Origin of the sequence: Streptomyces sp. NPDC007157, from assembly GCF_040634235.1 — a bacterium.
GTDB lineage: Bacteria > Actinomycetota > Actinomycetes > Streptomycetales > Streptomycetaceae > Streptomyces.
This window is the reverse complement of the sequence record NZ_JBEYFE010000008.1, coordinates 170,813-228,483: the sequence shown is the minus strand read 5'-3', so window position 1 is coordinate 228,483 and position 57,671 is coordinate 170,813. Positions and strand designations below refer to the sequence as shown.

48 protein-coding genes and 2 tRNA genes (1 of these 50 cut by a window edge) are annotated in these 57,671 nt (G+C 71.0%); 9 read left to right on the top strand and 41 right to left on the bottom strand.

All coding sequences use genetic code 11. The features are described from left to right. Positions 1-1,435, bottom strand: the 5' portion of a protein-coding gene (locus ABZ642_RS17505) for an AMP-dependent synthetase/ligase (RefSeq protein WP_360484019.1). Its footprint begins 440 nt before the window's first position; the window shows 1,435 of its 1,875 coding nt (coding positions 1-1,435); its start codon is at positions 1,433-1,435; the stop codon falls past the left edge of the window. Positions 1,436-1,708: 273 nt separating this feature from the next. Next, on the bottom strand, positions 1,709-3,583 hold the full coding sequence (gene lepA / locus ABZ642_RS17500) for a translation elongation factor 4 (RefSeq protein ID WP_360484016.1): 1,875 nt from the start codon (positions 3,581-3,583) through the stop codon (positions 1,709-1,711). Positions 3,584-3,804: 221 nt separating this feature from the next. On the opposite strand from lepA, the gene rpsT reads away from it, so the two are divergent. Further along, positions 3,805-4,071 (top strand): 30S ribosomal protein S20, encoded by a 267-nt coding sequence (rpsT, locus tag ABZ642_RS17495; protein ID WP_360484013.1) that lies wholly within the window; start codon positions 3,805-3,807, stop codon positions 4,069-4,071. A 202-nt stretch (positions 4,072-4,273) separates the two neighbouring features. On the opposite strand, the gene holA is transcribed toward rpsT, so the two are convergent. The 9 genes from holA to leuS all read right to left on the bottom strand — a co-directional run bounded on the left by holA (position 4,274) and on the right by leuS (position 16,083). Continuing rightward, positions 4,274-5,266: a DNA polymerase III subunit delta gene (gene holA / locus ABZ642_RS17490; protein ID WP_360484010.1), complete on the bottom strand. Its 993-nt coding sequence runs from the start codon at positions 5,264-5,266 to the stop codon at positions 4,274-4,276. Positions 5,267-5,380: 114 nt separating this feature from the next. Next, positions 5,381-5,626, bottom strand: coding sequence for a hypothetical protein (locus ABZ642_RS17485; protein WP_360484007.1), 246 nt, complete (start codon positions 5,624-5,626; stop codon positions 5,381-5,383). 61 nt (positions 5,627-5,687) lie between these two features. After that, on the bottom strand, positions 5,688-6,569 hold the full coding sequence (locus tag ABZ642_RS17480) for a YceI family protein (protein WP_360484004.1): 882 nt from the start codon (positions 6,567-6,569) through the stop codon (positions 5,688-5,690). A 174-nt stretch (positions 6,570-6,743) separates the two neighbouring features. After that, complete coding sequence (locus ABZ642_RS17475) at positions 6,744-7,589, bottom strand: arylamine N-acetyltransferase (RefSeq protein ID WP_360484371.1); 846 nt, start codon at positions 7,587-7,589, stop codon at positions 6,744-6,746. A gap of 13 nt (positions 7,590-7,602) precedes the next feature. After that, entirely contained in the window at positions 7,603-10,173 is a 2,571-nt protein-coding gene (locus tag ABZ642_RS17470; protein WP_360484001.1) for a ComEC/Rec2 family competence protein, read from the bottom strand. Next, positions 10,170-11,273 carry a ComEA family DNA-binding protein gene (locus ABZ642_RS17465; protein WP_360483998.1) on the bottom strand — a complete coding sequence of 368 codons (1,104 nt, stop codon included), beginning with the start codon at positions 11,271-11,273 and terminating at the stop codon, positions 10,170-10,172. Before ABZ642_RS17465 ends, ABZ642_RS17470 begins: the two co-directional genes overlap by 4 nt. Positions 11,274-11,404: 131 nt before the next feature. After that, on the bottom strand, positions 11,405-12,250 hold the full coding sequence (locus ABZ642_RS17460; RefSeq protein WP_360483995.1) for a DegV family protein: 846 nt from the start codon (positions 12,248-12,250) through the stop codon (positions 11,405-11,407). A 72-nt stretch (positions 12,251-12,322) separates the two neighbouring features. Continuing rightward, positions 12,323-13,051, bottom strand: coding sequence for a hypothetical protein (locus tag ABZ642_RS17455; RefSeq protein WP_360483992.1), 729 nt, complete (start codon positions 13,049-13,051; stop codon positions 12,323-12,325). A gap of 152 nt (positions 13,052-13,203) precedes the next feature. Then, positions 13,204-16,083 (bottom strand): leucine--tRNA ligase, encoded by a 2,880-nt coding sequence (gene leuS, locus ABZ642_RS17450; RefSeq protein ID WP_360483989.1) that lies wholly within the window; start codon positions 16,081-16,083, stop codon positions 13,204-13,206. A 426-nt stretch (positions 16,084-16,509) separates the two neighbouring features. Here leuS and ABZ642_RS17445 point away from each other — a divergent pair, with 426 nt between their 5' ends. Beyond that, a complete protein-coding gene (locus ABZ642_RS17445; RefSeq protein ID WP_360483986.1) occupies positions 16,510-17,808 on the top strand; it encodes a cytochrome b/b6 domain-containing protein in 1,299 nt (432 codons plus the stop codon). Then, positions 17,805-19,415: an NADH-ubiquinone oxidoreductase-F iron-sulfur binding region domain-containing protein gene (locus tag ABZ642_RS17440; protein WP_360483983.1), complete on the top strand. Its 1,611-nt coding sequence runs from the start codon at positions 17,805-17,807 to the stop codon at positions 19,413-19,415. Before ABZ642_RS17445 ends, ABZ642_RS17440 begins: the two co-directional genes overlap by 4 nt. Positions 19,416-19,588: 173 nt before the next feature. Here ABZ642_RS17440 and ABZ642_RS17435 read toward each other — a convergent pair. Beyond that, positions 19,589-19,661, bottom strand: a tRNA-Ala gene (locus ABZ642_RS17435). 113 nt (positions 19,662-19,774) lie between these two features. On the opposite strand from ABZ642_RS17435, the gene ABZ642_RS17430 reads away from it, so the two are divergent. Further along, complete coding sequence (locus tag ABZ642_RS17430; RefSeq protein WP_360483980.1) at positions 19,775-20,986, top strand: glycosyltransferase 87 family protein; 1,212 nt, start codon at positions 19,775-19,777, stop codon at positions 20,984-20,986. Here the strand turns inward: ABZ642_RS17430 and ABZ642_RS17425 are convergent. The 3 genes from ABZ642_RS17425 to ABZ642_RS17415 all read right to left on the bottom strand — a co-directional run bounded on the left by ABZ642_RS17425 (position 20,965) and on the right by ABZ642_RS17415 (position 22,910). Then, positions 20,965-21,198, bottom strand: coding sequence for a hypothetical protein (locus ABZ642_RS17425; protein WP_006136074.1), 234 nt, complete (start codon positions 21,196-21,198; stop codon positions 20,965-20,967). The two genes, ABZ642_RS17430 and ABZ642_RS17425, sit on opposite strands and share 22 nt — an antisense overlap. A 3-nt stretch (positions 21,199-21,201) precedes the next feature. After that, positions 21,202-21,375 (bottom strand): hypothetical protein, encoded by a 174-nt coding sequence (locus ABZ642_RS17420; RefSeq protein WP_360483977.1) that lies wholly within the window; start codon positions 21,373-21,375, stop codon positions 21,202-21,204. Positions 21,376-21,443: 68 nt separating this feature from the next. Further along, positions 21,444-22,910 carry an MFS transporter gene (locus ABZ642_RS17415; RefSeq protein ID WP_360483974.1) on the bottom strand — a complete coding sequence of 489 codons (1,467 nt, stop codon included), beginning with the start codon at positions 22,908-22,910 and terminating at the stop codon, positions 21,444-21,446. A gap of 124 nt (positions 22,911-23,034) precedes the next feature. Between ABZ642_RS17415 and ABZ642_RS17410 the strand changes: the two genes are divergently transcribed. Beyond that, on the top strand, positions 23,035-23,946 hold the full coding sequence (locus tag ABZ642_RS17410; RefSeq protein ID WP_360484368.1) for a helix-turn-helix transcriptional regulator: 912 nt from the start codon (positions 23,035-23,037) through the stop codon (positions 23,944-23,946). Between the two features lie 60 nt (positions 23,947-24,006). Here ABZ642_RS17410 and ABZ642_RS17405 read toward each other — a convergent pair. The 7 genes from ABZ642_RS17405 to ABZ642_RS17375 form a co-directional block, all read right to left on the bottom strand. Further along, positions 24,007-24,079: transfer RNA gene (locus ABZ642_RS17405), tRNA-Ala, on the bottom strand. A gap of 135 nt (positions 24,080-24,214) precedes the next feature. Next, complete coding sequence (locus tag ABZ642_RS17400) at positions 24,215-24,883, bottom strand: histidine phosphatase family protein (RefSeq protein ID WP_360483971.1); 669 nt, start codon at positions 24,881-24,883, stop codon at positions 24,215-24,217. After that, positions 24,883-25,326 carry a ribosome silencing factor gene (gene rsfS / locus ABZ642_RS17395; protein WP_360483967.1) on the bottom strand — a complete coding sequence of 148 codons (444 nt, stop codon included), beginning with the start codon at positions 25,324-25,326 and terminating at the stop codon, positions 24,883-24,885. The genes ABZ642_RS17400 and rsfS overlap by 1 nt, the downstream gene beginning before the upstream one ends. Positions 25,327-25,428: 102 nt before the next feature. Next, positions 25,429-27,159 carry a LytR C-terminal domain-containing protein gene (locus ABZ642_RS17390; RefSeq protein WP_360483964.1) on the bottom strand — a complete coding sequence of 577 codons (1,731 nt, stop codon included), beginning with the start codon at positions 27,157-27,159 and terminating at the stop codon, positions 25,429-25,431. Positions 27,160-27,175: 16 nt separating this feature from the next. Continuing rightward, complete coding sequence (gene nadD, locus ABZ642_RS17385) at positions 27,176-27,868, bottom strand: nicotinate-nucleotide adenylyltransferase (protein ID WP_360483961.1); 693 nt, start codon at positions 27,866-27,868, stop codon at positions 27,176-27,178. A 69-nt stretch (positions 27,869-27,937) separates the two neighbouring features. Next, the gene (locus ABZ642_RS17380) at positions 27,938-28,105 is read right to left on the bottom strand and encodes a hypothetical protein (protein ID WP_351692895.1); all 168 of its coding nucleotides are present in this window, start codon (positions 28,103-28,105) and stop codon (positions 27,938-27,940) included. A gap of 176 nt (positions 28,106-28,281) precedes the next feature. Continuing rightward, positions 28,282-28,443 carry a hypothetical protein gene (locus ABZ642_RS17375; protein ID WP_360483958.1) on the bottom strand — a complete coding sequence of 54 codons (162 nt, stop codon included), beginning with the start codon at positions 28,441-28,443 and terminating at the stop codon, positions 28,282-28,284. A 101-nt stretch (positions 28,444-28,544) separates the two neighbouring features. Between ABZ642_RS17375 and ABZ642_RS17370 the strand changes: the two genes are divergently transcribed. Then, positions 28,545-29,687: a M48 family metallopeptidase gene (locus tag ABZ642_RS17370; RefSeq protein WP_360484365.1), complete on the top strand. Its 1,143-nt coding sequence runs from the start codon at positions 28,545-28,547 to the stop codon at positions 29,685-29,687. A gap of 18 nt (positions 29,688-29,705) precedes the next feature. Here ABZ642_RS17370 and ABZ642_RS17365 read toward each other — a convergent pair whose 3' ends face one another. The 5 genes from ABZ642_RS17365 to proB form a co-directional block, all read right to left on the bottom strand. After that, complete coding sequence (locus ABZ642_RS17365) at positions 29,706-30,776, bottom strand: hypothetical protein (RefSeq protein WP_360483955.1); 1,071 nt, start codon at positions 30,774-30,776, stop codon at positions 29,706-29,708. Between the two features lie 89 nt (positions 30,777-30,865). Next, positions 30,866-31,468 carry a hypothetical protein gene (locus tag ABZ642_RS17360; RefSeq protein ID WP_360483952.1) on the bottom strand — a complete coding sequence of 201 codons (603 nt, stop codon included), beginning with the start codon at positions 31,466-31,468 and terminating at the stop codon, positions 30,866-30,868. Between the two features lie 142 nt (positions 31,469-31,610). After that, entirely contained in the window at positions 31,611-32,897 is a 1,287-nt protein-coding gene (locus tag ABZ642_RS17355; RefSeq protein WP_360483950.1) for a glutamate-5-semialdehyde dehydrogenase, read from the bottom strand. Positions 32,898-32,984: 87 nt separating this feature from the next. Further along, complete coding sequence (locus ABZ642_RS17350; RefSeq protein ID WP_046733220.1) at positions 32,985-33,413, bottom strand: hypothetical protein; 429 nt, start codon at positions 33,411-33,413, stop codon at positions 32,985-32,987. 124 nt (positions 33,414-33,537) lie between these two features. Further along, positions 33,538-34,644: a glutamate 5-kinase gene (gene proB, locus ABZ642_RS17345; protein ID WP_360484362.1), complete on the bottom strand. Its 1,107-nt coding sequence runs from the start codon at positions 34,642-34,644 to the stop codon at positions 33,538-33,540. A gap of 233 nt (positions 34,645-34,877) precedes the next feature. On the opposite strand from proB, the gene ABZ642_RS17340 reads away from it, so the two are divergent. Next, positions 34,878-36,281: a polysaccharide pyruvyl transferase family protein gene (locus tag ABZ642_RS17340; RefSeq protein WP_360483946.1), complete on the top strand. Its 1,404-nt coding sequence runs from the start codon at positions 34,878-34,880 to the stop codon at positions 36,279-36,281. A 40-nt stretch (positions 36,282-36,321) separates the two neighbouring features. Here the strand turns inward: ABZ642_RS17340 and ABZ642_RS17335 are convergent, their stop codons facing one another. The 6 genes from ABZ642_RS17335 to ABZ642_RS17310 form a co-directional block, all read right to left on the bottom strand. Continuing rightward, positions 36,322-37,482, bottom strand: a complete 1,161-nt coding sequence (locus ABZ642_RS17335; protein ID WP_360484359.1) for a glycosyltransferase family A protein — start codon at positions 37,480-37,482, stop codon at positions 36,322-36,324. 386 nt (positions 37,483-37,868) lie between these two features. Then, positions 37,869-39,953 (bottom strand): hypothetical protein, encoded by a 2,085-nt coding sequence (locus tag ABZ642_RS17330; RefSeq protein WP_360484356.1) that lies wholly within the window; start codon positions 39,951-39,953, stop codon positions 37,869-37,871. Positions 39,954-40,136: 183 nt separating this feature from the next. Continuing rightward, positions 40,137-41,636 carry a bifunctional cytidylyltransferase/SDR family oxidoreductase gene (locus ABZ642_RS17325; protein WP_360483943.1) on the bottom strand — a complete coding sequence of 500 codons (1,500 nt, stop codon included), beginning with the start codon at positions 41,634-41,636 and terminating at the stop codon, positions 40,137-40,139. A 324-nt stretch (positions 41,637-41,960) separates the two neighbouring features. Further along, a complete protein-coding gene (locus ABZ642_RS17320) occupies positions 41,961-43,211 on the bottom strand; it encodes a hypothetical protein (RefSeq protein WP_360483940.1) in 1,251 nt (416 codons plus the stop codon). Between the two features lie 114 nt (positions 43,212-43,325). Next, positions 43,326-44,876: an alkaline phosphatase D family protein gene (locus ABZ642_RS17315; protein WP_360483938.1), complete on the bottom strand. Its 1,551-nt coding sequence runs from the start codon at positions 44,874-44,876 to the stop codon at positions 43,326-43,328. Between the two features lie 173 nt (positions 44,877-45,049). After that, a complete protein-coding gene (locus tag ABZ642_RS17310) occupies positions 45,050-46,003 on the bottom strand; it encodes a LysR family transcriptional regulator (RefSeq protein WP_360483935.1) in 954 nt (317 codons plus the stop codon). 170 nt (positions 46,004-46,173) lie between these two features. Between ABZ642_RS17310 and ABZ642_RS17305 the strand changes: the two genes are divergently transcribed. After that, a complete protein-coding gene (locus tag ABZ642_RS17305; protein ID WP_360483932.1) occupies positions 46,174-47,058 on the top strand; it encodes an NAD(P)H-binding protein in 885 nt (294 codons plus the stop codon). 48 nt (positions 47,059-47,106) lie between these two features. On the opposite strand, the gene obgE is transcribed toward ABZ642_RS17305, so the two are convergent. The 6 genes from obgE to ABZ642_RS17275 all read right to left on the bottom strand — a co-directional run bounded on the left by obgE (position 47,107) and on the right by ABZ642_RS17275 (position 55,891). Further along, the gene (obgE, locus tag ABZ642_RS17300) at positions 47,107-48,549 is read right to left on the bottom strand and encodes a GTPase ObgE (protein WP_360483929.1); all 1,443 of its coding nucleotides are present in this window, start codon (positions 48,547-48,549) and stop codon (positions 47,107-47,109) included. 134 nt (positions 48,550-48,683) lie between these two features. After that, on the bottom strand, positions 48,684-48,938 hold the full coding sequence (gene rpmA, locus ABZ642_RS17295; protein ID WP_020940020.1) for a 50S ribosomal protein L27: 255 nt from the start codon (positions 48,936-48,938) through the stop codon (positions 48,684-48,686). Positions 48,939-48,952: 14 nt separating this feature from the next. Beyond that, on the bottom strand, positions 48,953-49,273 hold the full coding sequence (rplU, locus tag ABZ642_RS17290) for a 50S ribosomal protein L21 (RefSeq protein ID WP_007381993.1): 321 nt from the start codon (positions 49,271-49,273) through the stop codon (positions 48,953-48,955). Between the two features lie 437 nt (positions 49,274-49,710). After that, positions 49,711-53,883: an Rne/Rng family ribonuclease gene (locus tag ABZ642_RS17285; protein ID WP_360483924.1), complete on the bottom strand. Its 4,173-nt coding sequence runs from the start codon at positions 53,881-53,883 to the stop codon at positions 49,711-49,713. Positions 53,884-54,160: 277 nt separating this feature from the next. Further along, a complete protein-coding gene (locus tag ABZ642_RS17280) occupies positions 54,161-54,925 on the bottom strand; it encodes a TIGR03936 family radical SAM-associated protein (protein ID WP_360483921.1) in 765 nt (254 codons plus the stop codon). 108 nt (positions 54,926-55,033) lie between these two features. After that, positions 55,034-55,891 carry a hypothetical protein gene (locus ABZ642_RS17275; RefSeq protein WP_360483919.1) on the bottom strand — a complete coding sequence of 286 codons (858 nt, stop codon included), beginning with the start codon at positions 55,889-55,891 and terminating at the stop codon, positions 55,034-55,036. 181 nt (positions 55,892-56,072) lie between these two features. Here ABZ642_RS17275 and ABZ642_RS17270 point away from each other — a divergent pair, with 181 nt between their 5' ends. Then, positions 56,073-56,426, top strand: coding sequence for a DUF805 domain-containing protein (locus ABZ642_RS17270; RefSeq protein ID WP_360483915.1), 354 nt, complete (start codon positions 56,073-56,075; stop codon positions 56,424-56,426). Between the two features lie 52 nt (positions 56,427-56,478). Here the strand turns inward: ABZ642_RS17270 and ABZ642_RS17265 are convergent, their stop codons facing one another. Together ABZ642_RS17265 and ABZ642_RS17260 are read right to left on the bottom strand one after the other, a co-directional pair. After that, a complete protein-coding gene (locus tag ABZ642_RS17265) occupies positions 56,479-56,943 on the bottom strand; it encodes a hypothetical protein (protein WP_360483912.1) in 465 nt (154 codons plus the stop codon). Positions 56,944-57,145: 202 nt separating this feature from the next. Continuing rightward, complete coding sequence (locus ABZ642_RS17260; RefSeq protein WP_360483909.1) at positions 57,146-57,382, bottom strand: DUF6400 family protein; 237 nt, start codon at positions 57,380-57,382, stop codon at positions 57,146-57,148. Positions 57,383-57,671: the final 289 nt, after the last annotated feature.

Genomic DNA, 57,671 nt, shown 5'->3' with positions numbered 1-57,671 from the left:
TGATCCGCAGATAGCCGTCGGGGGACAGCTCACCGATGTCCCCGGTGTGGAACCAGCCGTCGGCCTCCAGGACCTCCGCCGTCTTCTCGGGCAGTCCGTGGTAGCCCTGCATGATGCCGGGGCCGCGGAGCAGGATCTCCCCGTCGTCGGCGATCCGTACCTCGCAGCCGGGCAGCGGCTTGCCGACCGTACCGGTGCGGTAGGCCTCACCGGGGTTCACGAAGGACGCGGCGGAGGACTCCGTCAGACCGTAGCCCTCGAGGATGTGCACACCGGCGCCGGCGAAGAAGTAGCCGATCTCGGGGGCCAGCGCGGCGGACCCGGAGACACAGGCCCGCAGCCGCCCGCCGAAGGCCTCCCGCAGCTTGGAGTAGACGAGCCCGTCGGCGACCTTGTGCTTGGCGGTGAGCCCGAAGGGCGCGGTCGCGGAGCCGGTGCGGCGGAAGTTGTCCTGGGTGACCTTGGCGTACTCGCGGGCGACGTCGGCCGCCCACTGGAAGATCTTGTACTTGGCCGCGCCACCGGCACGGGCCTTCGCGGCGACACCGTTGTAGACCTTCTCGAAGATGCGCGGTACGGCGGCCATGTACGTCGGCTGCACGATCGGCAGGTTCTCGATGATCTTGTCGACGCGGCCGTCGACGGCGGTGACATGGCCGACCTCGATCTGCCCGGAGGTGAGCACCTTGCCGAAGACATGGGCCAGCGGCAGCCAGAGGTACTGCACGTCGTCGGCGCTGATCAGTCCGGTCGCGGCGATCGCCTTCGCCATGTACGACCAGTTGTCCTGCGGCAGCCGTACGCCCTTGGGGCGGCCGGTGGTGCCGGAGGTGTAGATGAGCGTGGCGAGCTGGTCCTTGGTGATCGCGCCGACCCGCTCCTTGATCAGCTCGGGGTGCTTCTCCAGGTACTTGGCGCCGCGCTCCTCCAGCTCGGCGAGGGTGATGACCCAGTCGCCCGTCTCCACGCCGGCCGGGTCGATGACGACGACCTGGGTGAGTTCGGGCAGCTCGGCGCGCTTCTCGACGGCCTTGGCGACCTGTGCCGCGTCCTCCGCGATCAGCACCCGGCTGCCGGAGTCGGAGAGGATGAACGCCGACTCCTCGGCATTGGTCTGCGGATAGACGGTCGTGGTGGCCGCTCCGGCGCACAGGATGCCGAGGTCGGCGAGGATCCACTCGACGCGGGTGGAGGCGGCGAGGGCGACCCGCTGCTCGGGCTGGATGCCGAGTTCGATGAGACCGGCCGCGATCGCGTAGACGCGCTCGGCCGCCCGCCCCCAGCTCAGCGACTTCCAGTCGTCCGGGCCCTGACCGGAGGCGGCGGGCACCGGGTACCGGTAGGCCTCGGCGTCCGGTGTGGCCGCCACGCGCTCCAGGAAGAGGGCCGCCACGGACGGCGGACGGTTCTCGATCAGTGTCTGCGTGTCGCTCACGACATCCTCCGGGGGCCCGCGACGGTGCGGCTGGCTCAGTGCGGCTGGGTTTACTCACGGTGCGGTTCGCACTACTTGTTTAACTCGCGAGTAACTATCGAGCAGGGATCAGAGTAAGCCGCGACCGGCCTGTACGTAAGGGGCATCGGCCTGTCTGTTTCCCCGCATGTTCCACACAGAGCGACCCTACGCACGCGTAGGGGTCCGCCGCACTTTCGTACGGCGGACCCCCGTTGTACCCGTTTTGCGGCCGTCGCCGATTGTTACCGACGGTTACTTCTTGCTCTTGGTCGATCCCGCGCTGTCATCACTGCTGAGGACGGCGATGAAGGCCTCCTGCGGAACCTCCACGGAACCCACCATCTTCATCCGCTTCTTGCCTTCCTTCTGCTTCTCCAGCAGCTTGCGCTTACGGGAGATGTCACCGCCGTAGCACTTGGCGAGGACGTCCTTGCGGATGGCGCGGATGGTTTCGCGGGCGATCACCCGGGAGCCGATGGCGGCCTGGATGGGCACCTCGAAGGCCTGCCTGGGGATGAGCTCGCGCAGCTTGGCGACGAGCCGCACCCCGTACGCGTACGCCGCGTCCTTGTGCGTGATCGCCGAGAAGGCGTCCACCTTGTCGCCGTGCAGCAGGATGTCGACCTTGACCAGGCTGGACGTCTGCTCGCCGGTGGGCTCGTAGTCCAGCGACGCGTAACCACGCGTCTTCGACTTCAGCTGGTCGAAGAAGTCGAAGACGATCTCCGCGAGCGGAAGCGTGTACCGGATCTCGACGCGGTCCTCGGACAGGTAGTCCATGCCGAGCAGGGTGCCGCGCCGGGTCTGGCACAGCTCCATGATCGAGCCGATGAACTCGCTGGGCGCCAGGATGGTGGCGCGCACGACCGGCTCGTACACCTCGCCGATCTTCCCCTCGGGGAACTCGCTCGGGTTGGTGACCGTGTGCTCGCTGCCGTCCTCCATGACGACGCGGTAGACCACGTTCGGGGCGGTCGCGATCAGGTCGAGCCCGAACTCGCGCTCCAGCCGCTCCCGGATCACGTCCAGGTGCAGCAGGCCGAGGAAGCCGACACGGAAACCGAAGCCGAGGGCGGCGGAGGTCTCCGGCTCGTAGACGAGCGCGGCGTCGTTGAGCTGCAGTTTGTCGAGGGCCTCGCGCAGCTCGGGGTAGTCGGAGCCGTCCAGCGGATACAGACCGGAGAAGACCATCGGCTTCGGGTCCTTGTAGCCGCCGAGCGCCTCCGTGGCGCCCTTGTGCTGGCTGGTGACGGTGTCACCGACCTTGGACTGCCGGACGTCCTTCACACCGGTGATCAGATAGCCCACCTCGCCGACGCCGAGGCCGTCGGCGCCCAGCATCTCGGGCGAGTTCGTGCCGATCTCCAGCAGCTCGTGGGTGGCGCCGGTCGACATCATCTTGATGCGCTCGCGCTTGTTGAGCTGGCCGTCGATGACACGGACGTAGGTGACGACACCGCGGTAGGAGTCGTAGACCGAGTCGAAGATCATCGCGCGGGCGGGCGCGTCGGCGACGCCGACCGGCGCCGGGATCTCCTTGACGACCTTGTTCAGCAGGGCGTCGACGCCGAGGCCGGTCTTGGCGGAGACCCGCAGCACGTCGTCCGGCTCGCAGCCGACCAGGTTCGCCAGTTCCTCGGCGAACTTCTCCGGCTGGGCGGCCGGCAGGTCGATCTTGTTGAGCACGGGGATGATCGTGAGGTCGTTCTCCATCGCCAGGTAGAGGTTGGCGAGGGTCTGCGCCTCGATGCCCTGGGCGGCGTCGACGAGGAGGACGGTCCCCTCGCAGGCCGCCAGCGACCGCGAGACCTCGTAGGTGAAGTCGACGTGCCCCGGGGTGTCGATCATGTTGAGGATGTGCGTGCTGCCCTGGTCGGGGCCCTCGGTCGGGGCCCAGGGCAGACGCACCGCCTGGGACTTGATCGTGATGCCGCGCTCGCGCTCGATGTCCATCCGGTCGAGGTACTGAGCACGCATCTGCCGCTGCTCGACCACACCGGTCAGCTGGAGCATCCGGTCGGCGAGCGTGGACTTGCCGTGGTCGATGTGCGCGATGATGCAGAAATTGCGGATCAGCGCCGGGTCGGTACGGCTCGGCTCGGGCACATTGTTAGGGGTCGCGGGCACGCAGGGTCCTGTCTCTTGAGGCGCCTTATGCCTCGGGTCGGATCGATACGTAGCCTCCATGGTCCCATGACGGGGGACCGGGGACCGGTTTGGGCGGTTCCCCGCCCCGCTGCTAGTCTGGGCAGCTGTGTCTCATGCCCTCTCAGCGCGAGGCACGTCTTCGAGAAATCATCGGTACGGGATCTGCACGGTCCCGCACCAGAACCTGAAAAGGCTCTTTCGTGGCGAACATCAAGTCCCAGATCAAGCGGATCAAGACCAACGAGAAGGCTCGGCAGCGCAACAAGGCCGTCAAGTCCTCCCTGAAGACCGCGATCCGCAAGGCCCGTGAGGCCGCTGCCGCGGGTGACGTCGAGAAGGCCACCGAGTACCAGCGCGCTGCCGCGCGTCAGCTCGACAAGGCCGTCTCCAAGGGCGTCATCCACAAGAACCAGGCCGCCAACAAGAAGTCGGCGCTCGCTTCCAAGGTCGCGTCCCTCCAGGGCTGACACTTGATACGACGCCGGAAGGACCCGGGCGGGCCCTCTCTCATCCGCCCCCGACCGGCCCCCAGAGCCTGTTCGCGGCCTGCGTTCGCCACGCGGGAACGGGCTCGAAAAGCTTGAAACCGAAGCCCCGGCACTTCGCCCTTCCCCAGGGCGGACGCCGGGGCTTTCGGTATTTCCGAGCCCTCTTGGCGGTACGCCCGGCTTATTGGCCCCGGCCTCGCGACCGCGCCGCCCGCGCGATGGTCACCACGGCCTTCTCCAGGGCGTACTCGGGATCGTCCCCGCCGCCCTTGACCCCCGCGTCGGCCTCGGCGACGGCCCGCAGCGCCACCGCCACCCCGTCGGGCGTCCAGCCCCGCATCTGCTGCCGTACCCGGTCGATCTTCCACGGCGGCATCCCGAGCTCCCGGGCGAGATCGGCGGGCCGCCCGCCCCGCGCGCCCGACAGCTTCCCGATCGCCCGCACCCCCTGCGCGAGCGCACTCGTGATCAGCACCGGGGCGACCCCGGTCGCCAGCGACCAGCGCAACGCCTCCAGCGCCTCCGCCGTACGTCCTTCCACGGCCCGGTCGGCGACGGTGAAGCTCGACGCCTCGGCCCGCCCGGTGTAGTACCGCCCGACGACGGCCTCGTCGATGGTGCCCTCGACGTCGGCGGCGAGCTGGGTCACGGCGGAGGCCAGCTCACGCAGATCGCTGCCGATGGCGTCGACGAGCGCCTGGCAGGCCTCGGGGGTGGCGGAGCGGCCCAGCGCCCGGAACTCGCTGCGCGTGAACGCGAGCCGGTCCGCCGGCTTGGTCATCTTCGGGCAGGCGACCTCCCGCGCCCCCGCCTTGCGCGCCGCGTCCAGCAGCCCCTTGCCCTTGGCGCCGCCCGCGTGCAGCAGCACCAGCGTGATCTCCTCGGCGGGCGCCCCGAGGTACGCCTTCACGTCCTTGACCGTGTCGGCGGACAGATCCTGCGCGTTACGTACGACGACGACCTTGCGCTCAGCGAAGAGCGACGGGCTGGTCAGCTCGGCGAGCGTGCCGGGCTGCAACTGGTCCGGGGTCAGATCCCGTACGTCCGTGTCGGCGTCGGCGGCCCGGGCGGCGGCCACCACCTGCTGCACGGCACGGTCGAGCAGCAGCTCCTCCTGCCCCACGGCAAGCGTCAGCGGGGCGAGCGGATCGTCATCAGCAGTCTTCTTTGCCATCACGCCAAGCATCCCACGGCCCACTGACAACGCGGTTGCGCCGCCTGCCGACGCAGGCCAGGGCCGTCGTACCGCCGAGCCGGCAAGGGTGGACGCGGCGCCGCCGCGCACCCGCTACGGCTCCTCCCGCCATCCCTCCCACTCGCCCGCGAACTCGTCCAGCTCCGCCGGGTCCAGCCGTCCCTCCGCGTCCCGCAGCAGCACCAGCCACTGTGCGTCCTCGGCGTCGTCCTCACCCGCCAGCGCGTCCCGCACCAGCCGCGGCTCCTCACCGATCCCGAAGCGCTCCCCGAGCACCTCGGCGGCTTCCTCCGCCGCGTCCCGGTCCGGCAGCACCAGCACATGTCTCACATCGCTCACGGCACCATTCTCCGGTACCGCCACCGGCCGCGACGAGCCGGAGCGGGCGGGAGCGACCGGCTCAGCCCTTGGGCACGAGCTGCACGTCGAGGTCGACGCGGATACTCGGCCCGACGACCGCGATCCCGCGCGCCAGCATCGTCTGCCAGCTCACGGTGAAGTCGTCCCGGTGCAGTTCGGTCGAGGCCCGGCAGGCCGCCCGCACCTCGCCCTCCATGCCGTTGCCGAGCCCGAGGTACTCCGTGTCGAGGGTGACCGTCCGGGTCACGCCGTGCAGGGACAACGCCCCGGTGACGGCCCACCTGGTGCCGCCCCGGTGCGCGAACCGGTCGCCGTAGAACTCCAGCGTCGGAAACCGCAGCACGTCCAGGAAGTCCGCCGACCGCAGATGGTCGTCCCGCATCCGCACGCCGGTGTCGATGGTCGCGGCGTCGATCACGACGTGCAGGGCGGACCGCTCCATCGGTTCGGCGATCCGTACCGCGCCCGCGAACGAGTTGAACCGCCCGTGGATCCGGGCCAGTCCGATGTGCCGGGCGGTGAACGCGATCGAGGAATGCGTCGGCTCGATCTCCCAGTCCCCGGGCGCCGGCAGCTCCGGCGGCTGGGCGACCTGGAGGGTCACTTCACCGAGCGAGGCGAGGCAGTTCTCGCCGACCCGCACGGTGGCCCGGTACGGCGTGAACCCCTCGGCGGACACCGCGAGCCGGTACTCCCCGGCCGGCACGGTCGTCATGAACGACCCGTAGGGATCCGCGCCCCCACTGACCACCGTGCGCCCCGTGGTGTCGCTGACCGCGAACTCGGCGTTCGTCACCGGCTCGTCGACCGGGTCGAGCACCCGGCAGCTCAGCACCCCGGCGTCGGGCGGAGTCCGCACCGCCGCGAGGGGACTCGTCCGCTGCACCCGGTTCGTTCGGTTTGCCCTCAAGCCGCCGAACATCCACGCCACCCCTGTACGCCTCGCCACCGTCCGTTACCGAAGAAGCATTCGATCACTGATGCGGCTTTCGGGGCAACACGGGCCCACATCGCGGGAATCCAGCGGATGTGACGGAACTACCCATGAGTAGCATGCTAAGCGCCGGTGGTGACGTGTTCTGCCGTGACGCCCGACTTAGCCATTGCGGTTGACGCTCCCCGGAGTTCGCACAACGGGCACACGGTCCAGCTCGATCCCGAACCGCTCCCGGTAGACCCGCAGCACCTCCTCGTCGCGCTCCAACTCCCGTACCTCACGCGCCCCGTCCGCCGCCGTCAGCGTCAGCGTCCGCCCGCCGAGCGTGATCCGACCGCCGTCCTCGGTGACCCGGGAGCACACCAGCGACTGCGTGAAATGGGACGACGGCGAGGTGCTGTGCCACCACGCTCCGGCCGTGAAGTCCCCGAGCACCCGCGGCCGGACCTCCAGCCGGTACTGCGGCTTCCCGTCCCGCAGCACGTCCAGGTCCCCGGCCACGGCACCCGGTTCTCCCCCAGCCCCCGCCGCGTCCGGCCCGGCCCCGGTGATCCGGAACCTGCCGCCCGGATCCGCCTGCTCACCCCGCTCCGCGAACTCCAGCGGGTAGTGGCTGTGCGCCCCGAACCCGACGTCGGCGAGCCACTCGCCGCCGTCCACCGTCCCGACGCGCAGCGCGAGATGGTCGTACGGGATCCCGAGCCGCCCCTCGTCCCCGTACACCCGCCCCGCCAGCAGCGTCACCCGGAAACCGAGCGCGGTCAGCAACGCCGAGAACGCGCCGTTGAGTTCGTAGCAGAACCCGCCCCGGCCCGCGCCCACCATCTTGTCCACCAGCCGCTCCTCCGCCAGCACGATCTCCTCGCCGAGGTGGATCGACAGGTTCTCGAAGGGCACGGCCCGCAGATGCCTCAGATGCAGATCCCGCAGGGCCTCGGCGGTGGGCCGGGCCGGGCGGGCGGCCCCGAGCCGGTGGAGGTAGGCGTCGGTCTGCATGCTGTTCACCGCGTTCATGCCCTCAGTCTCGCGCCACTGCCAGCTCCCCCGCCTCCCGTCCCGTACGGCCGCCGGTCACGGCGAGCGCTCCGTCCCGGTCGGTCCGCAGCACCACCGCCCCCGCGGCCCTCAGCCGCGCCACCGTGTCGGGCGCCGGATGCCCGTACGGGTTGTCCGACCCGCACGAGATGAGCGCCACCCGGGGTGCCACCAGCCGCAGCAGCTGCGGATCCTGATACGCGGACCCGTGATGGGCCACTTTCAGAACATCCACCCGGCCCAGTCCGGCGGCCGCCGGTGATCTCAGCAGCTCCTGCTGGGCCGGGGGTTCGAGGTCTCCGAGCAGCAGCATCCGCAGTCCGGCCGAACGGACCAACAGGGCGACACTGGCGTCGTTCGGCCCGTCGGGTTCCGGTGCCGGATCCGGGGGCGGCCACAGCACCCGCCAGTCCAGCCCGCCGGTGGTGCGCCGCTCCCCGGCGACCGCGTGCGTGAGGGGGATCCGGTGCTCGGCCGCCTCCCTGCGTACGAACTCGGCCTGTTCCGCAGGTTCCTCGAACCCGGTCGTCTCGATCTGCGCCACCGTCCGCCCACGCAGCACCCCGGGCAGCCCACCGACGTGGTCGGCGTGGAAGTGGGTCAGGACGACCAGCGGGACGCGGGTGATGCCGAGTTCCCGCAGGCAGTGGTCGACCAGTGCCGGATCGGGCCCGGCGTCGACCACCACGCCCGTGCCGGCGCCCGCCGCGAGCACCGTCGCGTCGCCCTGCCCGACGTCGCACATGGCAAGCCGCCAGCCGGGCGGCGGCCAGCCCGTGATCACCCGGGTCAGCGGCGCCGGCCGCACCACCAGCAACATGAGCAGCACCCCGAGCGCCCCGCACCACCACGGATGCCGCAGCAACCGCCGCCCCAGCGGTACGACGACCACCGTGACCCCGGCCAGCAACAGCGCCCCCGCCCAGCTCCCGGGCCAGTCCACGCCCGCACCCGGCAACGCGGCCCCGGTCCGGGCGATCCCCGCGATCCACCCGGCCGGCCAGCCCGCGCACCAGGCCAGCGCCTTGGCCAAGGGCATCGCCACCGGGGCCGCCGCGAGCGCCGCGAATCCCAGCACCGTGGCCGGCGCGACCGCGATCTCGGCCAGCAGATTGCACGGCACCGCCACCAGACTCACCCGCGCCGACAGCACCACGACCACCGGCGCGCACACCGCCTGCGCGGCGGCGGCCGCGCCCAGGCCCTCGGCCAGCCGCTCCGGCACCCCGCGCCGCCGCAACGCCTCGCTCCAGCCGGGCGCCAGCACCAGCAGCGCCCCGGTGGCCAGCACCGACAGCAGGAAGCCGTAACTGCGTGCCAGCCACGGGTCGTACAGCACCAGCAGCAGAACCGCCGTCGCCAGTGCCGGGAGCAGGGACCTGCGACGGCCGGTCGCCAGGGCGAGCAGGGCGACGGCTCCGCAGGCCGCGGCCCGCAGCACGCTGGGGTCCGGCCGGCACACGACGACGAATCCGAGGGTGAGTGCCGACGCGAACAGCGCCGTCGATCTCAGCGACAGCCCCAGGCGCGGGGCGAGGCCGCGCCGCTCGACCTGCTGGGCCAGTCCCGGCGGTCCGATGAGCAGGGCGAGCAGGATGGTGAGGTTGCTGCCCGACACCGCGAGGGTGTGCGCGAGATCGGTCTGCTCGAAGGCCTCGTCCAGTTCGGGGGTGATCCGCGAGGTGTCCCCGACGACCAGCCCGGGCAGCAGCGCCCGCGCGTCTTCGGGCAGCCCCTCGGTCGCCTCCCGCAGCCCGGCCCGCAACCGCCCGGCCAGCCGCTGCGGCCCACTGGGCTCGCCCACCACCACCGGCGCCGGACGCTCCCGCACCCGCAGCATCGCCGCGGTCCGGTCCCCGCCGGCCGTCGCCGGTGCCAGCCGCCCGCTCACCCGCAGCCGCGTGGAGGGCAGCAGCCCGAGCCACTCCGCGCGGCCACCGCCACCCGGCGCCCGCACTCCGGGGTCGACGGCCATCAGCACCGGTGACCTCGTCGTCACCGCCGTCCCCTCGCCGCTCTCCACCCGCCGTACCTCGCCCCGCACCAGCACGGCGACCGGAGTGGCATGGTCACCCCGCACGCGCGGCCTGCTGACCCACGGATCGCCCGTGAGCTCCACCTCCGCGGTCACGGTCGCGTAGGCGCGGGCCAGCCCGGGCACCGGTCCCCGGCGCACGTCCGCCCCGTGCAGCCCCGCGGAGGCGGCGGCCCCGGCGACACAGAGGAGCAGAGCACCGACGGAGGTGTTCCGCCAAGTCGGCCCGGAGGCCGGGGGGTTGCTGGTCACTGTGCCGGGCCGGCGGCTCGCCCGGCTCCGCCACAGCAGGATCAGTCCGGCGACCAGGCAGACGCCGGCGGTCCCGGCCGTCCACCCCGGCGGCGCGTCCAGGGTCAGCGCCGCGGTCGCCCAGGCGGCCAGCGCGGGCGGCACCAGCCGCAGGTCGGCCGCGGTGTCCTGCCGGGGGTGCGCGGTCCCGAGCCTGCCCGAGCCGGCGTGCACGGCCCGGCGTACGGTCACGGATCCCGGCGGCGCTCCGTCGCTCGCACGGCTCATGGCCGGACCAGATCCCGCAGGTCGGAGAAGCGGCGGTCACCGATGCCCTTGACCTGGCGGAGTTCGTCGACCGAGCGGAAACCGACGTGCTCGGTCCGGTAGTCGACGATGTGCTGGGCCAGTACCGGGCCGACCCCGGGCAGGGCGTCGAGCTGCTCCACGGTCGCCGTGTTCAGGGAGACCGGGGCGGCCGGGCCCGTTCCCGTCGCGGCACCGCCTGTCACCTGGCCCGGGGCGGCCGGCGGGGCAGGGCCCCCGACCACGATCTGTTCGCCGTCCACCAGGAAACGGGCGCGGTTGAGTCCGCCGGTGTCCGTACCGGGCCGCACCCCGCCCGCCGCCCGTAGCGCGTCGGTCACCCGGGACCCGGCCGGCAGGGAGTGGACCCCCGGCTCACGCACCTTCCCGGTGACGTCCACGACGACCTCGCCGCCGGGCCCCGCCGGCCCGGCGGGCGCCGCGGCGGTACCGGTGCCCGCGGCCGGAACCTTCTCCTCACTCTTCTCGTACGGTGCCTCGGCGCGCACCGCCTCCGGTGCGCTCACCGGCTCGGTCCGGCCCGTCCAGAAGTGCTGTACGGCCAGGGCCGTGGCCACGACGAGGACCACCCCGAGGGCGACGGCGCCCCGGCGTTCCAGCCCGCAGCGGGTCTGCAGCCACACCGGCATCCGCTCCCGCACGGCGAGCCCGACGCGGGCCCGCAGTTTGGGGAGCGCCGGTTCGCGCAGGGCCGTGCCCTCGTCGGCGAGCGCACGGGCCGAGGACATCACGGCCGCCGCCGTGGACAGTACGGCCGCTGCGGTGCGCACCCCGGACGCGGCGGTGCGCAGCCCGGAGGTGGTCGCGGTCAGTCCGGCCGCCGTACCGGTACCGGTCACCGTTCCCGCGTGCGGGGGTCCGTGTCCCGGCTCCGGCCTGGTGACTCCCCGTTCGCCGAAGAGGAGCTCCGCCCGGCGGCGCAGTTCTTCCGCCGGGGCCGGGCGGTGCCGGGTGCGGACCCGGACCGGGGACCGGCGGTGCCGGGTCCGGCCGTCGGAGGTGGGGCCCCGGCCCGGGCCACTGGTCGCATGTGTCTCGTGTGAGCGTGATCGAAGTGCCATGCGACGAGGATGGGGCTTCCCGCCGATTCACGATGATCTTGCTCAAGTTCCGTGGATCACGGCCCGGTTGTGGATAACTTCGCCACCCGCACGGGTGAGAGCGGCGAGGCGGCCGCCCTCTGATCCACAGGTCACCGCAGTGAGACGACCGCACCGAGCAGCCCGGGTCCGGTGTGCGCGCCGATCACCGCACCGACCTCGCTCACATGCAGCTCGGCCAGCCCCGGCACCCGCGCCCGCAGCCGGTCGGCGAGGGCCGCGGCCCGGTCGGGGGCCGCGAGATGGTGGACGGCGATGTCCACCTCGGCGCCGCCCGCACGCTCGGCGGCGAGCTCCTCGAGGCGGGCGATGGCCCGGGACGCGGTCCGTACCTTCTCAAGCAGTTCGATCCGGCCGCCGTCCAGCTGGAGCAGGGGCTTCACGGCGAGTGCGGAACCCAGCAGCGCCTGCGCCGCGCCGATGCGGCCGCCACGGCGCAGATAGTCGAGGGTGTCGACGTAGAAGTACGCCGAGGTGCCGGCGGCGCGTTTCTCCGCCGCGGTGACGGCCTCGTCGGCGGTGCCGCCCGCCTCGGCGGCCTCGGCCGCCGCGAGCGCGCAGAAGCCCAGCGCCATCGCGACCATCCCGGTGTCCACCACCCGCACCGGGACGGATGCCTCGCGAGCCGCGACGACCGCCGCGTCGTAGGTACCCGACAGTTCCGCGGACAGGTGGAGCGAGACGATGCCGGTGGCACCGGACTCGGCGACCTTGCGGTACGTTTCCGCGAACACCTCGGGGCTGGGCCGGGACGTGGTGACGGAGCGCCGCTTCTGCAGAGCCTGGGCCAGGGAACGGGTCGAGATCTCGGTGCCCTCTTCGAGCGCCCGGTTGCCGAGGACCACGGTCAGGGGAACCGCGGTGATGCCGTGGCGCTCCATCGTCCGCGGCGGCAGGTAGGCCGTTGAATCGGTGACGATCGCGACATGGCGGGACATGAGCTGGAGGTTACCTGGCGTAGCCCAGGGGCGGCAGCCCACCCCCGCCCGCCCCGACCAGGACCGGCCGTGTCAAGTGGTGCTCTCCGGCCGGGGCTTCTTCTGCCAGGGGTAGGCCTGACGTCGCCCGGGCGGGGTGATAGCGGGCTGCGCCGGCTCCTCGGCCGCGGCGGACCGGGGTGCCTCGGGCCAGGTCTGGCGGTCGCCCTGGCCGACGGCGGCATCGGGCCACGGCGGGGTTTCGGGTGCGGGGGCGGGACGGGTCCAGTGCCGCAGGGCGTCCGCCTCGACGCCGATCTGCGTGCTCAAGGTGTCCAGATCGTCGTCGGCGAACCGGTGGGCCCGGTCACGCACCGCCCACCGCAACGCGTCCGCGGACTCGGTGACGCGTGTGGTGCGCCGGCGCAGTTCGGGCAGCCGGGCGGCGAGCGTGGCCCGGTCCGGCTCGGACTCCAGGCGCCTGAGCTCGCCGTCCAGTTCTTGCCCGTGCACACTGAGCCGCTGGAAGAGACCGAGGGACTCCTTCAGCGACTCGTCCTCGGCGGCGCCGGCGTGCAGCGCGTCCTGGGTGGCCCGCATAGAGGTGCGCAGGGTGAGCCGCAGCTGGGCGATCTCGGCCGCCGGGCCGATCTGGACCATGGACTTGGCGCGCAGCGTGTGGTCCTCGACCGTACGCCGGGCCTGCGTGATCGTACGGTCCACACCGCGTTTGGCGGCGCCGACCGCCTTGAACGTGAGATATGCCCCGCCCGCGACGAAGAGCAGGAAGAGCACGGCGAATACGGCGATCACTGTTTCCACGGTGCTCCTCCTCCGCTGACGGCCACCCGACCGCTTCCGAGCACGGCAGGGGCGGCCGCCCTCTTCAACGGTAAACGCAAAGGGCAGGCCCGGAGTTCCAGAAAAACCCCGAACCTGCCCTTAGGGGACCACCCGAAGGCGGCCCGTGGCCGTTACGCCGTGACGATGTTCACCAGCTTCGGCGCGCGGACGATCACCTTGCGGATCCCCGCGCCGTCCAGCGCCGCGACGACCTTCTCGTCGGCCAGCGCCACCTTCTCCAGCTCCTCCTCGGAGATGTCCGGCGACACCTCCAGGCGGGCCTTGACCTTGCCCTTGATCTGCACGACGCAGGTCACGGTCTCGTCCACGACGTACGCCGGGTCGGCGACCGGGAAGTCCCGGTGCACGACCGAGTCGGTGTGACCCAGCTTGCGCCACAGCTCCTCGGCGACGTGCGGGGCCAGCGGCGCGATCATCAGCACCAGCGGCTCGGCGACCGTACGCGGCACCGCGCCGCCCGCCTTGGTCAGGTGGTTGTTCAGCTCGGTGACCTTGGCGATGGCGGTGTTGAAGCGCAGGCCCTCCAGGTCCTGGCGGACGCCGTCGATCGCCTTGTGCAGAGCACGCAGCGTGTCCTCGTCGGCGTCGCCTTCGGTGACGGTGACCTCACCGGTCGCCTCGTCGACGATGACGCGCCACAGCCGCTGCAGCAGCCGGAACTGGCCGACCACCGCGCGCGTGTCCCACGGCCGGGAGACGTCCAGCGGGCCCATCGCCATCTCGTACAGGCGCAGCGTGTCGGCGCCGTACTCGGCGCAGATCTCGTCCGGAGTCACCGCGTTCTTCAGGGACTTGCCCATCTTGCCCAGCAGCCGGGTGACCTTCTCGCCCTGGTAGTAGTAGGCGCCGTCCTGCTCCTCGACCTCGGCGGCGGGCACCGGGAAGCCGCGGGCGTCGCGGTAGACGTAGGCCTGGATCATGCCCTGGTTGAACAGCTTGTGGAACGGCTCGGCGGACGAGACGTGCCCCAGGTCGTACAGGACCTTCGACCAGAAACGGGCGTACAGCAGGTGCAGCACCGCGTGCTCGGCGCCGCCGACGTACAGGTCGACACCGCCGTGCGGCAGGCCCTGGCGCGGACCCATCCAGTACTGCTCGATCTCCGGGTCGACCAGCCGCTGGTCGTTGTGCGGGTCCAGGTAGCGCAGCTCGTACCAGCAGGAACCGGCCCAGTTGGGCATGGTGTTGGTCTCGCGGCGGTACTTCCTCGGCCCGTCGCCCAGGTCCAGGGTGACGTTGACCCATTCCTCGTTGCGCGACAGCGGCGTCTCGGGCTGGGTGTCCGCGTCCTCCGGGTCGAAGGTGCGCGGCGAGTAGTCCTCCACCTCCGGCAGTTCCAGCGGCAGCATCGACTCGGGCAGCGCGTGCGCGACGCCGTCCTCGTCGTAGACGATCGGGAAGGGCTCGCCCCAGTAGCGCTGGCGGCTGAACAGCCAGTCACGCAGCCGGAAGTTGACGGTGCCCTCGCCGATGCCCTTGCGGGCCAGCCACTCGGTGATGCGGGCCTTGGCCTCGGCGACCGGCAGGCCGTCCAGCTTGATGTCGTCGTTGGAGGAGTTGATGATCTTCGCGTCGTACGAGCCGAAGGCGTCCTCCCACGTCGAGGTGTCGGTACCGCGGCCGTCGGTCGGCTCGACGATGCAGACGATCGGCAGCTCGAAGGCGCGCGCGAACTCGAAGTCGCGCTGGTCACCGGCCGGGACAGCCATGATCGCGCCGGTGCCGTAGCCCATCAGCACGTAGTCGGCGACGAACACCGGGACCTTGTCACCGTTGACCGGGTTGGTCGCGTACGCGCCCGTGAAGACGCCGGTCTTGTCCTTGGCCTCGGCCTGCCGCTCCACGTCGGACTTGGCGCCGGCCTGCGCGCGGTACGCGGCCACGGCCTCGGCGGGCGTAGCGTGGCCGCCGGTCCACACGTCGTGGGTGCCCTCGGGCCAGGCGGCCGGAACGAACTCGTCGACCAGCGGGTGCTCCGGGGCCAGCACCATGTAGGTCGCACCGAACAGGGTGTCGGGGCGCGTGGTGAAGACGGTGATCTTCTCGCCGTCGATCGGGAAGTCGACGCGGGCGCCCTCGCTACGGCCGATCCAGTTGCGCTGCTGCAGCTTGATGGCCTCGGGCCAGTCCAGCTCGTTCAGGTCGTCCAGCAGCCGGTCGGCGTAGGCGGTGATGCGCATGTTCCACTGGCGCAGCTTGGCCTTGAAGACCGGGAAGTTGCCGCGCTCGGAACGGCCGTCGGCGGTGACCTCCTCGTTGGCCAGCACGGTGCCCAGCCCGGGGCACCAGTTGACCGGCGCGTCAGAGGCGTAGGCCAACCGGAACTCGCCCAGGACGTCGCTTCGCTCGGCCGCGGTCAGCTCGTTCCACGCGCGCGTGTGGCCCGGTACGGCTCGCTCACCGGACTCGAACTGGGCGATCAGCTCGGAGATCGGGCGGGCCTTGTTCGCCTCGTCGTCGTACCAGGAGTTGAAGATCTGCAGGAAGATCCACTGGGTCCACTTGTAGTACTCCGGGTCGATCGTGGCGAACGACCGGCGCTTGTCGTGGCCCAGGCCCAGCCGGCGCAGCTGGGCCTTCATGTTTTTGATGTTGGACTCGGTGGACACACGCGGGTGCGTGCCGGTCTGCACGGCGTACTGCTCGGCGGGCAGGCCGAAGGCGTCGAAGCCCAGGGTGTGCAGGACGTTGTGGCCGTTCATCCGCTGGAAGCGGGCGAAGACGTCGGTGGCGATGTAGCCCAGGGGGTGGCCGACGTGCAGTCCCGCCCCGGACGGGTACGGGAACATGTCCATGATGAACTTCTTGGGCCTGGCGACCAGCTCGGGGTCGCCGGCCAGGTCACCCTTGGGATTGGGGGCCGCGTAGGTGCCGTCGGCGTCCCAGAAGTCCTGCCAGCGTGCCTCGATCTCGGCCGCCAGGGCGGCCGTGTAGCGGTGCGGCGCGGCCTCCGCCGACGTGGCGGCGGCAGCGGGGTTCGTCTCGCTCATGATCCTCAAAGCTCCATCGATCGTCTCTGCCTGCGGCTGTGACTTTCTAGAAACGAAAAATCCCCTCGCACAGGAGGGGACGCCGCGCCGATGCCGACCGGCCGTTTGGTCCGGCGGTCGGGACTGATCAGCGCGGCCCGCTAAGCAGAAGGCGTACGGCACGCATGGCGTCAGGGTACCGCAGCACTTGAGCAAGCCGCGACGCGCTTACGTATCAACGGTTGACACGTACGTCTAAGGCGACAACCGGGACGAGAGTTGAACCAGGTTCAAAAATTACTTCGCGTAACAACCACTAAGGGACACCGCAAGACCCGCATTGCCCTTTGATAACAACGCAATAACTCAAACCTCGTACTGATCGGTATGGCGCCACTTAGGCTGCGGCACCGGGACCGCTTTCCCGAACTGCTCGGAGTTGCCCCCATGAACCCTCGTCGTAGTAACAGCTCGCTCCCCAAGCCAGGCCGCTCGGCCTGGGGGGTGGCGTCCGCTGTCGTTCTGTTGCTCATACCCGTGGTCGTGCTGACCGGAGGCAGCCAGTTCCAATCGTTCCTGAACTTCGGCGCGGGCGTGCTCTCGCTCGTCTCGCTGAGCTGCTCGGTGATCTGGGGCCTGGTCGCACAGGACCGCATCTTCCTCAACACCCGCCAGCGGATCGTCGGCCAGGCGGTGCACCGGACGACCGCGGTCGCCTCGATCGCGTTCCTGCTGGTGCACATCGTCACGAAGATCGCTCTCGATCACACCGTGGTGATCGCCGCGATCATCCCGTTCTCGCTCGGCGTCACCGGAAGCGCCGGCCTGATCGGACTCGGTTCGCTGGCCGGACTGCTGATGATCTTCGTAGGTGTCACCGGCGCGCTGCGCAGCAATTTCGCCGCCCCGGCCGTGGTGGCGGCCCGCTGGCGGGCCATGCACATGCTGGCCTACCCGGCCTGGTGCGCCGCGCTGATCCACGGCCTGTTCGCGGGCCGCGCGGCGAAGCCCTTCTTCATGGTCTCGTACGAGCTGTGCCTGGTCGGCGTGATGGGCGCGCTGGCGCTGCGCGCCGCCCCGCGCCCGTTCAAGCGCAAGGTCGCCGACCGTCTCGTCTCCATCCTGGGCAGCTCGGAGCGCGCCGACCTGGACGAGCTGGACGCCAGCCGAGCCCGGGTGAGCGAGTCCGGCCTGCCGGGCTATGACAGCGGACGCGAACGCGAGCCGAGGGCCTCGCGGGGCGGCGCCGGGGCCCCGCAGCCCAACCCGCTGTTCCCGACCGGGGTGCCCACCCCCGAGCCGGCCTCCGGCTTCGCGGCCGCCTACCGGGCCACCTCCGCGCCCGGGCAGCCCCAGCCCCAGTCGCCGTTCGCGGCCGGGCAGACCGCGCACATGGAGCGGCTGGACCTCCAGGCCACCGAGGCCATCCCGCGCATGGACGGCCCCGGCAGCACCTCGGGCAGCTGGCCGGTCCCGTCCCCGCCGCCGGTCGGCGAGGCGCCCCCGTCGGCGTACGACCCACTCCAGGACACCGGATACAACATCCCGGTCTATGGCAATCCGGGCACCGGCGGACCGGGCGGACGTGATGTGTACGACACGGGTGAGACGAACCGCGGCTACGGCACGTACAACTCGAACGACACGTACAACAGCGGTCCCGCCAACGAACCAGCACCCGGCGCGTCCTTCGACGCACCGGGTTCGGGCGAACCTTGGAACACGCCTTCCGGAGGCTATAGGTGAACGAGGCCCTGCCCGACGTCCCAGAAGTCCGCGTGGTCGGCCTTCCGCAGCTCACGTCGGGCTTCGACCTTGTCGAAAGACTCGATCTGCCCATGCACCTCAAGGTGCACGGGCCGCTCGAACCCTTGGGCGGGGAGCAACTCGCGCAGCTCTCCGAACGCATCAACCTGAAGGGCCGCGGCGGCGCGGGCTTCCCCTTCCACAAGAAGCTGCGCTCGGTCGCCGAAGCGGCGATCAAACGCGGTGTCCGGCCGGTGGTCGTCGTCAACGGCAGCGAGGACGAGCCGGCCTGCCGCAAGGACACGGTGCTGATCAACCGTGCCCCGCACCTCATCCTGGACGGCGCGCTGCTGTGCGCCGAGGCGCTGGGTGCCCGCACGCTCGTGGTGGGGGTCACCCGGGAGTCCACACAGCGCTCCATGGAGCAGGCGCTGGCCGAACGCGGTCTGAGCACCGGCCGCCGTTCGGCGCTGAAGGCGTTCGTCCAGCGCAACCCGGTCCGGATGGTCACCGGCGCGGCCGCGTCACTGATCCGCTCGATCGACGGCGGCCCGGCGGTGCCGCCCGGTCGCAAGACCAGCGCCTCCCAGAACGGTGTCGGCGGCGCGCCCACGCTGCTGTCGAACGCGGAGACGTTCGCGCAGCTGGCGATCGCCGCCCGTATCGGCCCGGAGCGTTACGGCAACACCGGCCTGTACGACGAGCCGGGCACCGTCATGCTGACGGTCTCCGGCGCGGTCGCCCGCCCCATGGTCATCGAGGTGCCCACCGGGGTGCCGCTGCGCTACGTCCTGCAGCTGGCCGGCGCCCCGCCGGTGCCGCAGGGTGTGCTGACCGGCGGCTACCACGGCAAGTGGATCGACGCGGCGACGGTCAACGAGGCGATCGTCTCCCGCAACTCCCTGGACGCGGTGGGCGGAGCACTGGGCGCCGGCGCGATCCTGCCGATCACGCAGGACACCTGCCCGCTGGGCGAGTCGCTGCGGGTCGCCCAGTGGCTGGCGGAGGAGAGCGCGGGACAGTGCGGTCCCTGCTACCTCGGCCTGCCGGCGGCAGCGCGCGGCATGGAGGACATCCTCAACGGCGGCGGACCGGCCGCCCTGGAGGCGCTCAAGCAGGTCGCCAAGAACGTGAAGCGGCGCGGCGCGTGCTCGCACCCGGACGGCTCCGCGATGTTCCTGGAGTCGACGATCAAGGCGTTCACCGACGACCTGGCCGCGCATGTCCTCGGAAACGGCTGCGGACGGCCCGTGGAAGGGGTTCTGCCGCTCTTCGAGGACGGCAAGATGCCGGCTGGTATCCCGGGCGGCGCAGAGCCCGAGGAGAGCAGCGGCAGCCGTCAGAAGATCTACGTCGACTGGACGCTGTGCCGGGGCCACGGCCTGTGCGCGGACATCCTCCCGGAGGTCTTCGAGCTGGGCGCGGACGGTTTCCCGACAGTGGCGCAGGCGAAGGTGCCGCGGTTCGCGGAGGCCAAGGCGCTGCGCGCGGTCCGCCGCTGCCCGGCGCTCGCCCTGCGCCTCGAGGAGGACACCCGCTCCCAGGCGCCGGCCAAGAACCTGCCGGTCCTCTCGCAGGGCCGCGGCCGCCGCGCCCTCGGCCGCTGATCGCACCAGCACCAGCACCAGCACCAGCACCACATGTAAGGCGGGCCACCCGGTCGGGTGGCCCGCCTTACATGTGACACCTGTTTCCCGGCGCCCGTTTCCGATGTTTCCGAATGTCTCCCGAAAACGCCGAAGGCGGACCGTCCATCCGGACGGTCCGCCTTCGACTTCTGTGGAGCTAAGGAGAATTGAACTCCTGACCTCCTGCATGCCATGCAGGCGCTCTACCAACTGAGCTATAGCCCCGCGTTTCGCTCCGCCTGGTTTCCCTGGCGGCGACGCCAACATTACACGGTCGACCGGGTGCACCACCAAATCGTTTCCGTTCTGTGCGGATACGGGCGCTAGTGTCGGACTTCGTGACCGTGATCGTGTTCTCCGAGACCCGGCGCCGGGTGCCGGCGGCCCTGGGGGCCTGCCTCTTGTCGTTCACGGCGTTCTGGGTGGCTCAGCGGGCCGCGCACGTGTCGATGATCGACCTGATGGTCTACCGGGCGGAGGGCGCGACCGTCCTCTCGGGCGGCGACCTCTACGCACTGCGTACGACGGCCGCTCATCTGCCGTCCACCTACCCGCCGTTCGCGGCACTGTTGTTCACCCCGCTGACGCTGCCGGACGTCACGACCATGCGGACGCTCGCGACGGCCGGGAACCTCCTTCTTCTGGTGGTGTTCGTGGCGCTGTCGCTGCGGCTCGTGGGGCACGCGCGCGTGGAGGGCGTGCTGTGGGTCGCGGCGGCGGCGGTGTGGTGCGAGCCGGTGTGGACGACCGTGCGCTACGGGCAGGTCAATCTGCTGCTGGCCGTGCTGATCCTGTGGGATCTGTCACGGCCTCCGGCCGAACGTCCGGGCCGCTGGGCGGGGGTGGGCGTCGGGCTCGCGGCCGCGGTCAAGCTGACGCCCGCCCTGTTCGCGGTGTTCCTGCTCGTCACGGGCCTGATGGCGCGCCGCGAGGGACGGGACGGCGGGCCGTGGCTGCGACACGCACGCGGGGCGGCCGTCGCCTTCACGGGGGCGACCCTGCTGGCGGCGGCCGTCCTGCCCTACGACTCGTGGCGGTTCTGGACCGGGATGGTGTTCCGGACGGGACGGGTGGGGCGGGCCGAGGAGACCGCGAATCAGGCCCTGCGCGGCGTTCTGGCGCGGTTGCTGCACACTCCCGAGCCGGGGGTGCTCTGGACCGCAGTGGCGGCCCTGACGGCCGTCCTGGGTCTCGCGGTGGCGGTCGCGGCGGAGCTGCGCGGCCGGCGGGGCTGGGCGGTGGCCGGGTGTGCGGTGACCGCGCTGCTGATCAGTCCGGTGTCCTGGTCGCACCACTGGGTGTGGTGCGTGCCCGTGGTGCTGCTGCTGTGGACGCGCGGTTACCGGGCGGCGGCCGCCGGCACGCTGCTGGTCTTCTGCTCGTACGCCCTGTGGTGGGTGCCACATCGGTACGGACGGCCCGAACTGCACCAGAACGCCGTCGACTTGACGCTGTCGGCGCTCTACGCGGTCACCGGACTGCTGTTCCTCGCGCTCGCCCGGACATCGTTGCCGAAGCCGGGCGCCGCTCAGGCCGTGACGAACGAGTAGAACCGCTTGAGCGTGCAGTGCTCCTCGAGAAGACGGCCGTAGATCGGCTCGCCCTCCAGTTCACGGTAGGTCTCGATCGGGTCGCCTTTTATGATCAGCGCCCGAGCGCATTCCTCGCACCAGTACTGGTAGTCGGGGTTGATCGGCTCCATGTCGCGGACGATCGGGGTGCCGCTCCCGCACCAGTCGCACTTCCGCCTGTGTGCACCCATCGATCAGCTCCAGCTGTGGCCGCAGGCCGTGCACACGTAGGAGATCCCGCCGTTGTCGCCCAGTACTTGGGCCACATCCACGGAACCGCAGGAAGGGCAGAGCAGCCGGGTGATCGTGTCCCGTATCAACGCCGCACCGAGGAGGTGGCCGCCCTCCTCATGGATGCTCGCAGGCATCGCTACTCCTCCCGTCGGGCCGCGCCCCCTTCCGGCCGTTTGATTCTGCCACGGCCGGACCAATACGGTCAGCGACGCCTCAGTACCAGTCCGGACACGGCACCCGCGGCCGCCGTCGCGGCGAGCGCCCATGCGCAGGCTGACAGCGCCTCCGCAGAGGTATACGCCCGCGGCGCCCCAAGTGACTCAAGCCGGTTCAAGAACAGTGTGCCGAACGCGGCGACGCCGATGAGCTGGCCGAGCTGGGTGACGGTCGCCAGGAGACCGCTGGCGTCCGCCGCGTCCTCGGGGCGCACGGTTGCGAGCGCCCCGGTGAGGGTGGGGCTGAACGCGAGCGCGAGCCCCGCGCCCACGCCGGCGTACGCCACATAGAGCCACGCGCCCCCGTCGCCGCCGTGGAAGGCCAGCCCGACGCCGGCGACGGACAGCGCGGTCAGCGCGAACCCGGCCGGGGTCAGCGCCCGCTGCCAGGAGGCGGGCCACCTGCGCCAGGTCAGGGCGACCGCGCCGAAGACGACGGCGGTCGGCGCGAAGGTGAGTCCGGCGCGCTGCGCGCCGTAGCCGAGGCCGCTCTGGACGTGCAGGGTGAGCGTGAAGAGCAGCCCGGCGTTGACGGCCATGACGGCGAGGATGCGGAAGACGGCCAGGCCCATGCCGGGGTGGCGCAGCACCCGGGGTGCGACGATCGGGGCGCCGCCGCGCCTGGCGAGCCGCACCTCGTAGCCGCAGAACAGCGCGAACAGGAGCACGGCGGCCGCCAGGGACAGCCAGGACCACAGCGGCCAGTCCTCCTCCTGGCCGAGCACCAGTGGAACCGTGAGCAGCGACACGGCGGCCCCCAGCAGGACCAGGCCGGGCAGGTCCAGGCCGCGCGCCCGCTCCGGCCCGGATCCGGTGCCCGGCGGCAGGACGCGCCTGCCGAGGACGAGGAGTAGGGCGCCGACCGGCACGTTGACGAGGAACACCGGCCGCCAGCCGGTGCCGAACAGGTCCGCGCCGACCAGGACGCCGCCGATGATCTGTCCGGCCGCGGCGCCGACCGCGAGGACCGCCGAGTAGGCGCCGAGTGCCCGGATGCGGGCCTCGCCGGTGAAGGTGCGCTGGATGATGCTGAGGACCTGCGGGATCATCACCGCCGACCCGGCGCCCTGCACCAGCCGGAACACGATCAGCTCGGTGGCTCCCTGGGCCAGGCCGCAGGCCAGCGAGGCCGTCGTGAACAGCACCAGTCCGGCGAGGTGGACCCGGCCGTGGCCGAGCCGGTCGCCGAGGCGGGCGCCGGTGATCAGCAGCACGGAGTAGGTGATGGCGTAGCCGGCCACGACCAGTTGCAGGTCGGCGCCGGAGGCGTGGAGTTCGGAACCGATGGTGGGGGCCGCGACGTTCACGATGAAGACGTCCAGCACGGCCATGAACAGGGCCGCGAGGACGACCGCGAGGAGCAGCCGGGGCCGGTTGTCAGTGCCGGGTGCTTCACTTTTCGCAGGGGTTCGAGCGGGTGCGGGGCCTGGTCCCGTCCGGGATGTCGTCGTCATGTGTCCGAGCGTGGCGAGGGGCCGGTACGGGTGCCGAGAGCCCACCGATGCTGGTACTGGCAGCACCTGGCAGGGGGCGGGTGCGGCGGCCACGATGGATGACGTGACGACGGGGGACGTGACGATGAGGGCGACAGCACACCGCCGCAGGCCGGAGCTGGCCGCGTTCCTGCGCAGCAGGAGGGCCCGGGTGACACCGGCCGATGTGGGGATGCCGCCGGGGCTGCGGCGGCGCACTCCGGGGCTGCGCCGGGAGGAGGTCGCCCAGCTCTCGGGCGTGGGGGTGACCTGGTACACGTGGCTGGAGCAGGGCCGGCCGATCAACGCGTCGCCGCAGGTGCTGGACGCGGTGGCGCGCACGCTGCGGCTGGACACGCCGGAGCGGGAACATCTGTACCGGCTGGCGGAGGTGCCGTACGTGGCGGCGCCCGAGGGGCTGTCGCGGTCGATCGGCGCGGAGGTGCAGGGCATCATCGACGCCCTCGACCCGCTGCCCGCGGTGGTCTACACGTCGCGGTACGACGTGCTGGCCACCAACCCGGCCTACCGGGACCTGTTCCTGGTGCCGGAGACGGTGCGGATCGGGGTGCCGAACGTGCTGTGGACGTTGTTCACCGTGTCCGAGGAGGCGTGCCCGGTGGTGCACCGGGAGCGTGAACTGCCGGTGATGGTGGCGACCCTGCGCTCCAGCTACGGCAGACATGTCGGCGAGCCTGCCTGGGAGGACTTCATACAGGCGCTGTCCGGGGCGAGTGCGTACTTCGCCCGGTTGTGGGCGAGCGGTGCGGTGGCGCAGCCGGGGCCGCGGGTGAAGACGTTCCGTCATGAGGCGGTGGGCGAGCTGCGGATGACGTCGCAGTCGTTGTCGATCGACGGGGTGCCGGAGTCCCGGATCGTGGTCTACACGCCGGAGGACGAACGGGCGCGGGAGCAGGTCGCGTTGTTGCGGGAGCGCAGACAGCGGCTGTGGCCGGTGACCGACGACGAGGCCGCCGAGATCATCCGGGAGTGGAACACGAAAAATCCCGCCCCCTGAAGAGGACGGGATTCTCTCACCGATCTTTGACAACTCGACAGTGCGTGGAGTGTCGATCTGTGGAGCTAAGGAGAATTGAACTCCTGACCTCCTGCATGCCATGCAGGCGCTCTACCAACTGAGCTATAGCCCCTTGCGTTCTTCCCGTCTTTCCGCTCGGCGGGGCGAACAAGAAGAACTTTAGCCTGCGACCTGCCGGAAAGTGAAATCCGGGTCCCGGGGCGGGACGGGCGGCCGGAGGGTCGTCGGCCGACGGCCGAAAGGGCGCTCAGTCGTCGTCGCCGAGGACGGTCTCCGGGAGGGTGCCCGCGTTGTGCTCCATGAGCCGCCAGCCGCGGGCGCCTTCGCCGAGCACGGACCAGCAGCAGTTGGTGAGACCGCCGAGGCTCTCCCAGTGCTGGGACTCCAGGCCGAGCAGGCGGCCGATGGTGGTGCGGATGGTCCCGCCGTGGCTGACGACCACGAGGGTGCCGTCCTCGGGGAGCTTCTCGGCGTGCCGAAGGACGACGGGGGCGGCCCGGTCGGCGACCTCGGTCTCCAGTTCGCCGCCGCCGCGGCGGACCGGCTCGCCGCGCTTCCAGGCGGCGTACTCGTCGCCGTGGCGGGCGATGATCTCCTCGTGGGTGAGGCCCTGCCACACGCCCGCGTAGGTCTCGCGCAGCGCCTCGTCACGGATCACGTCGAGGCCGGTGAGCTCGGCGAGCTGGGCGGCCGTGTCGGCGGCCCGGCGCAGGTCGGAGGAGACGATCGCGTCCGGGCCCAGGGAGGCGAGCAGCCGGGCCGCGCGGCGGGCCTGGCCGATGCCGGTCTCGGTGAGCTCGACGTCGGTGGAGCCCTGGAAGCGGCGCTCCACGTTCCAGGAGGTCTGGCCGTGCCGCCACAGGATGATGCGGCGGCCGCGGCCCTTGCGGTCGGTCACCTCGCCCGTGGCGTTCATCACCACTCCCCGCCCGGCTCACCAGCGTCCTCGGCGGCCTGCAGCTTGGCGTGCTCCTGGGCCTTGCCGCGGGTGGCCTTGGCGTCGGCGGGCAGCTCGATCTCGGGGCAGTCCTTCCACAGCCGCTCCAGGGCGTAGAAGACACGCTCCTCGCTGTGCTGGACGTGGACGACGATGTCGACGTAGTCGAGCAGGATCCAGCGGGCCTCGCGGTCGCCCTCGCGGCGCACCGGCTTGGCGCCGAGCTCCTTGCTGAGACGCTCCTCGATCTCGTCGACGATCGACTTGACCTGGCGGTCGTTGGGCGCGGAGGCCAGCAGGAAGGCGTCCGTGATCGACAGGACGTCGCTGACGTCGTAGGCGATGACGTCGTGGGCGAGCTTGTCGGCGGCCGCCTGGGCGGCGGCGGTGATGAGCTCGAGGGAACGGTCGGTGGCGGTCACTACGTGGCTTTCCGTCGGCGGTCGTTTGAACCTCAAGGGTCTCACGGACCGCCGGGCGCACCCCACGTGATTACCGGGTCACGTGGGGTACGGCGGGCGGGCTCAGGAGGAGGACGGCTTGTAGTCCTGGCCGAGGACGACCGAGACGTCGGCGCCGGAGCCGACCGTGCCCTTGGCGACGGCGCCGGTGCCGAGGCCGAGGGTCTTGGCGACCTCGGTGGCGTTCTCCTTGTCGGCGGCGTCGGAGTACAGCACCTTGGAGGCGGCCTGGGTGCCGGAGGCCGTACCGCCTTCCAGGAAGGTGTAGCCGCCGTTGACGAGGACCACGCGGGCCTTGTCGGTGTTGCCCTTCACGCCGGTGGCGTTCTGGACGGAGACCCGGATCGCGGAGTCCGCGGAGGGGCTCTTGGCGGTGCCGCCGAGGATGTCCTTGACCACGCTGGAGCTGGTCTGGGCGCTGAGGGTGCCGTCGCTCTGCACGGGCAGCAGGGCGGTCTTGTAGTCGCCGCCCTTGGCGAGGTCGGCGAGCTTGGCGAGGAAGGTGCCGAGGTCCTTGTCGGTGAGCGAGGGGTCGAGGATCTGCGCGAGGGTCTGCACGGTGACCGTGGCGGCCGAGGAGTCGGAGGACATCTTGCGCAGCACGCCCTGCATGACCTGCCCGAACCGCTCCAGCTGGGCGTTCTGGGCCTCGCCGGAGGCGCGGTAGGTGGCGTAGGCGACGGCTGCCTTGCCGCTGAGGGTCTGGTCCTTGCCCTTGTGGACCAGGGGCGCCTGGCCCTTCTTCTTGGCGTCCGGGTCGGGGACGTCGGCGTTGGTGTCGATGTCGATGTTGCCGACGATGTCGACGAGGTTCTGCAGGTAGGGGGTGTCCAGACGCCAGGTGCCCTCGATGTTGGTGCCCAGGACGGTGTCGAGCTGGTCGCGGGTCCCGGAGGAGCCGTCGTCGCCGACGGACTTGGCGAGGGTCGTGGTGGTGCCGTCGTCGTCGGTCATGGCGAGTGAGTTGGGCAGCAGGACGGTGGTGCCCTGCTTGGTGGTGGTGTTGTCGACGAGCAGCGCGGTGGAGGTGCCGCCGCCGCTGGTGTTGTGCAGGTGGACGACGACCACGTCGCGTTTCTGGGCGGCCGCGGACGTCGTCGTGCCGCCCTTGGTGCCGGAGGAGGACAGTCCGGGCAGCTTTCCGGCGTACCAGAGGTAGCCGGCGCCGCCGACGGCGACCAGGGCGAGGACGACGACCAGGGCGATCATGCGGCTGCGGGCGCGGCGCTTGGCCTCTTCGCGGCGCTCGGTGCGGTTCTCGGTGAAGTTCAGCCAGTCGATGACGTCCTCGGAGTCACCGTCCGGGTCCTCGACGAACGCGAACTGCTCGGTGTGGTAGTCCCGTTCGTCTCCGGGGGGCTGGCGGGGACCGGCGGGTTCCCCGACGGGCCCGGCCTGCTGCGGGATGTGCGGGGTCTGCTCGGCGACCCGGGGCTGCCGGCCGCTGGTGGCGGCCTGCCCGTAGGGGTCGTAGACGGGCTGGCCGCCGGTGCCGTACGGGTCGTAGGCGGGCGTGACCGGCTGCTGCCCGGTGTCGTGCACGGGGGGGACGGGGGCCTGCTGCCCGGTGTCGTACGACGGTGGACCCTGCCGTCCGGGGTCGTACGAGGGCGTGCCCTGCCGACCGCCGCCGTCGGTGGCGTACGGGTCGTACCCGTAGCCCTGTCCGGCGTACGGGTCGTACGTCTGCTGTTGTTGTGCGGGGATCTGGCGGTACACCGGCTGCCCGTACTCGTCGTAGCCGACGAGTTCGTACTGGTCGCTTCCGTAGCCCGCGTCGTATCGGTCGTTCACCGGTGCCCCTCTCGGCTCACTCGCCGCGGTACAGCTCGCGCTTGTCGATGTAGCGCACGACTCCGTCCGGCACCATGTACCAGATGGGGTCGCTCTTGGCGACTCTCGCACGGCAGTCTGTGGAAGAGATGGCGAGCGCGGGAACCTCCACCAGCGAGACGCCGCCCTCCGGGAGACCGCGGTCGGTCAGTTGGTGACCGGGCCTGGTGCAGCCGATGAAGTGGGCGAGGGAGAAGAGTTCCTCCGAGTCGCGCCAGGTGAGGATCTGGCCGAGGGCGTCGGCGCCGGTGATGAAGAAGAGATCGGCGTCGGGGTTGAGGGCCCGCAGGTCGCGCAGGGTGTCGACGGTGTAGGTGGGGCCGCCGCGGTCGATGTCGATACGGCTGACGGAGAACTGCGGGTTCTCCGCGGTCGCGATCACCGTCATCAGGTAGCGGTCCTCGGCCGGTGAGACCTTGCGGGCGGTCTTCTGCCACGGCTGCCCGGTCGGCACGAACACCACCTCGTCCAGCTGGAACTGGGCGGCGACCTCGCTGGCCGCCACGAGGTGTCCGTGGTGGATCGGGTCGAACGTCCCGCCCATGACGCCGAGGCGGCGTTTGCCGGTGTGCGCGGGGCCCGCCGGCGTGTACCGCGGGCTCGTCACCGTGTCGTCGGCGGCATCGGCCGCGTCATGCGCCGGACCGGTAGGCATGTCCTGCTCTCCCATGCGTGCAGACCCTACCGGCCCGGCCCGTGGGCCCCGCCCCGAGGACGGGTGCCGGGCTCGGCCGCCGGCTCAGCGGTCGCGGTTGAAACGGGTGGTGATCCACAGCAGGAGCAGCAGGATGATGAACGCGCTGCCACCGGTGACGAGCGGGTTGAGGCTGTTGTGGTTACCGCCGTGCTCCTCGCCCTCGGCGGCGAGGGTGACCAACTGGGCAGCGGCGCTGTGAAGATTCATCATCTGCGGCAGGACCTATCGCGTGTGGACGGGATAAAGACGTCGGTCCATCGTATGCGGGCGGCCCGGCGACGATCACGCCGACTCCTCCGTTGGGCCGACTCCCCGGTTCCGTCGACCCGGCCCCTCGGTCACGCCGGCTCCCTCGGCCACACCGGGCGGGGAACGATCCCGGCGACTCAGTCGTCCTTCTGTCTGTACCCGCGCAGCAGGAACCAGGCGGTCAGCGCACAGCCCAGGAACATGACGATCAGGACGATCCGCAGCAGGTCGCCCGAGCCCTGTTGGTGGGCGGCGCTCGCGGCCTGGGTGAGCCAGGCGGCTCGGGGGTTGTGCTCCATGAGGCACTCCTTCGGCTGTACTGCCCGTCCACGGTATCTCCGCCTAGGCTGGGCCCTGCTTCGGGGGCACGGTGGGCACACTCACGCACATGGGGGATGACATGTCCGACGACGGCCACGAGCAGAACGGGCACGAGCGGGTGCCGGGCAGGCAGCGCAGGCGTTTCCCGGGGATCTCCTCACGCGCCTACGAGCATCCGGCCGACCGTTCGGCCCTGGTGGCGCTGCGCAAGCTGAGCGGCTTCGACACGGTCTTCAAGGCGCTCAGCGGGCTGCTTCCGGAGCGGAGCCTGAGGCTGCTGTTCCTGTCCGACTCGGTCCGCGTGTCGGACCAGCAGTTCGGCCACCTGAACGACATGCTGCGGGACGCCTGTTACATCCTGGACCTGGAGAAGGTCCCGCCGATGTACGTCAACCAGGACCCGCAGCCCAACGCCATGTGCATCGGCCTGGACGAGCCGATCATCGTCGTCACCACCGGGCTCGTCGAACTGCTCGACGAGGAGGAGATGCGGGCGGTCGTAGGGCACGAGGTGGGGCACGCCCTGTCCGGGCACTCGGTGTACCGGACGATCCTGCTGTTCCTGACGAACCTGGCGCTGCGCGTGGCCTGGATCCCGCTGGGGAATCTCGCGGTCATGGCGATCGTGACGGCGCTGCGGGAGTGGTTCCGCAAGTCGGAGCTGTCCGCCGACCGGGCGGGACTGCTGGTGGGGCAGGATCCGCGGGCCTCGATGCGCGGGCTGATGAAGATCGCCGGCGGCAACCATCTGCACGAGATGAACGTGGACGCGTTCCTGCAGCAGGCCGAGGAGTACGAGGCCGGGGGCGATCTGCGCGACTCGGTGCTGAAGATCCTGAACGTGCTGCCGCGCTCGCACCCGTTCACCACGGTCCGCGCGGCCGAGCTGAAGAAGTGGGCCGAGTCCCGCGACTACCAGCGGATCATGGACGGTCACTATCCGCGGCGCGACGGGGACAAGGACACCTCGGTCAGCGACTCGTTCAAGGAGTCGGCGGCGAGCTACGCGAGCGACGTGAAAAGCTCCAAGGACCCGCTGATGAAGCTGGTCTCGGACATAGCGGGCGGGGCCGGCGGTCTGGGCGGCCGCGTCAAGCGCGGCTTCGACGGGTTCACGAGCTCGGCGCCCGGCAAGGATGGTTCCGCGAAGGACGCTCCCCCGAAGGACACGCCGTCGCAGGACGGTCCCGCGCAGGACACTCCGCCGCGGGACGACGAGTAGCCGGGGCGCGTCAGACCGTCAGACCTTCGGTTCGGCCCCGGCGGCCAGCGTCCCGCACAGGGCGGCGGTGCTGTCCGTGGCGTACGGGTCCGTGCCCGCCGGGCCGCCCGCCCTGGCGGTCTCGCCGGCCAGCAGCGGCTGCAGGTGGTCGGCGGAGTCCCCGGCGCAGGACAGCGGGCCGGCCTGGACGTAGGAGACGACCAGCTGGGTCTGGCGCAGGCGCAGGTCGTCCCGGTCGAAGCGGAAGGTCAGCTCGCGGCGGACGGTGAACAGGGAGACCTGGGAGCCGGCCGGGGCGCCGGTGGCCCGCAGCGCGTAGACGAGGGTGTGGTCGGCGGTGACCTCCAGGGTGGCCGAGTCGGTCTCGGTGGCCTGCATGCTGCCCTGGACGCGGATCTTCGGATCGGCGAGCTCGGCGCGTGTGGGGTCGAAGCGGACCAGCCATCCGGTGGGCTCGTGCCGGCCGTCCGCCGCGGGGTGGTCGAGGCTCTGGTCGAACTGGTCGAGCTGCCCGGGGTCGAGCAGCACCCGCGCGGGCCGCACCGCGCTGCTGTCGAGGACCTCCGGGTAGAGCGCGGAGCGGACGATGTAGTCCTTGGCCGTGGTCAGGGCGGTGACGACCTGGCTGTCGGAGAAGTGCGCGGTGCTGCGGACGGGCGGCAGCGGTATCCCCTCGGCGCCGACCTCGTACCGCGCGGCGGGACTGTGCGCGAACAGCGTCTCGGCGTCGGCGGCGCCGGGCACCTTGCCCTGCGGGGCGAGCGGGACGACGGTCATCCGCAGCGGTTCGACGGGCTGCTGGGCCTCCTGGGTGCCGTAGGGGTGGCGGACACCCATGTAGATCGCGGTGCCGAAGGCGACGAGGATCAGCAGGACGAGGATCAGGGCCTGCCGGGTGAGGCCCCGGCGCAGGGGCGGGCGACGGCGTACGGCCGGCGCGTGGTCGGACATGCGTTCGCGCGCGGAGGATTCCTGGAGGCGGGCAGCGCGGACGAACGATTCGTCGAAGACGACGGATCGGTACTCGTCCTCTCCACCCACGGGGCCGCCCTCGGGTGTCCCCTCAGGTGGGTCCACAGGCCCGCCCATACTCTCAGAGTAGGTCTCGGAAGCCTCAGGTAAACGCCCAGCTGCGCGACAACTTCTGACAGGTTCTCACCAGAACGGGCAATCGCCGCTCAGGGGGTGCGCGGGACCGCGGAGACCGCCGGCTGGGCGGGCTGGGAGTACTCGGCGGACGCGGAGGGTGCCGCCGCGGTTCCCTGTTCCAGGCCGGTGGAGGGCGGCCGGGGCACCTGGTCGCGGCTGCCGCCCGAGGAGGCACCCCGGTAGACCGCCGCGAAGGCCAGCGCGACCATGCCTATGCCCATGACGAGAGCGAGCATCCAGGCCACGGGGCGGTGCCAGCGGACGTGCTTGCCGTAGGCCCCCGGGGCGCCGTACCGGTCTTCGAGTACGTCGCCGTCGTCCAGGTCGTCGAGGTCGGCGCCGTGGCCGAAATCGGGGTCGTAGCCGTCGTCGTAGCGCTCGCCTCTGGCGTGGGCACGGCGGGCCTCGGCCTCGGAGGCCTCGGCTCTGGCCTGCGCGGCGGCCAGGAGGCGTTCGACCGCGGTCGGCTCGTGGATCACGGCCGCCTTCACGAAGGCCTCGTCGAAGACCACGGCGTCGAACTCTTCGTCCGACATCCCGCGGTCATGGTCGTCGTCGGGCTCCCAGCCGTCAGGGAACGGCGTGCCCCCCACGTCCTCCGGCACGCATCCAGAGTAGACCTGGGGGGTCAATTTGGGCAGACGGTACGGAAATTCATAGGCCCTGTGAGACGCCTTTCACGCCCGCGCGGGCCCGCACGCCCCTCCGCGCGCCCGCACGCCGTGGGGCGTGCGCGGTTGGGCCGTACGGGTGCCGGCGGCGCATTCACAGGCGTCAGCGGCGGATGTGGCCGTCGCCGGTGACGATGTACTTGGTGCTGGTCAGCTCCGGCAGGCCCATGGGGCCGCGGGCGTGCAGCTTCTGGGTGGAGATGCCGATCTCGGCGCCGAAGCCGAACTGGCCGCCGTCGGTGAAACGGGTGGAGGCGTTCACGGCGACGGTGGTGGAGTCGACCAGCTGGGTGAAGCGCCGGGCGGCCTGCTGGGAGGTCGTGACGATCGCCTCGGTGTGCCCGGAGGTCCACAGCCGGATGTGCTCGACGGCCCGGTCCAGGGAGTCGACGACGGCGGCGGCGATGTCGTACGACAGGTACTCGGTCTCCCAGTCCTCCGGGACGGCCTCGACCACGGTCGCCTTGGAGTCCTTGGCGTAGGCCAGCACGCGTTCGTCGGCGTGGACGGTGACGCCGGCCTCGGCGAGGGCGTCCAGCGCGCGCGGCAGGAACTCGGCGGCGATGTCCTGGTGGACGAGGAGGGTCTCGGCGGCGTTGCAGACGCTGACCCGCTGCGCCTTGGAGTTGATCAGGATGTCGATCGCCATGTCGATGTCGGCGTGGGCGTCGACGTAGACGTGGCAGTTGCCGGTGCCGGTCTCGATGACGGGGACCTTGGACTCCATGACGACGGTCTGGATCAGCGAGGCGCCGCCGCGCGGGATGAGGACGTCGACGAGGCCGCGGGCGCGCATCAGTTCGTGGACGGACTCGCGGCCCTCTCCCGGCACCAGCTGGACGGCGTCGGCGGGCAGCCCGGCGCCGCCGACGGCGTCGCGCAGGACGCGGACGAGGGCGGTGTTGGACTCGTAGGCGGAGGCGGAGCCGCGCAGCAGGACGGCGTTGCCGGACTTGAGGCAGAGGGCGGCCGCGTCGACGGTGACGTTCGGGCGGGCCTCGTAGATGATGCCGACGACGCCGAGCGGGACACGGACCTGGCGCAGGTCGATGCCGTTGGGCAGGGTGGAGCCGCGGACCACCTCGCCGACCGGGTCGGGCAGCTTCGCGACGTCACGGACGTCGGAGGCGATGGCACGGACCCGCTCCGGGGTGAGGGTGAGGCGGTCGACGACGGATTCGCTGGTGCCGTTCTCGCGGGCCTTGGCGATGTCCTTGGCGTTGGCCTCGACGATCTCGCTCGTACGGACCTCCAGGGCGTCCGCGATGGCGAGCAACGCGTCGTCCTTGACGGCACGCGGCAGCGGCGCGAGGTCGGCGGCGGCTGCCTTGGCACGGTAGGCGGCCTGGGTGACCGGGGACATGGCGTCGTACGGCGAGAGCGTGGTCATGGGGGAAGGGTAGTGCGCGCCGACGTCCCGTCCACGTGTCATCCCACACCGCGAGACGGGATCAAAAGGGGGCAATCACGGTCACGGTCAGAACGGGTGGATACCGACCGGTGTCGCCGGTGGCGGACCGTAACCCTCGGCGATCCGCTGGTGGTAGGTGGCGCGGTCGATGACCTCCAGGCCGACGATCTCCCAGGCGGGCAGTCCCGCGGTCTGGCGGTGCTCGCCCCACAGGCGCAGCGCGACGGCGGCGGCGTCGTGGAGGTCGCGGGCCTCTTCCCAGTAGCGGATCTCGGCGTGGTCGCACGCGTAGCGGCTGGTGAGGAGGAACGGATGGTCGTGGGCCAGTTGTTCGAGTCCGCGGCGCAGTTCCGGCAGGGGGACCTCGGCACCGCAGACGCTGAGGGTGACGTGCCACAGACGGGGCAGGTCCTTCGGCTCCTCGTAGGTGTCCCCGGCCGCGACGCTCGTCAGAGCACCGCGGGACGCCGCAGCCCCAGGGCGCACTCGTCTCACGACGGCCTCCTTCAGCTGTGCTCGTGCGGAACGTGGTCCTGAGACAAAGTTGAGCAGGCCCCAAGGGTTCGCGTGGCGGTTTTACGGAACGTCCCCCACCGGGGTCCGTCGTTACGCCCCGTTTTTACGGGTGCAGGATCACCAGGTCGTCCCTGTGTACGACCTCGCGTTCGTACGCCGGGCCCAGCTCGCGCGCCAGCTCCCTGGTCGAACGCCCGATCAGCTGGGGGATCTCCTTGGCGTCGAAGCTGACGAGCCCGCGGGCGACCGCGCGTCCCTCGGTGTCACGCAGCTCGACCGGGTCGCCCGCGGCGAACTCACCCTCCACGGCGGCGATCCCGGCGGGCAGCAGCGATTTCCGGCCCTCGACGACGGCACGGACGGCGCCGTCGTCGAGGGTGAGCGAGCCCTGGGGGGTGGAGGCGTGCTGAAGCCACAGGAGGCGGTCTGCGGACCGTTTGCCGGTGGGGTGGAAGTAGGTGCCGGTGTCCCCGCCGGAGAGCGCGTCGGCGGCGTGCACGGCGCTGGTGAGGACGACCGGGATGCCCGCGGCCGCGGCGATCCGGGCCGCCTCCACCTTGGTGACCATGCCGCCGGTGCCGACGCCGGCCTTCCCGGCGCTGCCGATCTCGACGCCCTCGAGGTCCCGCGAGCCCTTGACCTCCGCTATCCGCGAGGTGCCGGGCTTGCCGGGGTCGCCGTCGTAGACGCCGTCGATGTCGGAGAGCAGGACCAGGAGGTCGGCGTGGACGAGGTGGGCGACGAGGGCGGCGAGGCGGTCGTTGTCGCCGAAGCGGATCTCGTCGGTGGCGACGGTGTCGTTCTCGTTGACGATCGGCAGGGCGCCCATCGCGAGGAGTTTGTCGAGGGTGCGGGAGGCGTTGCGGTGGTGGGCGCGGCGGCTCATGTCGTCGGAGGTGAGCAGGACCTGCCCGACGCGGACGCCGTAGCGGGCGAAGGACGCGGTGTAGCGGGCGACCAGCAGGCCCTGGCCGACGCTGGCGGCGGCCTGCTGGCGGGCCAGGTCCCTGGGGCGGCGGCGCAGCCCGAGCGGGGCGAGGCCGGCCGCGATCGCTCCCGAGGAGACGAGGACGACCTCCTTCTCGCCACCGCTGCGGCTCTTGGCGAGGACGTCCACGAGCGCGTCGACCCGGTCGGCGTCCAGACCGCCGGAGGCGGTGGTCAGCGAGGAGGAGCCCACTTTGACGACGATCCTGCGGGCCTCGCTCACGGCCTGCCTTGCGCTTGTCACGTCCTGTCCCCACTTCGTTGCGCGTGGCAGCAATCTACGCGAAGCGGATGTGCGGGGGACGCGGCCGTCCAGCCTCCGGACAGAGCACATGCAGGCAGAACGTAACCGATCGATCACGCCCCGCTCATGGCAAAAAGGTTGCACGGACTGCTTATAGAAATTGAAGCAAACGCAAAGTTAATTTGAAGTTTGTGTCATCTAAAGTTCGCAGCGTGAAGCGCATCCTCCTCAGATCGGGCAAGAGTCCCTACGACGTCGTCAGCGTCGAGGAGGCCCTGCACCGGGACGTCATAGCCACCAACTCGGGCAACCTGATCTTCAGCGATGCCGCGCACAAGATTCTCGAGACCCCGGACACCGAGGTCGTCTCGAACGGCATGCCCTCCAACGCCTCGGCGGCTGCGCGCATCAACGACGAGTACGACGCCTTCGTCATACCGCTCGCCAACGCCTTCCGCCCGTCCTTCGAGAGCTCGCTGAAGCGGATGACCCGGCTGATCTCGAAGTTGAAGATCCCGGTGGTCGTGCTCGGCGTCGGCGCGCAGGCCGGGGTCGGCTACGACCCGGACCGGCTCAAGAGCATCGAGCCGACCGTGCGGGAGTTCTGCGCGGCAGTGCTGGAGCGCAGCGCGTCGATCGGCGTGCGGGGCGAGTTCACCGAGCAGTACCTGAAAAGCATGGGCTTCAACGATGTCGAGATCATCGGCTGCCCTTCGCTGTTCCTGTACGGCGACCAGCTCCAGGTGCACAAGAAGGCGCTGGAGTTGACGCCGGAGTCGCGGATCGCGATCAACGGCTCGCACAGCGCGGTACGTGCGCAGGGCCTGGACCGGATCATCACGCGCACCCACGAGCGCTACCCGTATCTGCGGTTCGTCGGCCAGAACCTCAGTGACGCACGGCAGTTGCACTGGCGGGACCTGTCGGACCCGAACGCCGCGGTGACCGCGATGCCGACCCACCCGGACCACCCGATGTTCGGCGAGGACAAGGTGCGGGTCTACGTCGACCCGATCACCTGGATCGACGACCTGCGTTCTTTCGACTTCTCCTTCGGTTCGCGCATCCACGGCAACATCGCAGCGCTGCTCGCCGGCACACCGGCCACCGTGCTGTGCGGTGACTCGCGGACGCTGGAGCTGTGCCGTTACTTCGAGATTCCGCACGTGCGGCTGGACCAGGCGGTCAAGGACCTCGATTCGGCGGACCCGGCGAAGCTGTACGCGGAGGCCGACTTCGGCGGTCTGGTCGGCGGCCACCGGGAGCGCTTCGAGCGGTTCACCGGGTTCCTCGACCGGAACGGACTGCAGAACACCTTCACGCACGGCGACGGCGGGGCGGCCTTCGAGGAGCGGATGCGGGCGCTGGCGTTCCCGGCGGGCATCCGCCCCTGGAACGAGACGGACCTCGCCTCGCTCACCTCGCGGTTCGGCTGGCTGCACAGCCGTATAGAGGAACTGTCGCTGGACAACGTCAAGCTGAAGAAGGACCTGGCGCGCGCGGGGGCCCGGACGGCCAAGACGGTCGTCGCTCCGCCGCCGGCGGCGTCGGTCTACCGGCGGGCCCGGCGGGCCGTCGGCAGGCCGATCCGGCGGGCGCTGGGGACGGGCCAGTAGGCAGACGGGCGAGCCGGCGGCGGCCTGACCGGGTGCCCGGTCAGGCCGCCGCCGCTTTGACCCCCCGTGTCGGCAGCGACCTGCGGAGCCTGCGCACGGCGCGCCGCAGGAAGGTGTTGGCCGCGTCCTCGCGGTAGCCCGCGATTTCACGGGCCTCGCGGGGTTCGGCGAGGTAGACCCAGTCGGGAACACCTGCCGACCTGGCACGGAAGTGCGGGTAGGCGAAGTAGACGTGGGTGCCGCGCTTCTCCAGGAGGGCCCCGGCCTGCTTCTTGGCGCGTACGAACTCGACGACGTCCAGGAGGAGGTCGGGGCGCTGTACGGCGACCAGGTGGAGTCTCAGCCGCTCGTGGACCCGCAGGCGGCGGGCGATCTCCGGATTCCAGTGGGCGTCCATCAGCGGCTTGGCCAGTTCCAGCTTCTTTTGGCGGACTTCGTCGCTGTCCTTGAGGAACCTGGGCCCGAACTGCGGGAGCAGGGTGACCAGGAACGGCCTGACCATGAGCGTGTCACGGCGCGATCCGGCCGGGACCATGTCGGCGATCAGGTTCATCAGGGCGCGTGCGGAGTCGAAGCGGAGGGTGTAGCTGCCGCTCTTGGTGACGTGCTTGCCGTCCTCGCGGCCGACCAGGTAGTAGCAGGGGTAGTCGGCGACCACGGAGACGCCGTCGGCGCGCAGGTAGGCCTCCATGGTGAACAGCGCGTCCTCGCCGGTCCACAGGGACTCGTCGAAACGCATGCCGTGCTGTTCGAGGAGTGCGCGGCGGAACAGTTTCTGCGCGCTGAGCGTGAACTTGATGTTGGACGAGAAGACGTCGGTACGGTCGAGCGTCTTGCCCCACATGGACTGCGGGGGTTTGCGGTTGATCCCCTCGACCTTGCCGAGGACGACGTCCGTGTTGTTCTTGTCGCCCATGGCGACCATGCGCGCGAGGGCCTCGGGACCGAGCCTGTCGTCGGCGTCCAGGAAGAACACGTAGCGGCCGGCGGCCTTGCCGAGGCCGACGTTGCGGGGGCCGCTGGGGCCGCCGGAGTTCTCCTGCCGGATCACGGTCACCGGCATGGCGGCGCGGGCCGCGAACTCCTCCAGGTACTCCCCCGTGCCGTCCGTCGACCCGTCGTCGACCGCGATGACCTCCATGCGTGCCGGGTCGAGGGTCTGGCTCTCCACGGAGGCCAGGCATTCGACGAGATACGGCATAGCTTCGTACGCCCCGATGATCACAGTCACATCAGGCTGCGCAACGACGGTCACGTTTCCCCCTAGTCAATGGTGCGTTCCCCCTGCGTCACCTCGATCGCAACGTGTTAGATGACCGGTTGACGCAACCGGTTGCCTTGGGACGCGCCTTCAGTGACACACGTCACATGACGAGCAGCTGGCCTAGCGGCGTACAGCGGGTTACGTCCGACAGTACGGGCGCACGGTAAGAGCTGCTCACCGGAGACCGCGAAGCATTGGTAAGAGAAACGGCGCGAATGAATAAGCAGAGGTAAGAAGTCGCGCCCGAAGAGACGTGGAGGGGGCTCGGTACCCAGGGATTTCTCCCTGGGTACCGAGCCCCCTCGCCGTTGTGGTGCGAACGGTCAGCCGGTGGGGGTACCCTCGGCCTCACCGGCGGCCTTCAGCGGGTCGCCTGGCAGTACCTCGGCGAGTTCGGCCGCCTCGGGGTCACCGGCCGCGATCCGGGCCTCCTGGCCCAGGTTGCGGGTCTCGGCCTTGCGGGCGAGCGCGGCGACCGCGGCGTTGAACTGCTCGATGGAGGTCGGCTCGTCCGGTCCGAGCAGATACCGCTTGAGATCGTCCCGGTCCAGGGCCAGCGGATCGGCCGACGGATCACGTACGGCGTCCAGCAGGGCGTCCAGTTCCTTGGCGCTGTTGGAGAGGATCACGGCGGCGCGTACCGCGGTGTTCGCCCGCTTGAACTCCTCCACGCCGACTTCGGCGGAGTCCGTGACGGCGTACGGCTTGCCGCTCGCGATGAAGTCGGAGACGACGCTGGAGATGTCGGAGACCATCGCGTCGGAGACGTTGAAGCAGTCGTACAGGCGCGGTTCGGCGCCGGTGACGACCCGGTGCTCGTGGTCGGGGAAGGAACGCCAGTGGGCGTCGTTCCACTCGGCGCGCAGGCGGGCGATCTCCTCGTGCTTCTTCAGGTCGACGACGTCGTCCCGGCTGCCCTCGGCCTCGTCGCGCTTCACGCCGCCGGTGCCGGTCAGCTCGGCCAGGCGGGCCTCGATACGGGCCAGCTCGGCCTGTGCCGCCGTCCGGGCGGCCGTGTCGGCGGTGAAGCGGGGGTCGGCGGCGCGCTCGGCGGCGGCCTTCTCGAGGAGGGCGGTGACGCGTCGGTGGGCGGCGCCGGCCTGGGCGCTGACGGTGCCGGTGAAGGGGTGCGGCTTGTACAGGACGCGGACCGGCGGGTCGGCCTTGACCAGCTTCTTCACGATGTTCTCGCCGGCGAGCACGAGGGAGGTGTTGCCGGGGTTGCCGTCCCAGCCCTCCCAGGTGGGCGCGTACAGGACGGTGGGGCAGCGTCCCTCGGCGGGGGCGCCGGACCCGCTCTGGATGGGGGCCAGCTGCGGGCGCCCGACCTCGACGATGTCGTCGTCGCGGACACCGACGTCGGCGATGGCGTAGCGGTCGCGGCCCGCGCGGCCGGCGGTCCACACCTCGTCGTAGACCTTGCTGAACGGGTTGACGCTGGCCAGCTTGTCGCTGTCGCCGTGGCCGATGAAGACGTGCTTCATGGTGGGGACGCGGAGCAGGTGGATGTTCTTGCCGACGTTGGCCGCGTAGAGGGCGACACGGACCGTGGAGAGGTCCAGGTTCATCAGGTGCACACCGCCGGGCACGCAGATGACGGGGGCCGTGGTCGGGGCGAGGTTCTGCAGGATGACCCGCTCGCGCAGCAGGACCAGCGGGCGGGAGTCCAGCTGTTCCATGGTCTCCAGCCACATGTTGACCTGGTAGGCGGAGTCCTTGGAGCCGGAGAAGTACAGCACGGTCTCGGGCTTGTACTGGCCCATCCAGTCGTCGACGGCGGCCAGTACGGTGTCCGCGTCCGGCGGGGTCTTGCGGCCGCGTACGTACGGCAGCAGCACCAGCACGTAGAGGCAGCCCAGGGCGAGGGTGATCCCGATGCCGACGAAACCGGCGACGGCGTTGTCCGTCATCGCCGAGATCAGCAGGCCCACGACGGCCGCGAGGTCGAGGTGGAGCATCTTCTCGGCGGAGCGGTCGAGCAGGCCGCGCGGCGGGGCGTCCGGGATACGGATACGGGACTTCAGGTCGACGTTGCGGGTGGCGACCGGCATCCGGCGGCGGTTGCGGATCAGGGTGACCAGTGCGCCGTGCGGGGCCTGCAGGCCGTAGGAGGCGATGAAGCAGGCGATCGCGCCGTAGAAGACCAGACCGTTCGAGAGGTCCATCCGGGCCAGCAGCAGGATCAGCAGCAGTTGCCGGATCAGGAAGCGGATCGACAGACCGGCCCGGACCTTGCTCAGGCGGTTGATGAGATAGCTGCCCTTGCGGTGCAGGTAGTGGTCCGCCAGGTACGTGACGGCGGCCGCGGCCGCGAAGGCGTAAACGCTCGGGACGAGCGCGGCGATCATGAGCACCGGGAAGCCGAGCATCATCAGTGCCGCCGCGGCCAGCTCGGCCGCGCTGCCCACCCGGGCGACGCGAATAGCGGTGGATATCACGGAGAACCTTTTGCTGACAAAAAGGCCGGAATTTGACCTTGCGGACGATCTGGGAGGTTGTCGGTCAGGAATTTGTACGGTTCAGGCCCCTGTGATTGCTCCGCGAACGCGCAGCCACAGAGGCCTGAATTAAAGATGACTAATGAACGCCGATTATGCCACGCCGTCCTGTCGGTCCAGGACACTGGCCAGCGCCTGCTCGAAGCCGGAGGCCAGGCCGGCGGCGGCCGTCGGGTCCTGCTGGCGGACGTCGATGACATGGCCGGTGAGTTCGGACAACAGCACGTCGAGGGAGGTGCGGGCGACGGCCTCGGAGGAGAGCAGCGAGCCCGACGGCTCCTGGCCGAACGCCTTGGTGCGCATCGGGGTGGCGGTGCGCTCGGGGTTGATGCAGTTGACGCGGATGGCGTCGCCGGCCCACTCGTCGGACAGGGCCTGGGTGAGGTTCACCATGGCGGCCTTGGTCGAGGAGTAGAGGCTGTACTCGGCGCGGCCGCGGGTGTAGCTGCTGGAGGTGTAGAGGAGCAGCTGGCCGTTGGTCTCGGCGAGGTACTTGTAGCTGGAGCGGGCGATCTGCACCGGGGCCAGGTAGTTGACCTTCAGCGCCTCCTCGATGGTGGCGTTGTCGGTCTCGGCGAGCTTGCCGATGCGCAGCACGCCCGCCGTGTTGACGACGTAGTCGATCCGGCCGGTCTCCGCGTACGCCTTGGAGAGCGCGTCGTCGACCTCCTCCGGGTTCTCCACGTGGGTGCCGGTGGTGGAGCGGCCCAGGGCGTAGACGTCCGCGCCGTAGGACTCGGCGAGTTCGGCGATGTCCTTGCCGATGCCGTACGAGCCGCCGAAGATCACCACGGTCTTGCCGGTGAGCAGCGCGCGGTAGGCGTCCTCGCCGTTCTGCTCGGGGGCGGCGGCGGAGGCGAGCTGGAAGAGCTTGTCGGCGATGAAGACGTCGACGGGCTGGGTGACCTTCATGTTGTACTCGTCGCCCGCGACGACGTGGATCGGCACGTCCGGCAGGTACTTGAGCACGACGGAGCAGTCGTCGGTCGCCTGGAAGTTGGGGTCGCCGGCGGCGACCTCGTAGGCCCGCTTGATCGTGGACAGCTTGAAGGCCTGCGGGGTCTGGCCGCGGCGCAGCCGGGAGCGGTCCGGGATCTCTGTGATGAACTCGCCGTCATCGCCGTGCGTCCGCGTGACGATGATGGTGTCGGCGGACGGGATGGCGACGTCGACGGCCTGGTAGCGCTCCAGGGCGGTCACGCAGTCGTCGATGACACGGCGCGACAGCAGGGGGCGTACGGCGTCGTGGAAGAGGACGTTGCGGTCCTCGCCCTCGGCCAGGTCCTCACCGAGCGCCTCGATGGCGCGCTCGGTGGTCTCGTTCCGCGTGTTGCCGCCCTCGATGATCTTCTTGACCTTGGTGAACCCGGCCTTGGCGACGATCTTCTCGATGTCCGCGACATAGCCCGGCGCCATCAGCACGATGATGTCGTCGATCGAGTCGGCCTTCTCGAAGGTGGTCAGGGTGTGCTCGATGACTGCCTTGCCGGCGATCTTCAGCAACTGCTTGGGGATCGACAGACCCACCCGCTGGCCGGTGCCACCGGCCAGGATCACTGCGGTGGTTCGGGGCTTGGCTATGTGCTGGGACACAGGTGACCTACCTTGGGGCATCAGGGAACCTGGAAATGGTCCCACTTCGGGTAACCGGTGTGCAAGGTGAGCGCCGTCCACTGCATATGTGCCCGCAACCTTTCATTCACCTTGCGACGCTGGTGATGGGCATCGCCCGTCGGGCGACTGGGAAAGTTCCGTGAATTTGCTGTGAGTAACTACACAGGGCATTCCGATTGCTGTGCGTGACGCATGGTACGTCTCAGCAGAACTAAGACGTGCCCTACGGACGGCTTAGCTCAGCTAAGCCGTCCCCGCGGGGACGGCTTGACGCAGCCGAGCCGTCCCCTGCGCAGAACCGGCTCAGCGCCGTCGCAGCTTCTTCAGACATCGGTGACCCAGTACCCGCACGAGCTCCTTCGACGACGTCTGGTGCACCGTGCGGGTCTTCGCCTCGACAGTGTGACCTATCGGTACCGCGGCCGCGGCGGCGAGTGCGCCGTACAGGGCCTGGGCGGCGACCTCCGGTGCGATGCGGACCTCTGCGGCGGCAGGGGCGGCCGGGCCGGTGGCCGGTTGACGCCGCTCGGGTACGGCGGAGAGCAGGGAGGGGTCACCGACCACGCGGACGCCCATGGTGCCGATGCGTTCCACCATCTCGGCGCCGATACGGCCGGCGGCCTCGACGGCCCAGTCGGGGGTGGAGATCTTCACGTCGTCGGCGGCGGGACTGCACGTGTTCTTCATATGCATGACGGCGCCGTTGCGGACGAGCTTCGAATAGAGCTCGTCCGGCAGTCCATTGCCGCGGAATTCCACGTTGAGCTTTCGCAGCATTTCGGTCTCGGCGAGGGTGAGGGAGCGGTTCGCCGCGTCCGGTGCGGACCTGAGGAGGTTTTCGGGCAGTCCGAGCAGCGCTTCGAAGGTGCGCATCAGGCCGTCGTGGTCCCGGTCGTCGACCACGACGACGGTGATCCGGTCGGCGCCGACCGCGCGGATCCAGCGTTCGACGAGCCGGTCGTGCCGGTGCCGACGCCAGAAGCTGGGGTTGGGCTTCTCGTAGGGGGCCTTGCGCAGCATGTGATCCAGCCACTCCTCGTACCCCATGCGCAGCCCGTTCTGCACGTACTGCTGCCATTGCGAAGGCATGATCCGGGCGAGCGGGCGCAGGGTGACGAGGACGTGGACGCGGTCGCCGCCGAGCTGCTCGACGATGCGGGCGACACTTTCGTCGTCGGGGGCGTCGGCGAAGAACTCGCTGCTGATCACCGAGGCCCGGGAACCGGTGGCCTCGACCTGCTTGAGCAGCCTGGTCCAGTGCTTCTCGGTGGGCACGGTGTCGCCGATCATCGCGGGCCGGGCGCAGGCGGCGAGGGCGGCCTCCATGGGGTGCCGGCTGGTCGCCGGGAACTCCACGCCGTGTTCGGGCAGCTTGTGCTTCGCGGCGAAGAGGGCGCCCTGGATGGCCGTGGTACCGGTCTTGTGCGGGCCGATGTGCAGCAGGCGGGTGCCGGCGGGCAGGGCGGCGAGGGGACCCGTGGGGCTCATGGGGCTCATGGGGCCTAGGGGGGCCTTGGCCACCGGGGCTTCGCTTCTCGTACAGTCCGTCTCCATGGTTAACGGAAGGTAAGAGGTTTGCCTGAGGTTCACCTGAGAGGTGCCTGGGACACAGATGAGTCCCAGGCCCCCGTTACACGGACTTGACTTTCGGTGCGCCTGATTCGCTCGTCAGACGACCTGTACGCCCGGTTCGTCCGCCTCGACGCGCAGGGTCGCGAAGGTGCTCGCGGTGGCCTGCGGTTTGACGACGGTGTCCACGACCCGCACCCGCGCGTCGATGCCGTCGCGGCGGATGTCGAAGAGGTGGTAGCCGCGGTGGGCGTCGATGACCTTCCAGTGCGGGTTGTCGGGCTTCAGCGGGTCGAACTGGGCGTGGAAGGCGGCCTGGTCCTGGTCGCCGTTGCTGGAGATGGAGGTGCCGACGAACTCGGCGCCGACCACGTTTGACGACGGGTCGGCGAAGTCCTGCTTCAGGTCGCTGATCATCGTGAGGTGCCGGTCGCCGCTGAGCACGACGGGGTTGCGGATCGAGGCGAACTCGTCCAGCAGGGCGTTGCGCTCGACCTGGTAGCCGTCCCAGGCGTCGTAGTACCAGAGTTTTCCGTCGCCGGGCAGGATGTCGGTCTCGGCCATCATGATCTGTGAGGCGATCAGGTTCCAGCGGGCCGGTGAGTGGTGCAGTCCGTCGAGGAGCCACTGCTTCTGCCCGGCGCCGAGCATGGTGAGGGAGGGGTCCTCGGCGGCCGTCTGACCGGTGACCTGGTCGCTGCGGAACTGCCGGGTGTCGAGGACGTTGAGCCGGGCCAGCCGGCCGAACTCCAGGCGGCGGTACATCTGGATGTGCGGCCCGTCCGGGATCGCACTCGCCCGGACCGGCATGTGCTCGTAGTAGGCCTGGAAGGCGGCGGTCAGCCGGGCGACGAACGCGTCGTGGGACTGTTTGTCGGGGTCCTGCGGGACCTGGCCGGCCCAGTCGTTGTCGACCTCGTGGTCGTCGAAGGTGACCACCCAGGGCGCGTTCGCGTGCATGGCGGCGAGGTCGGGGTCGCTGCGGTACTGGGCGTAGCGGTTGCGGTACTGCGCCAGGGTGTACGGCTCCCCGGTGCCCTCGTGGCGGCGCGGGCCGGCCGAGGACGGCGTGGACTCGTAGATGTAGTCGCCGACGAAGAGGACGATGTCGGGGTCCTGGGCGAGCATGTCGGCGTACGGGGTGAAGTAGCCGTGCTGCCAGTTCTGGCAGGAGGCCAGGGCCACGCGCAGGGAGCCGCCCTTGGCGTGCGGGTGGGGTGCGGTGCGGGTGCGGCCGGTCGGGGAGATGCGGCCGCCGGCGCGGAAGCGGTACCAGTAGGAGCGGTCGGGGCGCAGTCCTCGTACATCCACGTGAACGCTGTGCCCGTACTCGGGCCGGGCGTGGGCGGTGCCCCGGCGGACGGCCTTGCGGAACCGTTCGTCCTCGGCGATCTCCCAGGCGACGGGGACGACGGTGTCGGGCATGCCGCCGCCGTCGAGGGGGTCGGGGGCCAGCCGGGTCCAGAGCACGATGCCGTCGGGGAGCGGGTCGCCGGAGGCGACACCGAGGCTGAACACGCCGTCGGGCAGCGGGGTTTCGGCCGCCTGCGCGGAGGCGGGCAGCCAGAGCTGGGCGGACGCGGCGGCTGTGAGGACGGCGGCGCCGACGGTCAGAAAGCGGCGTCGGTCGGGCGATGGTGCTCCGGTCATACGCGGACTCCCTTGCCACTGTGGCCTCTTGAACGGCCTGACCTTCGGAAGCTCCCACGGCCGGACGGTCCGTGCGTTGAACGAGAGCATTCGTGCGCATGACAACTAGGAGACAACGGACGCCCTCCGCCGGCAGAGGATCAGACCGCTGAGGCCCCGCACTTGACGGCAGGTCAGTCGCCTCGGCCCTGGGACGGGCCGGCCTCCGTGGGAGTGGTGACCGCCGGAGTGGTGTCCGCCGGAGCCGTGACCGCCGCCGCCAGCCGGTCGCGGAACCAGCGGTGGCCCGGGTCGGCCGAGTTGCGCGGGTGCCAGGCCATGCCGAAGTCGAGGGGCGCCAGGTCGAGCGGGATCGGGAAGGTGCGCAGGCCCAGCGCCTCGATGGTGTCGTCGAGCCAGTCGGCGACGGTGAGTGCGACGAGGTCTGTGGTGCGGGCGAGCATCATCGCGCTGGTGTGGCTGGGTACGACGACGGCGATACGGCGCTGGAGGCCGAGTCCGTCGAGGGCGTGGTCGATGGGGCCGAGGCGTCTGCCGTGCCGGGAGATGCCGATGTGACCGGCGGCGGCGAACCGTCGGGCGGTGATCCGCCCCTGGAGGAGCGGGTGTCCGGCGCGGGCGACGCCGACCAGGGTCTTGCGGGTGAGCCGGCGGGTGCGGATCTCGGGGTCCAGGTGGCCGAGGACGCCCAGTTCGACGTCGACCAGGCCCTGCCGGAGCGCCGGGCCGCCTTCCAGCGCCTCCGGCACGAAGACGACGTCCACGTGCGGGGCCTGTGCGTGGACGTGGTCGGTGAGGGTGCCGGCGAGGCCCACGAGGAGCAGTTCGGTGCTCTGCACGGTGAAGGCGCGCTGGAGATGGACGGGGTCGAATCCCGCGCCCGGCCGCAGGACGTCGTCGCAGCCGCGCAGCAACTCGGCTACCTGATCCCGGAGTTCGAGGGCGCGTGGGGTGGGGACCAGGCCCTGTCCGGCACGCACCAGCAGCGGGTCGCCGACGGCTCGGCGCAGCCGGGCGAGGCTACGGCTGACGGCGGCGGGTGAGGTGCCGAGCCGCTCGGCGGCCCGGGTCACGCTGTTCTCCTGGAGGAGGGCGTCCAGGACGCGCAGCAGGTTGAGGTCGATCAAAAATACCCTCCTGAGCTGCGTCTTTGCGTCTACGGCAAGGATTCGGTGCCCATCTTTGCATGGCTGCGGAGGCGGTGCGCCGCGGAAAGTGGTTGTCGCCGGCGAGACCGACCCCGGCCGGACCGGCCCGAAAGACCCCGGCCGTACCGGCCCGAAAGAAAGGCACGCACGTGTACGTCATCACCGCACCCACCAGCACCATCGGCCGTCTGGTCGTCGACGACCTCCTCGACCGCGGGGAGAAACCGCGCCTGGTCACCCGGGACGCCTCGCGGCTCGCCCCCGGGGTCCGGGAGCGGGCCGAGATCGTCGAGGGCTCGCACGGTGACGAGGCCGTGATCGACCGGGCCTGCGCGGACGCCGAGGCCGTCTTCTGGCTGGCGCCGGACGACGGGGACGCGCCGAGCACCGAGGCCGCCTATGTCAACTTCACCCGTCCCGCGGCGCAGGCGTTCGCCCGGCACGGCGTCCGGCGGGTCGTCGCCGTCACGGCGCTGGGCCGTGGCACGCCGCTCGCGGAGCACGCCGGTGCGGTGACCTCGTCCCGGGCGATGTGCGACCTGATCGCCGCCTCCGGCGTGAACTTCCGGGCGGTGGCCTGCCCGTCGTTCATGCACAACCTGCTCAACCACGTCCGGTCGATCAGGGAACAGGGCCTGTTCTTCATGATGGCCGACCCGGATCTGAAGGCTCCGACGGTGGCCGCCCGGGACATCGCCGCGACCGCCGTGAGCCTGCTGCTCGACGGCACCTGGACGAGGTCCGGCGAGGTCGCCTGCCTCGGTCCCGAGGATCTGTCGCCGAACGACATGGCCCGGATCGTCTCCGAGGTGCTCGGCACCGAGGTCGGCTACCGGCAGATCGGCGGCGCCGCGTTCAAGGAGCGCATGACCGGTTTCGGGATGACCGAGGGGATGGCACAGGGGCTGGTCGACATGTTCGAGGCGAAGAACAGGGGACTGGACAACGCCGAGCCGCGTACCGCCGGGTCGACGACACCGACGACGTTCCGGCAGTGGTGCGAGGAGGTGCTCAAGCCCGCCATGACGGGCTGAACACCCACAGCCACCCGCGCCCCCGGCCCGGCCGCCGCCCCGCCCCCGTCACTCCTCGAACGGGTCGAAGTCGCCGTACGCGCGCAGCGACTCGTCGCGCTCCGCCTCGCGGTCGCGGCGGCGCTGCACGGCGGGACGCTGTTCCTCGAAGCGGTGGTCCTCGCCGCGGCGGCCGAGCATCTCGGCGCCGGACATCATGGACGGCTCCCAGTCGAAGACGACGGCGTTCTCCTCGGGGCCGATGGCGACGCCGTCGCCGCTGCGGGCACCCGCCTTCATCAGCTCCTGCTCCACACCGAGGCGGTTGAGGCGGTCGGCGAGGTAGCCGACGGCCTCGTCGTTGTTGAAGTCGGTCTGCCGGACCCAGCGTTCCGGCTTCTCGCCGCGCACCCGGAACAGGCCGTCTTCCTCCTGGTTGACGGTGAAACCGGCGTCGTCGACGGCCTTGGGCCGGATGACGATCCGGGTCGCCTCTTCCTTGGGCTTGGCGGCGCGGGCCTGGGCGACCAGCTCGCCCAGCCCGAAGGACAGCTCGCGCAGGCCGAGGTGGGCGACCGCGGACACCTCGAAGACGCGGTAGCCGCGGGCCTCCAGGTCGGGGCGGACCATGTCGGCGAGGTCCTTGCCGTCGGGGATGTCGGTCTTGTTGAGGACGACGATCCGGGGCCGGTTGTCGAGGCCGCCGTACTGCTTGAGCTCCTCCTCGATGATGTCGAGGTCGGAGATGGGGTCGCGCTCGGACTCCAGGGTGGCGGTGTCCAGGACGTGGACGAGGACGCTGCACCGCTCGACGTGGCGCAGGAACTCCAGGCCGAGGCCCTTGCCCTGGCTGGCGCCCGGGATGAGGCCGGGGACGTCGGCGATGGTGTAGACGGTCGAACCGGCGGTCACCACACCGAGGTTGGGTACCAGGGTGGTGAACGGGTAGTCGGCGATCTTCGGCTTGGCGGCGGACAGCACCGAGATCAGCGAGGACTTGCCGGCGCTGGGGTAGCCGACCAGGGCCACGTCGGCGACGGTCTTCAGCTCCAGGACGATGTCCTGGAGGTCGCCGGGCACGCCGAGCAGGGCGAAGCCGGGGGCCTTGCGGCGGGCGCTGGCGAGAGCCGCGTTGCCGAGGCCGCCACGGCCGCCCTGGGCGGCGATGTACGAGGTGCCGTGGCCGACGAGGTCGGCGAGGACGTTGCCCGCCCCGTCCAGCACCACGGTGCCGTCGGGTACCGGCAGGACCAGGTCCTGTCCGTCCTTGCCGGCCCGGTTGCCGCCCTCCCCCGGCTTGCCGTTGGTGGCCTTGCGGTGCGGGGAGTGGTGGTAGTCGAGGAGGGTCGTCACGGACTGGTCGACAGTCAGGATGACGTCGCCGCCACGGCCGCCGTTGCCGCCGTCGGGGCCGCCGAGCGGCTTGAACTTCTCCCGGTGTACGGAGGCACAGCCGTGGCCTCCGTTACCCGCGGCGACGTGCAGCTCGACGCGGTCCACGAAGGTGGTCATGGTGGGGTGCCTCCAGTTACTTACGGGGTGATACCTATGTCAACACGCGAAAGGCGGACCCGCCTTCCCGATCGGGAAGTGAGGTCCGCCTCGCGAAACGTTCGGTCTGAGCCGTCCAGTCAGAAGACCAGGACTCAGGCGACCGGAACGATGTTCACGACCTTGCGGCCACGGTGGGTGCCGAACTCCACCGCACCGGGCTGCAGCGCGAACAGCGTGTCGTCGCCGCCACGGCCGACGCCAGCGCCGGGGTGGAAGTGGGTGCCGCGCTGACGGACCAGGATCTCGCCCGCGTTGACGACCTGACCGCCGAAGCGCTTCACGCCGAGGCGCTGAGCGTTGGAGTCACGACCGTTACGGGTGGACGATGCGCCCTTCTTGTGTGCCATCTCTCCTCAGTCCCTTACTTCGCAGCCGCGGGGATCTCAGTGACCTTGATCGCCGTGTACTGCTGGCGGTGGCCCTGACGACGGCGGTAGCCGGTCTTGTTCTTGTAGCGAAGGATGTCGATCTTGACGCCCTTGTGGTGGTCCACGACCTCGGCCTGGACCTTGATGCCGGCCAGGACCCACGGGTCGCTGGTCACAGCGTCGCCGTCGACAACGAGCAGGGTCGAGAGCTCGACCGTGTCGCCAACCTTGGCAGTGGAAATCTTGTCAACCTCAACGATGTCGCCGACAGCAACCTTGTGCTGGCGACCACCGCTGCGCACGATGGCGTACACGCGGATCTCACTCTCTCGCTCGGGAACGGCACCCCCGCAGTCCAGCCGTCCGGCACGCGGGCGGCCTCTCCGGAACACCGTGTGCTCAGGAGGAAGAGGTTTACGGGGATGTGGCACGTCCTCATATCCATGGACACGCCGACGGTCAAGGTTACGGGGCGGTGGCCGAGGGGGTCAAACCGGGCCCCGTGAGGTGTGGGGCCGATCACTCGGAACAGGCCCCACGCAGAGCGGGACCGGCCGCCAGGACCGGCCCCACAAAGCGCGGGACCGACCACGTGGACCAGCCCCACAAAGCGCGGGACCGACCACGTGGACCAGCCCCACAAAGCGCGGGACCGGCCGCGTGGACCGGCCCCACAGAGCGCGGGACCGGCCGCGTGGACCGGCCCCACAGAGCGCGGGACCGGCCCAACGGCCGGCCCCGCGCTCGGGTGTCAGCCCTCGTCGGAGGCGGTGGTGACCGTGGTGGTCTTCTTCGCCGTCGACTTGGCGGCGGCCGTCTTGGCGGTCTTGGCCGCCTTCTTGGCCGTCGTCGTCTTCTTCGCCGCCGTCTTCTTGGCCACGGTCTTCTTCGCGGCCGTCTTCTTCGCGGCGGTCTTCTTGGCAGCCGTCTTACGGGCCGTCTTCTTGGCCGGAGCGGCCTCCTCGACGCCCTCCTCGACGGTCTCACCGGCGACCGGCGCCTCGGCGGCGGACGCCTCCGGCTGCCCGGCGGCCTCCGTCGACGGCACGACCACGACGGCCGCCTCCTCCGACGCGGTCGGCGCGGTGGCCTTGCGCACCGCGCGGCGGCGCGGACGGGCCGGGGCGGCGCTCTCGGCGGGCTCGGCCGCCTCGGGCTCCGCCGCCGTCTCCACCACCGGCTCGGCCACCGCTTCGGCCGCCGGGGCGGTCTCGGCGACGACGGTCACCGTGGCCGTCTCGGCCCCTGCCGGGGAACCGGCGGGCGCCGACACCTTCCGGGTGGCCCGGCGACGGGTGCGGCCCTGGGGTGCGGTCTCCTCGGCGGCCGGGGCTTCCGGCGCCTCGGGGGCCTGGACGACCGGGTCCTCCACGGCGACCGGCTCGGCGTGCGCCTCGGCGGCCGGCTCAGGCAGCACCTCGTGCTCGGGCCGGGCGGTCGGCGTCTCGGCCTCCGCGCCCCGGTTGCGGCCCGCGCGCTCCCTGGGCGCACCGGCCGGAGCCGAGGCCCGGCGGCTCGCCCGGCGGCGGCTACGGCCGCGACCGGCCGCGGCCTCCGCCTCGGCGACGCTGCTGTACAGCTCCTCGTCCGGCGCGAAGTCGGGGGCGGGCAGCGCGACGGGGACGGCGGCCTCGGCCGCGACCTCCGCCGCGGTCTCGACGGCCTGGACGGCCTCGGCGTGCTCGACGGCCCCGTCGGTCGCGACCGTGTGGGTGTCGTGCAGGTCGTGGTCGTGCTCGTGCCCGTCGCCGCCACGGCCGCGCTTCTTGCGCTTGCCGCCGCCACCGCCGCTGGAGCTCGGCTGCTCCATGTGGACGATGACGCCACGGCCGTTGCAGTGCACGCAGGTCTCGGAGAAGGACTCCAGCAGGCCCTGTCCGACGCGCTTGCGGGTCATCTGGACGAGCCCCAGCGAGGTCACCTCGGCCACCTGGTGCTTCGTACGGTCCCGCCCGAGGCATTCGAGCAGGCGGCGCAGCACCAGGTCCCGGTTGGACTCCAGGACCATGTCGATGAAGTCGATGACGATGATGCCGCCGAGGTCGCGCAGCCGCAGCTGGCGGACGATCTCCTCGGCCGCCTCCAGGTTGTTCCTGGTGACCGTCTCCTCCAGGTTGCCGCCCTGGCCGGTGAACTTGCCGGTGTTGACGTCGATGACGACCATCGCCTCGGTCCGGTCGATCACCAGCGACCCGCCGCTGGGCAGCCAGACCTTGCGGTCCAGGGCCTTGGCGAGCTGCTCGTCGATCCGGTAGGTGGCGAAGACGTCGACCTCGGAGGTCCACTTCGACAGCCGGCTCGCGAGGTCGGGGGCGACGTGCGAGACGTAGCCGTGGACGGTCTCCCAGGCCTCGTCGCCGCTGACGACGACCTTGGAGAAGTCCTCGTTGAAGATGTCGCGGACGACCCGGACGGTCATGTCCGGCTCGCCGTACAGCAGCGTCGGCGCGTTCGAGCTGCCGCCGTTCTTCGACTTCTTCTGGATCTCCTCCCACTGCGACTGGAGCCGTTCGACGTCGCGGCGCAGCTCGTCCTCGCTCGCGCCCTCGGCGGCGGTGCGCACGATGACGCCCGCGTCCTCGGGGACGATCTTCTTGAGGATGGTCTTCAGCCGGGCCCGCTCGGTGTCGGGCAGCTTGCGGCTGATGCCGGTCATCGAGCCCTCGGGGACGTACACGAGGTAGCGGCCCGGGAGGGAGACCTGGCTGGTCAGACGGGCGCCCTTGTGGCCGATCGGGTCCTTCGTCACCTGGACGAGGACGGACTGGCCGGACTTGAGGGCGGCCTCGATGCGGCGCGGCCCGTTGGCCATGCCGAGCGCCTCGAAGTTGACCTCACCGGCGTACAGGACGGCGTTGCGGCCCTTGCCGATGTCGATGAAGGCGGCCTCCATGGACGGCAGCACGTTCTGGACCTTGCCCAGGTAGACGTTGCCGACGTACGAGGTGGCCTGCTCCTTGTTGACGTAGTGCTCGACGAGCACGCCGTCCTCCAGGACGCCGATCTGGGTGCGGTCGCCGTGCTGGCGTACGACCATCACGCGCTCGACGGCCTCGCGGCGGGCCAGGAACTCGGCCTCGGTGATGATCGGGACGCGCCGGCGGCCCTGCTCGCGGCCTTCGCGGCGGCGCTGCTTCTTGGCCTCAAGACGCGTGGAGCCCTTGATGGACTGCACCTCGTCGGACGGCTCGGACGGCTTGCGGGGCTCGCGGACCTTGACGACCGTGCGCTCCGGGTCGTTCTCGCCGGGCTCGCTGTCGGAGGAGCTGTCCCCGGCGCGACGCCGGCGGCGACGGCGGCGACGGCTGCTGGAGGAGGAGCCGCCCGCCTCGTCGTGGGCGTCCTCGTCGTCCTCTTCCTCCTGCTCGGCGGTGTCCTCGGCGTCCTGCTCGGCCTGCTCGGCGGCGAGCTCGTCGCTGTCGGCGTCGCCGTCACCGGCGTCACCACGGCGGCGACGGCGGCCACCACGGCGGCGACGGCGGCGGGACCCGGCCTCCTCGGCCTCGTCGTCACCGTCGGCGGCGTCCTCGGCCTCCTCGGCGGGCTCCTCCGGCTCCTCGACCTCGTCCTCGGCGGCGGGCCGGGCGGCCGGGGTCTCCTCGGGGGCACCCCGGCGCCGGCGCCGGCGGCGCGAACCGGTCTCGGCCTGCTCGACCGGCTCGGCCTGCTCGACCTGTTCGGCCGGCTCCGGCCGGTACGGGGCGAGTTCCTCGGGCTCCTCCGTCACGGCGGCCACGGCGGCCGCCTCGGCGGCGGCCCGCTCCGGGGTCTGGAACTTCGGCTCGGTGAACACGGGCGCCTGGAACACGGCCACGGCCGGCCGGGCGGGGCGGCGCTGCGACTCGTCCTCGGCGGACGTGGCCGCGGCGGCGGGCTCGGAGAAGCCGATGGCGGCCTGTCGTACGACCCGGCGCCGGCGTCGCGGGGACTCGGTCTCCGGCTCCTCGACGGCGGGGGTCTCGGTGGTGGAGGTGACGGCCGGGGCCTCGACGGCCTGCGGCTGCGCCGCGGCGGGGGCCTCGACGGCGGCCTCGGGCGCACCGGCGGGCGCGGCGACCCGGCGGGTGGCGCGGCGCCGGGCGCGCGGCGCGGGCGCGGTGGGCTCCGCCTCGGGGGCGGGGGTGCCCCCGTGGGTCTGGCCGGTCTCGGCGGCGGGCGCGGCCTCCGCGGTGTCCGCGGTGTCCGCGACGGCGGCCGTGGGTGCGGTCTCGGCGGCGGTCTCGGCCGGAGCACCGGTGGGCGCGGACGCCCGGCGGGTCGCCCGACGGCGGGTACGCGGAGCCGGCACGGCCTCCTCGGCGGCTACGACGGCCTCGACGGCCGGAGCGGCCTCGGTGACCTCAGCGGTCTTGGCGACCTCAGGGGCCTCGGAAACCGCGGAGGCCTCGACAGCCGCTTCCTGCTCGGCCGCCTCGGTGGGCGCGGAGACGCGACGCGTGGCACGCCGACGCGTCCGGCGCGGCGCGGCCTCCTCGTCGCTCTGTGCGGCGGTCTCGACAACCTCGGCCGCGGGTGCGGCCACAGCGGCCTCGGCGGGCTCGGTGGTGGTCGCGGGAAGCACGGTCTCGGCCGTCTCGACGGCCTCGGCTCCGGTCGGGGCACCGGCAGGCGCCGAAGCCCGGCGGGTCGCCCGACGGCGGGTCCGCGCGGCGGGCGCGGCCTCCTCGGTGACCGCGGCGGCCTCGGTGACCGCGGCGGCCTCGGATGCCTCCAGGGTCTCTGCCGTCTCCTCGTCGGCCTCTTCGGGCTCGGAGGAGAACGACTCGGCGGCCGGTATGGCCGGCGTGGTGATCTCGGCCACGGCCTCGGCCGCGGCGGGCGGTCCCGCGGGGCGGGAAGCCGCACGGCGACGCCTGCGCGGCGGCAGGGTGTCGCTGGGCGTGTTCAGTTCGGAGCCCTCGGTGGGCTCGGTCGGTTCGAGCATGCGGGCGGTTCTCCCGTCAGGCTCCCGGGCGCCGCGCCTGATCCGGCGTCGTTCGCTTCGAGCGACCGCCGGTGACGTCCACGGCTCGCGCGATGCGCGGTGCCGCCGTGTGGGGCGCGGGCGCCGCACAGGAGCTCTCTGTGTCCTGTCTCGCCGGTTCCGTACGCCTTGTCGCGGACGGCCTGGCGAAAGTCTTCTGGTCGGTGCGCTGCCCGACCCAGGTGGCTCCCGAGTACGAGGGCTGCGCGTACGACGTCCGTCCTTCGCGGGACCTTCCCTACGCCGGCGCCGTCGCGGCGGCAGCGGGTTCGGCCTTCGAAAGGGCCTCCACTGCCTCGCGGTCGGGCGCGAGCGGGTCGGTCACCGTGCCGGTCTCTTCATCGAGCAGCCCCTGCGCCAGCCTGGTCACCGCTGCGGGGACCGGCGGCGCCAGGTCGGCCACGGCGCGGAGACCGGACAGGACGTCGTCGGGTCGTACGGCAGGCGTCACGTGCCGAACAACCAGCCGCAGTATCGCACAGGGCTGGTCGCTCGGCCTATCAGCCGTTTCATTGTGCGTTTCAAGTTGTACGACGGCGGGGCGCGCGTCGAAGGTCCGTACGCCGTTCTTGGTCATGCGCTGGACCTCGACGGCGTCGGCCTGGTTGAACGCGGCGACGGCCTGTTCAGCCTGTGCCGGGTCCACGCCGACCAGCCGCAGCTCCCACACGGAGGCGGTGAGCCGGTCGGCCAGTCCGGACGTGCGGGCCTCGACCGCGTCGACGATGTCGAGCCCGGTGGGCAGGGACTCGTCGAGGAGGACGCGCAGTCGCTCCGGGTCGCGGGTCGCGGTGAGCGCGATCTCCAGGTACTCGGCCTCGCTGCCGGTGCCGGTGGGTGCGGCATTGGCGTACGACACCTTCGGGTGCGGTGTGAACCCCGCCGAGTACGCCATGGGCACCTCGGCGCGGCGCAGCGCCCGCTCGAAGGCGCGCTGGAAGTCACGGTGGCTGGTGAACCGGAGGCGGCCGCGCTTGGTGTAGCGCAGTCGGATGCGCTGCACCGCCGGTGCGGGCGGCGGGCCTTCGGGCTGTCGCTTGCCCAGTGTCGTCAGTCCTTCGTGTTTCTGGTGAGAGCAGCCGTGCCGCGGGGGCCGTGCTGCCGTGTGCTGCTATCCATCAAGAGTACGTGTGTCGCGGCCGGCCGGTTCCCGCCGTTCCACGGCCGCCGGCCGGGCGGGCTCGCCGAACAGGGCGCGGCGCAGGTCGGCGCGGGCCTGCCGGACGGCGCGTCCGACGGCCCGTGCGACCTGGGCGGCGGGGCGCAGCACCAGGTCGCGTACGACGTGTCCGACCGGGGTGAGGACGGTCCGGTAGAGCAGGCGCGCGGGCTCCAGGAAGATCCACCGGAAGAGGGTCCCGAGAATCCGTCCGACGGCCCGCGCGACGTGTCCGGCGGCCCGCCAGGCGTGGCCGAGAGCGTCCCAAATCTCTCTGAGAACGATGCCGAGGACCCGGCCGACGGGGGCGAGGACCCAGCGCCACAGGGCGACGGCGGGCAGCACGAGGAGCACCCGGACGATCCAGTACAGGGCGGTGGCGAGCTGCTCGAACACCCAGGCGACGGCTTTGGCGACGGGCGCCAGGAGCCAGAGCACCGCGTGGCCGATCGGGGTGAGCACGCGCGCGTAGAGCCATACGAGGGCGTGACCGAGGGGGGTGAGCAGGTAGCGGTACAGCCAGATCAGCGGGACGACGAGGAGGACGTGGAGGAGCCAGGCGACGGCGTGACCGACGGGGGCGAGGACGTACCGCCAGAGGAATCGCGCGACGGGGACGACGAGGTACCGCCACAGGAACCCTGCGACGGCGGCGAAGGCGTCCCAGAGCAGCCGTATCGGCAGCACCACCAGGAACACGAAGACACGGACGGGGATCCTGATCCCGACGACGAGACACCCCTCGGGGGGCTGCGTCTGTGTCTGCGAATGTGTCTGCGGTTGCCGCTGTGGCTGTTTCTGCATGTCCATGGCCACAGAGACGTTATCGCGTGCCGCGCGGATGCGATCGGCCGACATTGATCACCGAACGGCGGCGACACGGTAACGGTTGACCCGCACACGCCAATCTGGATGGAACCGGCCACGACGGCTTGATTTGCTGGGCGCCAGCCAAATCTTGAGCCTTTCTTGGGTCCTTGGGGGACGAGCAATGAACTGGTACGTGGACGTACTGAAGAAGTACGCGGTGTTCAGCGGCCGTGCGCGCCGGCAGGAATACTGGATGTTCTTCCTGTTCAACCTGATCATCAGCATCGTGCTGGCGGTCATCGGGCGGGTCATCGGGTTCGCCGCCCTCGGCGCGATCTACAGCCTGGCGGTCCTCCTGCCCGGCCTGGGTGTCGCGGTCCGCCGACTGCACGACACCGGCCGTTCCGGCTGGGCGGTGCTGGTCTCGATCATCCCGCTGGTCGGCTGGATCATCGTGCTGGTCTGGCTCGCCTCCGAGGGCAAGCCGGAGCAGAACCAGTACGGCGACAACCCGAAGCACGCGCCCGCCGTCTGACCTGTCATCACCTGGAAGGCCCGCCGGATCCGTCCGGCGGGCCTTCGCCCGTCTAAGAGGCCGCGGACGAACTCTTGTTGCGTTCGGCCTGCAGGTGCAGGACCAGGAAGAGGACCCGGAGAAGGTCGTCGGGGAGGGCGGGCAGGTCCTTGGGGAGGGTGACGCGGCGGGGGCGGGTGCCGAGGGCGTCGTACGACAGGACGAGCGGGCCGATCGCCCTCGCCCGGCCGCTGAACCTGGGGTGTTCCACGGGGTACGGCCCGATGCGGCGCGGAATCCCGGACCAGGCGGCGCAGTCGACGTCCCAGGTCCCGAACGTTCTCGGGACGCTGCCGAGGCGGCCGTACCCGATCTCGATGTCGCCGATCCGCCGCAGCCGGCCGCCGAGCATGTCGTACCCCAGCGGATACGGTCCGAGCGCGTGCGGCCTGCCGCCCCACCTGCCGTAGGTGAGGGGGACGTCCCCGATGGTGCGGAGCCTGCTGCCCAGCAGGTCGTAGCCCAGTTCCAGTTCCATGCCCGCCAACTCCCCCGTGTCGTACCGGCCTTCGCTCTCCCCGATTGTGCGGCCGGCCCGGTGCGCCTTCCATGGCGGTCGTGTCACGGTTTCGCGGGTCCACGGCCGGCGTCCTGCCCTCCCGGCGGACCTGTCCGTTCACGGGAGGCGGCCGGCCGGATCGGGCCGACGCCGTGGCGCGGCCGTGGCGCGGGCCCGGGAATCAGCGGCGGGGCAGTACCCCGGCCGCGACGAGCGAGTCGTACAGCCGCTGCTGTTCCTCGTCGAGCCCGGAGTACAGCATGTCGAACGCCTCCTCCTCGCCCCGCATCGCCTCGACGGGGTCCCAGCCGTCACCGAGGGCCGCCATGACATGGGCGCGCCGGGTCATCTCGTGGCCGGTGAGATCGACGCTGAAGTCGACCGGTTCGGCGGGAAGGGCGGCATCAGAACTGGACATATGACCGAATCTAGGCAGGCGAGCCTTCCCGCGACAAGAGCCCGTGGGGCACATCACAGCAGGTCGTCGCAGGTCATCGGCGCGGCGGGACTCCGTGGAGTGACCGCCGGGTCCGGAAGCGTGCCCGGCGACGCGGGCAGATTCGAAGGGTCGGCGCGGCCACCGACCACGGGGACGGTCAGCGGTCGGCTCCCCCGGCTTCCCGGCTCACGTGGGCGGTCAGCGGTCGACTCCCCCGGCCTCTCGGCTCACGTGGGCGGTCAGCGGTCGGCTCCCCCGGCTTCCCGGC

What these genes read in the sequence shown, in the direction of transcription:
- holA (WP_360484010.1), bottom strand. Translation starts at nt 5,266, where the DNA reads ATGGCAAAGAAGACTGCTGATGACGATCCGCTCGCCCCGCTGACGCTT.
- ABZ642_RS17480 (WP_360484004.1), bottom strand. Translation starts at nt 6,569, where the DNA reads ATGTTCGGCGGCTTGAGGGCAAACCGAACGAACCGGGTGCAGCGGACG.
- ABZ642_RS17470 (WP_360484001.1), bottom strand. Translation starts at nt 10,173, where the DNA reads ATGAGCCGTGCGAGCGACGGAGCGCCGCCGGGATCCGTGACCGTACGC.
- ABZ642_RS17465 (WP_360483998.1), bottom strand. Translation starts at nt 11,273, where the DNA reads ATGGCACTTCGATCACGCTCACACGAGACACATGCGACCAGTGGCCCG.
- ABZ642_RS17460 (WP_360483995.1), bottom strand. Translation starts at nt 12,250, where the DNA reads ATGTCCCGCCATGTCGCGATCGTCACCGATTCAACGGCCTACCTGCCG.
- leuS (WP_360483989.1), bottom strand. Translation starts at nt 16,083, where the DNA reads ATGAGCGAGACGAACCCCGCTGCCGCCGCCACGTCGGCGGAGGCCGCG.
- ABZ642_RS17445 (WP_360483986.1), top strand. Translation starts at nt 16,510, where the DNA reads ATGAACCCTCGTCGTAGTAACAGCTCGCTCCCCAAGCCAGGCCGCTCG.
- ABZ642_RS17425 (WP_006136074.1), bottom strand. Translation starts at nt 21,198, where the DNA reads ATGGGTGCACACAGGCGGAAGTGCGACTGGTGCGGGAGCGGCACCCCG.
- ABZ642_RS17420 (WP_360483977.1), bottom strand. Translation starts at nt 21,375, where the DNA reads ATGCCTGCGAGCATCCATGAGGAGGGCGGCCACCTCCTCGGTGCGGCG.
- ABZ642_RS17415 (WP_360483974.1), bottom strand. Translation starts at nt 22,910, where the DNA reads ATGACGACGACATCCCGGACGGGACCAGGCCCCGCACCCGCTCGAACC.
- ABZ642_RS17410 (WP_360484368.1), top strand. Translation starts at nt 23,035, where the DNA reads ATGAGGGCGACAGCACACCGCCGCAGGCCGGAGCTGGCCGCGTTCCTG.
- ABZ642_RS17400 (WP_360483971.1), bottom strand. Translation starts at nt 24,883, where the DNA reads ATGAACGCCACGGGCGAGGTGACCGACCGCAAGGGCCGCGGCCGCCGC.
- nadD (WP_360483961.1), bottom strand. Translation starts at nt 27,868, where the DNA reads ATGGGAGAGCAGGACATGCCTACCGGTCCGGCGCATGACGCGGCCGAT.
- ABZ642_RS17380 (WP_351692895.1), bottom strand. Translation starts at nt 28,105, where the DNA reads ATGATGAATCTTCACAGCGCCGCTGCCCAGTTGGTCACCCTCGCCGCC.
- ABZ642_RS17375 (WP_360483958.1), bottom strand. Translation starts at nt 28,443, where the DNA reads ATGGAGCACAACCCCCGAGCCGCCTGGCTCACCCAGGCCGCGAGCGCC.
- ABZ642_RS17370 (WP_360484365.1), top strand. Translation starts at nt 28,545, where the DNA reads ATGTCCGACGACGGCCACGAGCAGAACGGGCACGAGCGGGTGCCGGGC.
- ABZ642_RS17365 (WP_360483955.1), bottom strand. Translation starts at nt 30,776, where the DNA reads ATGGGCGGGCCTGTGGACCCACCTGAGGGGACACCCGAGGGCGGCCCC.
- ABZ642_RS17355 (WP_360483950.1), bottom strand. Translation starts at nt 32,897, where the DNA reads ATGACCACGCTCTCGCCGTACGACGCCATGTCCCCGGTCACCCAGGCC.
- ABZ642_RS17335 (WP_360484359.1), bottom strand. Translation starts at nt 37,482, where the DNA reads ATGCCGTATCTCGTCGAATGCCTGGCCTCCGTGGAGAGCCAGACCCTC.
- ABZ642_RS17320 (WP_360483940.1), bottom strand. Translation starts at nt 43,211, where the DNA reads ATGGAGACGGACTGTACGAGAAGCGAAGCCCCGGTGGCCAAGGCCCCC.
- ABZ642_RS17315 (WP_360483938.1), bottom strand. Translation starts at nt 44,876, where the DNA reads ATGACCGGAGCACCATCGCCCGACCGACGCCGCTTTCTGACCGTCGGC.
- obgE (WP_360483929.1), bottom strand. Translation starts at nt 48,549, where the DNA reads ATGACCACCTTCGTGGACCGCGTCGAGCTGCACGTCGCCGCGGGTAAC.
- rpmA (WP_020940020.1), bottom strand. Translation starts at nt 48,938, where the DNA reads ATGGCACACAAGAAGGGCGCATCGTCCACCCGTAACGGTCGTGACTCC.
- ABZ642_RS17285 (WP_360483924.1), bottom strand. Translation starts at nt 53,883, where the DNA reads ATGCTCGAACCGACCGAGCCCACCGAGGGCTCCGAACTGAACACGCCC.
- ABZ642_RS17275 (WP_360483919.1), bottom strand. Translation starts at nt 55,891, where the DNA reads ATGGACATGCAGAAACAGCCACAGCGGCAACCGCAGACACATTCGCAG.
- ABZ642_RS17270 (WP_360483915.1), top strand. Translation starts at nt 56,073, where the DNA reads ATGAACTGGTACGTGGACGTACTGAAGAAGTACGCGGTGTTCAGCGGC.
- ABZ642_RS17265 (WP_360483912.1), bottom strand. Translation starts at nt 56,943, where the DNA reads ATGGAACTGGAACTGGGCTACGACCTGCTGGGCAGCAGGCTCCGCACC.
- ABZ642_RS17260 (WP_360483909.1), bottom strand. Translation starts at nt 57,382, where the DNA reads ATGTCCAGTTCTGATGCCGCCCTTCCCGCCGAACCGGTCGACTTCAGC.